Origin of the sequence: Candidatus Sphingomonas phytovorans (assembly GCA_029202385.1) — a bacterium.
Taxonomy (GTDB): Bacteria; Pseudomonadota; Alphaproteobacteria; order Sphingomonadales; family Sphingomonadaceae; genus Sphingomonas; species Sphingomonas phytovorans.
This window is the reverse complement of record CP119314.1, coordinates 4,289,829-4,347,499: the sequence shown is the minus strand read 5'-3', so window position 1 is coordinate 4,347,499 and position 57,671 is coordinate 4,289,829. Positions and strand designations below refer to the sequence as shown.

At 65.1% G+C, this 57,671-nt stretch carries 52 protein-coding genes (2 of these 52 cut by a window edge); 24 read left to right on the top strand and 28 right to left on the bottom strand.

Annotated elements, in window-relative coordinates; genetic code table 11:
* Positions 1 to 599, bottom strand: partial view of a UDP-N-acetylglucosamine 1-carboxyvinyltransferase gene (gene murA, locus P0Y59_20055; protein WEJ99207.1) — the start only. The gene continues 685 nt to the left of window position 1, outside the view; 599 of the gene's 1,284 nt are visible here — the first part of the coding sequence; the start codon lies at positions 597 to 599; its stop codon lies beyond the left edge, outside the window.
* Between the two features lie 185 nt (positions 600 to 784).
* Here murA and P0Y59_20050 point away from each other — a divergent pair, with 185 nt between their 5' ends.
* Positions 785 to 1,483, top strand: a complete 699-nt coding sequence (locus P0Y59_20050) for a Crp/Fnr family transcriptional regulator (GenBank protein ID WEJ99206.1) — start codon at positions 785 to 787, stop codon at positions 1,481 to 1,483.
* 144 nt (positions 1,484 to 1,627) lie between these two features.
* Here the strand turns inward: P0Y59_20050 and clpS are convergent, their stop codons facing one another.
* The 3 genes from clpS to phaC form a co-directional block, all read right to left on the bottom strand.
* Complete coding sequence (gene clpS, locus P0Y59_20045) at positions 1,628 to 1,963, bottom strand: ATP-dependent Clp protease adapter ClpS (protein WEK02631.1); 336 nt, start codon at positions 1,961 to 1,963, stop codon at positions 1,628 to 1,630.
* A gap of 176 nt (positions 1,964 to 2,139) precedes the next feature.
* Complete coding sequence (locus tag P0Y59_20040) at positions 2,140 to 2,970, bottom strand: phasin family protein (GenBank protein ID WEJ99205.1); 831 nt, start codon at positions 2,968 to 2,970, stop codon at positions 2,140 to 2,142.
* A 124-nt stretch (positions 2,971 to 3,094) separates the two neighbouring features.
* Entirely contained in the window at positions 3,095 to 4,828 is a 1,734-nt protein-coding gene (gene phaC / locus P0Y59_20035) for a class I poly(R)-hydroxyalkanoic acid synthase (GenBank protein ID WEJ99204.1), read from the bottom strand.
* 111 nt (positions 4,829 to 4,939) lie between these two features.
* Between phaC and P0Y59_20030 the strand changes: the two genes are divergently transcribed.
* The 3 genes from P0Y59_20030 (at position 4,940) to P0Y59_20020 (ending at position 8,477) form a co-directional block, all read left to right on the top strand.
* Positions 4,940 to 6,145, top strand: a complete 1,206-nt coding sequence (locus P0Y59_20030; GenBank protein WEJ99203.1) for an LL-diaminopimelate aminotransferase — start codon at positions 4,940 to 4,942, stop codon at positions 6,143 to 6,145.
* 73 nt (positions 6,146 to 6,218) lie between these two features.
* A complete protein-coding gene (locus P0Y59_20025; GenBank protein ID WEJ99202.1) occupies positions 6,219 to 7,997 on the top strand; it encodes a diguanylate cyclase in 1,779 nt (592 codons plus the stop codon).
* A gap of 54 nt (positions 7,998 to 8,051) precedes the next feature.
* Positions 8,052 to 8,477: a thioesterase family protein gene (locus P0Y59_20020; protein WEJ99201.1), complete on the top strand. Its 426-nt coding sequence runs from the start codon at positions 8,052 to 8,054 to the stop codon at positions 8,475 to 8,477.
* 1 nt (position 8,478) lies between these two features.
* Here P0Y59_20020 and P0Y59_20015 read toward each other — a convergent pair whose 3' ends face one another.
* A complete protein-coding gene (locus P0Y59_20015) occupies positions 8,479 to 8,958 on the bottom strand; it encodes a helix-turn-helix domain-containing protein (protein ID WEJ99200.1) in 480 nt (159 codons plus the stop codon).
* A gap of 130 nt (positions 8,959 to 9,088) precedes the next feature.
* On the opposite strand from P0Y59_20015, the gene P0Y59_20010 reads away from it, so the two are divergent.
* Together P0Y59_20010 and P0Y59_20005 are read left to right on the top strand one after the other, a co-directional pair.
* The gene (locus P0Y59_20010; protein WEJ99199.1) at positions 9,089 to 9,406 is read left to right on the top strand and encodes a hypothetical protein; all 318 of its coding nucleotides are present in this window, start codon (positions 9,089 to 9,091) and stop codon (positions 9,404 to 9,406) included.
* Positions 9,407 to 9,486: 80 nt separating this feature from the next.
* Entirely contained in the window at positions 9,487 to 11,577 is a 2,091-nt protein-coding gene (locus tag P0Y59_20005; GenBank protein WEJ99198.1) for a bifunctional (p)ppGpp synthetase/guanosine-3',5'-bis(diphosphate) 3'-pyrophosphohydrolase, read from the top strand.
* A gap of 180 nt (positions 11,578 to 11,757) precedes the next feature.
* Here the strand turns inward: P0Y59_20005 and P0Y59_20000 are convergent, their stop codons facing one another.
* A complete protein-coding gene (locus P0Y59_20000) occupies positions 11,758 to 12,348 on the bottom strand; it encodes a hypothetical protein (GenBank protein ID WEJ99197.1) in 591 nt (196 codons plus the stop codon).
* 267 nt (positions 12,349 to 12,615) lie between these two features.
* On the bottom strand, positions 12,616 to 13,662 hold the full coding sequence (locus tag P0Y59_19995) for an ankyrin repeat domain-containing protein (GenBank protein ID WEJ99196.1): 1,047 nt from the start codon (positions 13,660 to 13,662) through the stop codon (positions 12,616 to 12,618).
* 295 nt (positions 13,663 to 13,957) lie between these two features.
* On the opposite strand from P0Y59_19995, the gene P0Y59_19990 reads away from it, so the two are divergent.
* The gene (locus tag P0Y59_19990) at positions 13,958 to 14,974 is read left to right on the top strand and encodes a glycosyltransferase family 2 protein (GenBank protein WEJ99195.1); all 1,017 of its coding nucleotides are present in this window, start codon (positions 13,958 to 13,960) and stop codon (positions 14,972 to 14,974) included.
* Positions 14,975 to 15,152: 178 nt separating this feature from the next.
* On the opposite strand, the gene P0Y59_19985 is transcribed toward P0Y59_19990, so the two are convergent.
* Positions 15,153 to 15,884, bottom strand: a complete 732-nt coding sequence (locus P0Y59_19985) for a class I SAM-dependent methyltransferase (protein WEJ99194.1) — start codon at positions 15,882 to 15,884, stop codon at positions 15,153 to 15,155.
* 1 nt (position 15,885) lies between these two features.
* A complete protein-coding gene (locus tag P0Y59_19980) occupies positions 15,886 to 16,317 on the bottom strand; it encodes a GtrA family protein (GenBank protein WEJ99193.1) in 432 nt (143 codons plus the stop codon).
* 41 nt (positions 16,318 to 16,358) lie between these two features.
* Here P0Y59_19980 and P0Y59_19975 point away from each other — a divergent pair, with 41 nt between their 5' ends.
* A complete protein-coding gene (locus P0Y59_19975; GenBank protein WEJ99192.1) occupies positions 16,359 to 18,191 on the top strand; it encodes an AcrB/AcrD/AcrF family protein in 1,833 nt (610 codons plus the stop codon).
* Here the strand turns inward: P0Y59_19975 and P0Y59_19970 are convergent.
* The 7 genes from P0Y59_19970 to P0Y59_19940 form a co-directional block, all read right to left on the bottom strand.
* Positions 18,178 to 18,798 (bottom strand): MarC family protein, encoded by a 621-nt coding sequence (locus P0Y59_19970; protein ID WEK02630.1) that lies wholly within the window; start codon positions 18,796 to 18,798, stop codon positions 18,178 to 18,180. The two genes, P0Y59_19975 and P0Y59_19970, sit on opposite strands and share 14 nt — an antisense overlap.
* 11 nt (positions 18,799 to 18,809) lie before the next feature.
* Complete coding sequence (locus P0Y59_19965) at positions 18,810 to 19,415, bottom strand: hypothetical protein (GenBank protein WEJ99191.1); 606 nt, start codon at positions 19,413 to 19,415, stop codon at positions 18,810 to 18,812.
* A gap of 13 nt (positions 19,416 to 19,428) precedes the next feature.
* Positions 19,429 to 20,304, bottom strand: a complete 876-nt coding sequence (folD, locus tag P0Y59_19960; GenBank protein ID WEJ99190.1) for a bifunctional methylenetetrahydrofolate dehydrogenase/methenyltetrahydrofolate cyclohydrolase FolD — start codon at positions 20,302 to 20,304, stop codon at positions 19,429 to 19,431.
* On the bottom strand, positions 20,301 to 20,603 hold the full coding sequence (locus P0Y59_19955; protein WEJ99189.1) for a DUF167 family protein: 303 nt from the start codon (positions 20,601 to 20,603) through the stop codon (positions 20,301 to 20,303). Before P0Y59_19955 ends, folD begins: the two co-directional genes overlap by 4 nt.
* Before the next feature lie 3 nt (positions 20,604 to 20,606).
* Positions 20,607 to 20,912, bottom strand: coding sequence for a YggT family protein (locus P0Y59_19950; protein WEK02629.1), 306 nt, complete (start codon positions 20,910 to 20,912; stop codon positions 20,607 to 20,609).
* Positions 20,913 to 20,987: 75 nt separating this feature from the next.
* Positions 20,988 to 21,887, bottom strand: a complete 900-nt coding sequence (gene argB, locus P0Y59_19945) for an acetylglutamate kinase (GenBank protein WEJ99188.1) — start codon at positions 21,885 to 21,887, stop codon at positions 20,988 to 20,990.
* 64 nt (positions 21,888 to 21,951) lie between these two features.
* Positions 21,952 to 22,590: a queuosine precursor transporter gene (locus P0Y59_19940; protein WEJ99187.1), complete on the bottom strand. Its 639-nt coding sequence runs from the start codon at positions 22,588 to 22,590 to the stop codon at positions 21,952 to 21,954.
* Positions 22,591 to 22,719: 129 nt separating this feature from the next.
* On the opposite strand from P0Y59_19940, the gene P0Y59_19935 reads away from it, so the two are divergent.
* Complete coding sequence (locus P0Y59_19935) at positions 22,720 to 23,979, top strand: NupC/NupG family nucleoside CNT transporter (GenBank protein WEJ99186.1); 1,260 nt, start codon at positions 22,720 to 22,722, stop codon at positions 23,977 to 23,979.
* Here the strand turns inward: P0Y59_19935 and P0Y59_19930 are convergent.
* Positions 23,972 to 24,577, bottom strand: a complete 606-nt coding sequence (locus P0Y59_19930; GenBank protein ID WEJ99185.1) for a VTT domain-containing protein — start codon at positions 24,575 to 24,577, stop codon at positions 23,972 to 23,974. The two genes, P0Y59_19935 and P0Y59_19930, sit on opposite strands and share 8 nt — an antisense overlap.
* A 46-nt stretch (positions 24,578 to 24,623) precedes the next feature.
* The gene (locus tag P0Y59_19925; GenBank protein WEJ99184.1) at positions 24,624 to 25,064 is read right to left on the bottom strand and encodes a helix-turn-helix domain-containing protein; all 441 of its coding nucleotides are present in this window, start codon (positions 25,062 to 25,064) and stop codon (positions 24,624 to 24,626) included.
* Between the two features lie 73 nt (positions 25,065 to 25,137).
* Between P0Y59_19925 and P0Y59_19920 the strand changes: the two genes are divergently transcribed.
* Entirely contained in the window at positions 25,138 to 25,956 is an 819-nt protein-coding gene (locus P0Y59_19920) for an SDR family oxidoreductase (GenBank protein WEJ99183.1), read from the top strand.
* 716 nt (positions 25,957 to 26,672) lie between these two features.
* Here P0Y59_19920 and P0Y59_19915 read toward each other — a convergent pair.
* The 6 genes from P0Y59_19915 to P0Y59_19890 all read right to left on the bottom strand — a co-directional run bounded on the left by P0Y59_19915 (position 26,673) and on the right by P0Y59_19890 (position 37,103).
* Positions 26,673 to 28,271 (bottom strand): glycoside hydrolase family 28 protein, encoded by a 1,599-nt coding sequence (locus P0Y59_19915; protein WEJ99182.1) that lies wholly within the window; start codon positions 28,269 to 28,271, stop codon positions 26,673 to 26,675.
* 57 nt (positions 28,272 to 28,328) lie between these two features.
* Positions 28,329 to 31,439 (bottom strand): TonB-dependent receptor, encoded by a 3,111-nt coding sequence (locus P0Y59_19910; GenBank protein WEJ99181.1) that lies wholly within the window; start codon positions 31,437 to 31,439, stop codon positions 28,329 to 28,331.
* 314 nt (positions 31,440 to 31,753) lie between these two features.
* Positions 31,754 to 33,973, bottom strand: coding sequence for a hypothetical protein (locus tag P0Y59_19905; protein WEJ99180.1), 2,220 nt, complete (start codon positions 33,971 to 33,973; stop codon positions 31,754 to 31,756).
* 2 nt (positions 33,974 to 33,975) lie between these two features.
* Positions 33,976 to 35,460 (bottom strand): altronate dehydratase family protein, encoded by a 1,485-nt coding sequence (locus P0Y59_19900; GenBank protein WEJ99179.1) that lies wholly within the window; start codon positions 35,458 to 35,460, stop codon positions 33,976 to 33,978.
* Positions 35,461 to 35,488: 28 nt separating this feature from the next.
* Positions 35,489 to 36,250, bottom strand: coding sequence for an SDR family NAD(P)-dependent oxidoreductase (locus P0Y59_19895; GenBank protein WEJ99178.1), 762 nt, complete (start codon positions 36,248 to 36,250; stop codon positions 35,489 to 35,491).
* A gap of 7 nt (positions 36,251 to 36,257) precedes the next feature.
* Complete coding sequence (locus P0Y59_19890) at positions 36,258 to 37,103, bottom strand: IclR family transcriptional regulator (protein WEJ99177.1); 846 nt, start codon at positions 37,101 to 37,103, stop codon at positions 36,258 to 36,260.
* 187 nt (positions 37,104 to 37,290) lie between these two features.
* On the opposite strand from P0Y59_19890, the gene rhmD reads away from it, so the two are divergent.
* The 6 genes from rhmD (at position 37,291) to P0Y59_19860 (ending at position 43,916) form a co-directional block, all read left to right on the top strand.
* The gene (gene rhmD, locus P0Y59_19885; GenBank protein ID WEJ99176.1) at positions 37,291 to 38,475 is read left to right on the top strand and encodes an L-rhamnonate dehydratase; all 1,185 of its coding nucleotides are present in this window, start codon (positions 37,291 to 37,293) and stop codon (positions 38,473 to 38,475) included.
* Positions 38,476 to 38,488: 13 nt separating this feature from the next.
* Complete coding sequence (locus P0Y59_19880; protein ID WEJ99175.1) at positions 38,489 to 39,355, top strand: fumarylacetoacetate hydrolase family protein; 867 nt, start codon at positions 38,489 to 38,491, stop codon at positions 39,353 to 39,355.
* Positions 39,352 to 40,101 (top strand): SDR family NAD(P)-dependent oxidoreductase, encoded by a 750-nt coding sequence (locus P0Y59_19875; GenBank protein ID WEJ99174.1) that lies wholly within the window; start codon positions 39,352 to 39,354, stop codon positions 40,099 to 40,101. Before P0Y59_19880 ends, P0Y59_19875 begins: the two co-directional genes overlap by 4 nt.
* A 57-nt stretch (positions 40,102 to 40,158) precedes the next feature.
* Positions 40,159 to 41,049, top strand: a complete 891-nt coding sequence (locus tag P0Y59_19870; GenBank protein WEJ99173.1) for an amidohydrolase family protein — start codon at positions 40,159 to 40,161, stop codon at positions 41,047 to 41,049.
* A gap of 210 nt (positions 41,050 to 41,259) precedes the next feature.
* Positions 41,260 to 42,318 (top strand): L-rhamnose/proton symporter RhaT, encoded by a 1,059-nt coding sequence (gene rhaT, locus P0Y59_19865; protein ID WEJ99172.1) that lies wholly within the window; start codon positions 41,260 to 41,262, stop codon positions 42,316 to 42,318.
* A complete protein-coding gene (locus P0Y59_19860; GenBank protein ID WEJ99171.1) occupies positions 42,315 to 43,916 on the top strand; it encodes a glycoside hydrolase 43 family protein in 1,602 nt (533 codons plus the stop codon). Before rhaT ends, P0Y59_19860 begins: the two co-directional genes overlap by 4 nt.
* 230 nt (positions 43,917 to 44,146) lie before the next feature.
* On the opposite strand, the gene P0Y59_19855 is transcribed toward P0Y59_19860, so the two are convergent.
* Positions 44,147 to 44,503, bottom strand: a complete 357-nt coding sequence (locus P0Y59_19855; protein WEJ99170.1) for a YbaN family protein — start codon at positions 44,501 to 44,503, stop codon at positions 44,147 to 44,149.
* Positions 44,504 to 45,581: 1,078 nt separating this feature from the next.
* On the opposite strand from P0Y59_19855, the gene P0Y59_19850 reads away from it, so the two are divergent.
* From P0Y59_19850 to P0Y59_19840, 3 genes are read left to right on the top strand one after another with little or no spacing between them, the layout of a single operon-like run.
* Complete coding sequence (locus P0Y59_19850; GenBank protein WEJ99169.1) at positions 45,582 to 45,998, top strand: PDZ domain-containing protein; 417 nt, start codon at positions 45,582 to 45,584, stop codon at positions 45,996 to 45,998.
* Positions 45,988 to 46,674 carry a response regulator transcription factor gene (locus P0Y59_19845; protein WEJ99168.1) on the top strand — a complete coding sequence of 229 codons (687 nt, stop codon included), beginning with the start codon at positions 45,988 to 45,990 and terminating at the stop codon, positions 46,672 to 46,674. The genes P0Y59_19850 and P0Y59_19845 overlap by 11 nt, the downstream gene beginning before the upstream one ends.
* Complete coding sequence (locus tag P0Y59_19840; protein WEJ99167.1) at positions 46,675 to 48,060, top strand: ATP-binding protein; 1,386 nt, start codon at positions 46,675 to 46,677, stop codon at positions 48,058 to 48,060.
* Between the two features lie 2 nt (positions 48,061 to 48,062).
* Here P0Y59_19840 and P0Y59_19835 read toward each other — a convergent pair whose 3' ends face one another.
* A complete protein-coding gene (locus P0Y59_19835; GenBank protein WEJ99166.1) occupies positions 48,063 to 48,581 on the bottom strand; it encodes an RcnB family protein in 519 nt (172 codons plus the stop codon).
* 614 nt (positions 48,582 to 49,195) lie between these two features.
* On the opposite strand from P0Y59_19835, the gene P0Y59_19830 reads away from it, so the two are divergent.
* Positions 49,196 to 49,441: a hypothetical protein gene (locus P0Y59_19830; protein ID WEJ99165.1), complete on the top strand. Its 246-nt coding sequence runs from the start codon at positions 49,196 to 49,198 to the stop codon at positions 49,439 to 49,441.
* Positions 49,442 to 49,519: 78 nt separating this feature from the next.
* Here P0Y59_19830 and P0Y59_19825 read toward each other — a convergent pair whose 3' ends face one another.
* Positions 49,520 to 50,491 (bottom strand): hypothetical protein, encoded by a 972-nt coding sequence (locus P0Y59_19825; GenBank protein WEJ99164.1) that lies wholly within the window; start codon positions 50,489 to 50,491, stop codon positions 49,520 to 49,522.
* Positions 50,492 to 50,656: 165 nt separating this feature from the next.
* Positions 50,657 to 51,784: a hypothetical protein gene (locus P0Y59_19820; protein ID WEJ99163.1), complete on the bottom strand. Its 1,128-nt coding sequence runs from the start codon at positions 51,782 to 51,784 to the stop codon at positions 50,657 to 50,659.
* 357 nt (positions 51,785 to 52,141) lie between these two features.
* Between P0Y59_19820 and P0Y59_19815 the strand changes: the two genes are divergently transcribed.
* The 4 genes from P0Y59_19815 to P0Y59_19800 form a co-directional block, all read left to right on the top strand.
* Positions 52,142 to 52,819, top strand: coding sequence for a response regulator transcription factor (locus P0Y59_19815; GenBank protein ID WEJ99162.1), 678 nt, complete (start codon positions 52,142 to 52,144; stop codon positions 52,817 to 52,819).
* Positions 52,809 to 54,176: a HAMP domain-containing sensor histidine kinase gene (locus P0Y59_19810; protein ID WEJ99161.1), complete on the top strand. Its 1,368-nt coding sequence runs from the start codon at positions 52,809 to 52,811 to the stop codon at positions 54,174 to 54,176. Before P0Y59_19815 ends, P0Y59_19810 begins: the two co-directional genes overlap by 11 nt.
* Before the next feature lie 126 nt (positions 54,177 to 54,302).
* On the top strand, positions 54,303 to 57,527 hold the full coding sequence (locus tag P0Y59_19805) for an efflux RND transporter permease subunit (GenBank protein ID WEJ99160.1): 3,225 nt from the start codon (positions 54,303 to 54,305) through the stop codon (positions 57,525 to 57,527).
* On the top strand, positions 57,520 to 57,671 hold the 5' end (the start) of the coding sequence (locus tag P0Y59_19800) for an efflux RND transporter periplasmic adaptor subunit (protein ID WEJ99159.1). The gene runs 1,012 nt beyond the window's last position; the window shows 152 of its 1,164 coding nt (coding positions 1–152); its start codon is at positions 57,520 to 57,522; its stop codon lies off the right edge, out of view. Before P0Y59_19805 ends, P0Y59_19800 begins: the two co-directional genes overlap by 8 nt.

Below are 57,671 nucleotides of genomic sequence, written 5' to 3'. Positions count from 1 at the left end.
ATTTCCGGCTCGCGCGCGGCGTTCTCGATGATCGAGCCACCCTTCGCGGTCACCGCCGCCATCACCGCATTCTCGGTCGCGCCGACCGAGACGATCGGGAAGGTGACTCGTCCGCCCGGCAACCGTCCACCGGGCGCGGTCGCCTTCACATAGCCCGCGGCCAGTTCGATCTCGGCCCCCAGCGCTTCCATCGCCTTCAGGTGAAGGTCGATCGGCCGGTTGCCGATGGCGCAGCCGCCCGGCAGCGACACGGTCGCTTCGCCTGCCCGCCCGATCAGCGGGCCAAGCACCAGGATCGAGGCGCGCATCTTGCGCACGATATCATAGGGCGCCTCGGTCGCGGTCAGCTTGCCGGCGCGGATCGTCATCACCCGGCCGAAATCCTCGGGGCGCGCGCCTTCGATCTGGGTCGAGCAGCCGAGCTGGTTGAGGAGGTGCCCGAAACTGTCGACATCGGCCAGCCTTGGCAGGTTCCTGAGCGTCACCGGTTCTTCGGTGAGCAGGGCGCAGGGCATGAGGGTGAGCGCTGCGTTCTTGGCGCCGGAGATGGGCAGGCGGCCCGAAAGACGGTTGCCGCCGCGGATGAGGATACGGTCCATTGGCGGCTTCTATCGCCTGCGCGTGGCCACGCAAGTAGCCCCTTCGCGTAAGCCGAAGATGTTGCGTGTCAGTGACAGCGCTTGATCGACTTTAATGCACTGATTCTCCTGCAATGCTCTGGCTCGTCGGGGTTGGGGGGAATGTTTGCGTGCCGGGTAGCTGCTTCGCCGAAAGATTGAGCGACATGGTCGCACTGACGCCTGGCGAACACCACGCGCTGGGGCAGCTGGAGGAGCGCGAGCGCCAGCTCCGCCGTGGCGCCACCCTGCAACGGGAGAATGATCGCTGCAGCGAGTTGTTCGTCCTGCGCAAGGGCACGATGATGAGTTCGGTGCTGCTCGACGACGGCAGTCGCCAGATCCTCCGCTTCCTGTTTCCCGGTGACATGATGGGGGTCTCCTCGCTGGTCTATCGCGAGGCGCCCGAGACGATCACCGCGCTGACCGATGCCGTGGTCTGCCCGTTCGAGCGCACCGCGATGAGCAAGCTGATCACCGACCATCCGCGGCTCGCCGCGCTGATCATGGTCTATAACCAGATCGAGCGCGCGGCGCTGACCGACCGGCTGGCGGCGCTCGGCCGGACTTCGGCCAAGGCGCGGGTCGCGGGCATCCTGCTCGAGATGCGCAACCGCATGCGCATGCTCGACAAGGCGACCAACAGCAGCTTCACGCTTGGCCTGACCCAGGAGGAGATCGGCGACGCGACCGGCCTGACCGCCGTCCACGTCAACCGAATGCTTCGGCAGCTCGAGGAAGAAGGCATCATCGCGCGCGAGGCGGGGCGGGTGACCCTGACCGACGAGCGGGCGCTGCAGCGCGCGGCGAATTTCGTCGATCGCTATGCCGGGCTCGATCTGGGGTGGCTGCCCGAGGCGCGGTGACCGTCGCTCCTTCCCGATGCGGGGAGGGGGGAGCATTCACTTTTTCAGCGAATGGTAGAGAGGCTCCCCCAAAGCGGGATGCCTGCGGAAGCCCCCTCCACCACTTCGTGGTCCCCCTCCCCGTGCCGGGGAGGAATTAGGGGATCAGGCCTTTTCCAGCGTGCATTGCAGGGGGTGCTGGTTCTGCCGGGCGAACTCGATCACCTGGGCGACCTTGGTTTCCGCCACTTCGTAGCTAAACACGCCGCACACCCCGACACCCTTCTGGTGGACGTGGAGCATCACGCGCGTCGCCGCCTCCATGTCCATGCGGAAGAAGCGCTGGAGCACCAGCACGACGAATTCCATCGGCGTGTAATCGTCGTTGAGCAGCAGCACCCGGTACGGCGTCGGCTGCTTGGTCCGCGTGCGGGTGCGGGTCGCGATGCCGAGGCCGGTGCCTTCGTCATCGCCGCCTTCCCCGTCGCGGCGCTCGGCCATTGCCGTCGGTGTAATCTGATTGATCATGTGAAGCGAAAATATGGCAAGCCGCGCCCCAAGGGCAAGAGGTAGCGCACCATCAACCTTGAATGTGGCGCAGATAAACGAAAGCAGATAAACGAAAAGGGCGGCCCCGAAGGACCGCCCTTTCCTTTTCCCGACGATCGTGCGCGAGATTACGCGGCGATCTTCGCCTTCTCGGCGGCAAGCGCGACGCGGTTCGAGATCGGCTGGGCGACCTCGCCGGCGAGCTTCAGCACTGCTTCGGTGTTCTTCGAGGTCTGAGCGACGATCGAGTCGAACGACGAGCGGACATAATCGCTGTGCAGCTTGAAGAAATCGGTCGGCGACTTGACGGTCGACAGGCTCTTCAACGCCGCGGTCGCGCCTTCGAACTGCTTGCGGCTATACTCGGCAGCGTCCTGGCCGAGCGTCTCGAAGCCCTTGGCTGCGATCTTGCCCGATTCGACGAGGGCTTCGATGTTGCCCTTCGAGAATTCATTGGCTTCCTCGAACAGCTTGGTGCCCTTCTCGACGGCAGCCTTGGCGCGCTCGTTTGCTTCGGCGAACAGGGTCTGGGCCTTTTCGGCAGCGTTCTTCAGATTGGCTTCCATGGTCTTCACTTCCTTCTGGATGATGGCGACCGGCGCTTCGACGGCGGCGGGCGTGACGGTTTCGATGATCGCTTCGGGGGTCTTCACTGCGGCTTCGACTGCCTTTTCGATCACCGGCGCTGGCGCCGCTTCGGCCTTTGCGACCATCGGCTCGGCCGGTGCCTTGACGGCGACGGGAGCTGGTTCGGGCAGTTCGATCTTTGCGGCCACCGGCGGGACTGGCTTCGTCACGACAGGAGCCGGGGTGACCGGCGCCTTGGCGGCGACCGGCTTGGTGGCTGTCTTTGCCACAGGCTTTGCGGCAACCTCCGGCTTGGCCGGTACCTTAGGAGCCGGCGTCGCGGTTGCCGGGGCCTTGGCCGACGTTTCGGGCTTGCGTCCGTTGCTGGCCATGAAGGGCCTCCTCATGCTGCTTGCTGCACTGCAATATAGTCGCATGCTGCACGGAGCGCAAGCTTTTTTGTTGCACCGCAACATAAGCGTCATGCTGCGGACGTAACGCTGCAATTACTGCACCTTAGCGTGCCCGGACGTAGCTCCCCGGCGCGTCCTCGATCGCCTTCAGCGCGCCCTTGCCGGGCTGGCGCGCGCCTTTGGCCGGCGCGCTGGAATCATCCTGTCCGCGCAGCCAGCCGACCCAGTCGGGCCACCAGCTTCCCTTTGTCTCGGTCGCGCCGGCAACGAAATCGGCAAGCGTCTCGACCTGCCCGGGATTGAGCCAATATTGATATTTGCCCTGTGCCGGAGGATTCACCACGCCGGCGATATGGCCCGAACCCGCCAGCACGAACTTCACCGGCCCCGAGAAGATATGGGTGATGTTCCAGACGCTTTCGGCGGGCGCGATGTGATCCTCGCGCCCGGCCTGGATATAGGACGGGGTCTTCACCCTCGTCAGGTCGACCGGCGTGCCGCCGACCGAGAGCATGCCCGGCTTCACCAGCAGATTGTCGCGGTAGAGATCGGTCAGGTAGCTCAGGTGCCATTTGGCCGGCAGATTGGTCGTATCGCCGTTCCAGTGCAGCAGGTCGAACGGCGCATAATCCTGGCCGAGCAGATAATTGTTGGTGACGTAGTTCCAGATCAGGTCCCGGCCGCGCAGCAGGTTGAAGGTCAGCGCGAGATAGCGGCCATCGAGAAACCCTTCCGGGGAGAGGGTCGCGATCGTCTTCAGCTGCTCGTCATCGACGAAATTGAGCAATTCGCCAGCGCGGGAGAAATCGATCTGGGCGGTGAAGAAGGTCGCGCTCTTTACCTTGTCCGCCATGTCCCGCGCCGCCAGCACCGCCAGCGTCGCGGCAAGCGTGGTGCCGGCCACGCAATAGCCGATGGTATGGACGGCATCGACCTTCAGCCCCGCGCGCACCGTATCGATCGCGTCGATCTGCGCCTCGACATAATCGTCCCACACCACCTCTTTCATGCCGGCGTCGGCCGATTTCCACGAAACCATGAACACGGTGATGCCCTGGTCGACCGCCCAGCGGATGAAGCTCTTCTCCGGCGTCAGGTCGAGGATGTAGAAACGGTTGATCCAGGGCGGGAAGATGACCAGCGGCACGGCGAGGACATTCTCCGTCGTCGGCGAATATTGGATCAGCTCGTAGAGCGGAGTGCGCTTCACCACCTTGCCCGGGGTGGTCGCAAGGTTGCGGCCAAGCTCGAACGCGTCGGGATCGGTATGGGTGAGCTGGCCCTTGGCGATATCGGCCAGCATGTTCTGCAGCCCCTTGAGCAGGTTCTCGCCGCCGGTCTCGATCGTCTTTTCGAGCACCACCGGATTGGTCGCGGCGAAGTTGCTCGGGCTCATCGCCTCGAGGAAACCGCGGGCGGCGAAGCGGAGCTGCTCCTTCTGCCGGTCGTCCACGCCCTCGAGCGCGTCGATATTCGCGAGCAGATGGTCGGAGATCAGGAAATAGCTCTGGCGAATCCAGTCGAACAGCGGGTTGTCGCGCCATTGCGGCGCCGCGAAACGCTTGTCGCGGGCATGCCTGCCGTCGTCGGCCGGCACGGCCTTCGGATCGAGGAAGCGCTGCCATAGACCAATGCTATCGGTCCAGAACGCCTCGGCGCGCTGGATCGTCGCCGGATCGTTGAGGCCGGGAATGACCGGCAGGCCGAGATCGCTCCGTTCAGCCGCCGCGGTGGCGAGGCCGCTCTCCAGCATCATCTGCTGCGCGCGGCCCATCACCCAGGTCCAGTGCTGCAGTTCCTCGAGGCTGGGCAGTGCGGGAGCGTCGGACTCGGCCATGGGGATCCTCGGGTGGCGAATTTCGACCACCCTAACGCATCAACGCATGTCCGTCATTCACGTGCGTGCCGGAATCACGTAAGGACAGGCTTCCTCTAACCGGAAGTAGCCATGTCCGACGATTTCTACCGCATCAAGCGCCTGCCCCCCTATGTCATCGCCGAAGTGAACGCGATGCGAGCGGAAGCGCGCGCGGGCGGCGAGGACATCATCGATCTCGGCATGGGCAATCCGGACCTGCCGCCGCCGCCGCACGTCATCGAGAAGCTGTGCGAGGTCGCGCGCAAGCCCGACGCGCATGGATATTCGGCATCGAAGGGCATCCCGGGGCTGCGCAAGGCCCAGGCCAATTATTACCAGCGCCGTTTCGGGGTCGAGCTGAACCCCGATAGCGAGGTGGTCGTGACGCTCGGGTCGAAGGAAGGCCTCGCCAACCTCGCCCAGGCGATCACCGCGCCGGGCGACGTCGTGCTCGCGCCGAACCCGAGCTACCCGATTCACACCTTCGGCTTCATCATCGCCGGCGCGACGATCCGTAGCGTGCCGACCACCCCTGACGAACAGTATTTCGAAGCGCTCGAGCGGGCGATGGCCTTTACCGTGCCGCGCCCGAGCGTGCTGGTGATGGGCTATCCTTCCAACCCGACCGCCGAGGTGGTCGATCTCGCTTTCTACGAGCGGGTCGTGGCGTTCGCGAAGGAGCACAAGCTTTGGGTGCTGTCCGACCTGGCCTATTCAGAGCTTTATTATGACGGCTGCCCGACGCCCTCCATCCTGCAGGTGCCGGGCGCCAAGGACGTCGCGGTCGAGTTCACCTCGCTCAGCAAGACCTATTCGATGGCCGGCTGGCGGATCGGCTTCGCGGTCGGCAACCCGCAGCTCATCTCGGCGCTGACGCGGGTGAAATCCTATCTCGATTACGGCGCCTTCACCCCGATCCAGGCAGCCGCGGTCGCCGCAATCAACGGGCCGCAGGACATTGTCGAGCAGAACCGCCAGCTCTATCAGCGCCGCCGCGACGTGCTGATCGAAAGCTTCGGCCGCGCCGGCTGGGATATTCCGGCGCCGCGTGCGTCGATGTTCGCCTGGGCACCGCTGCCGCCGGCGCTGGCGCATCTCGGCAGCCTGGAATTCTCCAAGCAGTTGCTCACCCATGCCAAGGTCGCTGTCGCGCCCGGCGTCGGCTATGGCGAGAATGGCGAAGGCTATGTGCGCATCGCGATGGTCGAGAACGAGCAACGGCTCCGCCAGGCGGCGCGGAACGTGAAGCGCTATCTCCAGAGCATGGGCGTCAACACCCCGGCGCGCACCGGCTGACCGGCTACCGCCGCGCGGCCGGGGAAAGCTCTGCCCTAACCTGCGCTTAAGGCTTTGAGCCTATGGTGGAGAGATGGGTCGCGTTTCCCCCGCCGCGCCTTCTCCGGTCGCGATCATCGTCGTCGGACTGAGCTATTTCGCGCTCGCCTCGGGCGCGATCCTGCTCACGCGCCTGAGCGACGGCATCGCCCTGTTGTGGCTTGCGAATGCGCCGCTGATCGCCGCGCTGTGCATCACCCCGGTGCGGCGATGGGCCCCGATCCTGGCCGCGGCAGTCCTTGGGACCTGGACCGCTTCGCTGCTGTTCTCGCCGATTCCCGCCGCTGCGCCGCCCTTCGCGCTCGTCAATGCCGGCGAGGGGGCGCTGGCGGCGTTGCTGCTCAGGCGCTGGGGCGTCGACCGGACTCAGCTCGAGCATTCCCGCTCGATCGCGTTGTTCGTGCTGGCGGCGGGGATTCTCGCGCCGACCGCGAGCGGCCTGCCCGGCGCATGGATGGCGAGCCGGCTGCTGCCGATCGGCTTCCTGCCGGCGCTGTTCGACTGGATCGTCGGCCACGGCGTCGGCACGCTGATCGCGGCGCCGCTCGCGATGCAGGTCACCCGCCGCGATATCGACTGGCCGCTTTTCCACGCGCGGCGCGGCACGCCCAAGGCGGTCGGCGCGATCGCGCTGCTTTCCGCCGTCACGTTCCTCGTCTTCTACCAGAGCATGCTGCCGCTGCTGTTCCTGCCGATCGTGCCGCTGCTGATCGGCACGTTCGCGTTCCAGCGATTCGGTGCGGCGGTCGGCATCCTGATCGTCGCGCTCATCGGGGGCGTTCTGACCACCAACGGCCATGGGCCGATGGCACTGATGCATGTCGACCAGGCGGGCCGGCTGCAATTCTTCCAGTTCTACCTGGTCGTGCTGTTCGTGACGGCGCTGCCCGTCGCCGCCGCGCTGGTCCAGCGCGACCGGCTGATGGCGGCGCTGCGCGAGAACGAGACCCGTTACCGGCTGATGGCGGAGAACGCGACCGACATCATGATGACGCTGGAACCCGACGGCACGATCCGCTTCATCTCGCCGGCCGTCCGCGAGCTGGGCTATTTCGAGCCTGGAAATATCATCGGCCTGAATGCCGCGATCCTCGTCCACCCCGAGGACCGCGAGAGGGTCAGCGCCGTGCATGTCGAGGCCCTGGGCGCGCCGGAGCGGGTGTTCACGGTCGAATATCGCGCGACCAAGGCGACCGGGGAAATCGCCTGGTTCGAATCCAACATGCGGTCGGTCCGCGACGAATCCGGCCGGATCACCGCGGTGTTCAGCGTGATCCGCGATCTCGACGGCCGCAAGATGCGCGAGGACGAGCTTCTCCGCGCCGCCAATACCGATCCGCTGACCGGCCTGCTCAACCGCGGGGCCTTCCGCCGGCAGGTGAAGGAGGCGATGCCCCATCTGCGGCCGGACCGGCCATCCACCCTCGCCTTGCTCGACCTCGACCATTTCAAGCGGGTCAACGACGACCATGGCCATGCCGCCGGCGATGCGGCGTTGCTGATGCTGGCGGACCTGTTGCGCGAGAATCTGCGCCCGGTCGATTCGGTCGGGCGGATCGGCGGCGAGGAGTTCGGCATCCTGCTCGCCGGACTTGCGGTCGTCGACGCGGGCATCGTGTGCGAGCGCCTGCGCCGGACGCTTGCCGAACGACCGGTGCCTGGAATCGAACCCGCATTGCGCATCACCGCAAGCATGGGGCTTGAAGCCCTGACTCCGGGGAGCAGCATCGACGATGCCTTCCGTGCAGCCGACAACGCGCTCTATGCCGCCAAGGCGGCCGGCCGCAACCGGATCGAGCTCGCCGCGGCCTGACCGCTATCGGCACGCCGGATTGACGGCGCGCCCGGCGCAGGCCATCGCCGCCATATGATCCGTCCCGGCTTTGCCTTTTCCACCAGCCTCAAGGTCCGCTATGCCGAGATCGACGGGCAGAAGGTCGTCTTCAATTCGCGCTATCTCGAATATGCCGATGTCGCGGCGACCGAGTTCTGGGACTGGACCGGCATCGGCGCGGCGCTCGGCCCGGTCTGGACCGAAACCGAATTCCATGTCCGCCGCACCGAGATCGACTATCTGAAGCCGTTCGTGTTCGGCGATACGCTGGACGCCTTCGTGCGGATCGGGCGAATCGGCAATTCGAGCATGACCCAGCGATTCGAGCTATGCCATGCGCAGACCGGCGACCTGCACACCGTGATCGACATGGTGGTCGTCAACGTCCACCTGCCGACGGGAAAACCGGTCCCGATCGATCCGGCGATCCGCGCCTATCTGGAAACGCTGCCCGGCTGACCTACTCGGCCGCCCGCATCTCGGGCTCGTGGACGACATCCTCGGCCAGCGCCCAGAGCAGGTCGTGCTTGGTCAGCACCCGCCCATCCCAGGCGCGCACCTCGATCGGGCCGATCGGCCGCATGTCGCGCGCGTCGACCAGCACCGGGGTCGCCGGCATGCCGGTTTCCCAGCGCTCGCCCCACTGGCGTAGCGCGATCATCGTCGGCAGCAGGGCCGCGCCCTTCTCGGTCAGGCGATATTCGATCTTGCGGCGATCCTCGGGCATCGCCTCGCGGGTCAGGATGCCATGCTCGACCAGCCGGGCGAGCCGGTTGGCCAGGATGTTGCGCGCGATGCCGAGTTCCGACTGGAACTCCTCGAAATGATGGAGGCCGTTGAACGCGGCCCGCAGGATCATGAAGCTCCAGCGTTCGCCCATCGCCTCGAGCGCGGCAGGCAAACTGCATTCGCTCAGCTTCTCACGGATATGTCCGCCCATCTCAGTCCTCTCGACCCATGGAGCGTATCGCAATTCGCCCGTCATGGAAATGCCATATAAGTTTTCAGTTGCAACCTAAGACTTAATACACTAGGTATTGTTTCGCAACTGGTTTCAAGGAGGACAAACAATGACCCGCGTTCTTTCGATCGCCGCCGCGCTCGCCGCTTCCGTCATGATGCTCGCGCCCGTCGCAAGCAGCGCGCAGGGCCTCGATGGCTACTACACTGCAACTCCCGTCGCGCAACCGACGAAGACGAGCTTCATCACCAGCAATCTCATGTGGAAGTGGCGCGACACCGCGTTCACCGCCAACAAGGCGCCAGCGCGTGACAACATCGTATGCCAGATGATCGTTCAGCGCGCCGGCGCGCTGAGCGCGTTCACCGCCGGCGGCCAGGCATTCGATGCCGACGCCCTCGCCAAGTGCAACGCCCGCGCGAAGTGATCTCCCCCTGCCGGCCGCGGTTTCACGACCGCGGCCAGCTTTTTGTTGCAAAGCAATACATCGCGGCCCCATCTTAAGGCGTGCTGCGCCAATATGAACTTGTAGACCGGGTCCTCGACTATGACCCGCAAGCCGACGAGGCGCTGCTCAACCGCGCCTATGTCTTCTCCGTCAACGCCCACGGCACCCAGAAGCGCGCCTCGGGCGACCCCTATTTCAGCCACCCGATCGAGGTGGCCGGCATCCTGACCGAGCTGCATCTCGACGACGAGACGATCGCCACCGCGATCCTGCACGACACGGTGGAAGACACCGTCGCCACGATCGAGGAGATCGAGAAGCTGTTCGGCCCCGCCGTTGCCCGGCTGGTCGACGGCGTGACCAAGCTTTCCAAGATCGAAGCCCAGACCGAGAATGAGCGCGCGGCGGAGAATCTCCGCAAGTTCCTGCTCGCCATGTCGGATGATATCCGCGTGCTGCTGGTCAAGCTGGCCGACCGCCTGCACAATATGCGGACGCTTCACTACATCCCCAATCCCGACAAGCGCCGCCGCATCGCGCGCGAGACGATGGACATCTACGCCCCGCTCGCCGAGCGGATCGGCATGTACGAGTTCATGAAGGAGATGCAGACGCTCGCCTTCAAGGAGCTCGAGCCCGAGGCCTATGATTCGATCAACAAGCGCCTGCTCCAGCTTAAGGAGGGCGGCGGGGACCGGATCGCTAAGATCGGGTCGGGCCTGAAGCTGCTTCTCTCCCGCCACGGCATCGACGCCGATATTTCGGGCCGCGAGAAGCATCCCTATTCGATCTGGAAGAAGATGGCCGAACGGCACATCAGCTTCGAGCAGCTTTCGGACATCATGGCGTTCCGCGCGATCGTGCCGAGCGAGGAAGCCTGTTACCAGACGCTTGGCGTGATCCACCGCCGCTGGCCGATGGTGCCGGGGCGGTTCAAGGATTATATCTCCACCCCCAAGCGCAACGGCTATCGCTCGCTCCACACCAGCGTGATCCATGCCGACAATACCCGGGTCGAGGTGCAGATTCGCACCGCGGAGATGCACGAGGAGGCCGAACTGGGCCTCGCCGCGCACTGGGCGTACAAGCAGGACAAGGTCCGTCCCGAGACCCAGGTGACCTGGATCCGCGACCTGGTCGAGATTCTCGACAATGCCGAAAGCCCGGAAGAGCTGCTCGAGCATACCCGGATGGCGATGTACCAGGACCGCATCTTCGCCTTCACCCCCAAGGGCGAGCTGCACCAGTTGCCCAAGGGCGCGACGCCGATCGATTTCGCCTATGCCGTGCATACCGATCTGGGCGACCAGGCGGTGGGCGCCAAGATCAACGGCCGGGTCGTACCGCTGAAGACCAGCATCGAGAATGGCGACCAGGTGCAGATCCTTCGCTCCAAGGCGCAGGAGCCGCAGACCAACTGGCTGAGCTTCGCGATCACCGGCAAGGCGCGCGCCGCGATCCGGCGCCATCTGCGCCACAAGGAGCGCGAGGAGACCCAATCGCTCGGGCGCAAGATCTATGACGAGATCGTCCACCGCCTTCCCGCGCCGCTTGCCGCGGACGCGATCGACGCAGCGCTGAAACGGCTGAAGCTGGCCGACGAGGCAGCGCTGATGGAAGCCATCGCGCGGCGGCGCATCACCGATGCGGAAGTGATGGAGGCCCTGATGCCTGGCTCGGCCAGCGCCGCCAAGGCGCGCGAGATGCCGCTGCAGACAAGCGCGATCTCGATCAAGGGACTGACCCCGGGCGTCGCGTTCGATCTCGCCGAATGCTGCCATCCAGTGCCGGGCGACCGGATCGTCGGCCTGAGGCGGCCGAACGAGGGCATCGAGGTCCACACGATCAACTGCCCGAGGCTGGCCGAAAGCGACGATGCCGACTGGGTCGACCTCGCCTGGGGCGACAAGACCGAGGGAGCCACCGCCCGCGTCTCCGTCGAGGTCAAGAACGAACCCGGCGCGCTTGGCGTGATCGCGACGATCATCGGCGCGCAAAAGGCCAATATCGTCAACATGCGGCTCGACAACCGCGACACCGGATTCCACACCAACACAATCGATGTCGAAGTGCACGACCTCCACCATCTGACCCGCCTGATCGCGGCGCTGCGAGCGGCCGATGCGGTCAGCATGGTGGAGCGGGTCTGACGCGCGGCGGCACTGATCCGCATCGTTACCGGGCACGATGGAGACCCGATCGGCGACCTGCCAGCCGGCAGCCGGCTGGATATGAACGATGTCGCTTAGGCCGCCTGACCAAACAACGTTCGAAACTCGTTACCTCAAATATAGGCGGGCGTGGCGTGAATGCACTGCTTAGGTAGAATTTTAGGCGCCAAGGGTTCGCGACGGTCTTTGCCTTGAAGCGCGGCCCACGATTCGCCGGATATTGAGCAATGCCGCGCCAGCCACATACGAATCTCCCACATAGGACGGTATCGTTGTCAGAGTTCCAGCGCGCGCCATTCTCTGCAGACTGGCAAGAGCAAACGTCGCCTCAATGCTGCTCTCCTCAATAAAATTATCAAATAAAACCTGAATGTTCCCCGTGCACCCCTCTAGATAGCTCAGGCCCTTAATGAACAGAGGCCTCGTGTCGCCAGGCATCAAATTCACTGCCCCCTCAAGGGTAGCTAAATTAGCGGCCCCAATGAATACCATCACTTTCTCTCGCACCAGGTCTTCCGAATCGTTCGCCAGCTCCAGCACCTGACGCGTCTGATCGAAATTCATTTCGCAAGGACAACTAATAACACCGTCCATAATATAAGATCTGACACTCCTGCTAGGATCTCGTATTAATTTCAAAGCCGAGTCCATCAGAGAAATCGCGTCGCGTCCAAGGAAAGAAAACGATCGCGCACCCTCAAGCCTCGTCGCCGATTCCGAACTGGCCATCGCAGCGGCGATCACCTTCATGACCTCAGTATCTTTACCAGGAAAGCGACCCACGGCACATTTACTCCTTGCAAGTGAAAACTATTAGCCCATTCAACACGTACAGCACTACGTTATAGCCTTCCCGCCTTTTCAAGTTCATCGAGCCGCCTTGAGACATCCTGAAGTTCCTTTTCTCTTCCTCTATTCGACGCTTATGCGCCGCCCATTTTTAGCATCTTCTTTTTCGTCATCATTCCCAGACGGATCTCCAGGCTTATGATTACCTTGCTCAAAATTTCTTCTTTCTCAGCGATCATAGGACGGTGGCGATAGCGCGACGGGGCCGGGGTTCAGCGCCACCCATGCCACGGCAAGCTCGCACAGGCGCCGCGCATCCCCGCTCCGCCGCTTTACCTCCGCGATGACCTCCGCCGCGCTGTCGAGTTCGCGCCCGGGCAGCGCCTTGCCGGAACCGACATGCGCGAGCCATGCGTCAGCCATCGCCCGATACTGCGCATCCCAGTTCGCGCCGCCGTTGCCGTCGAGTTCGTCGGCGATCCGACCGGATATCCGGATCACTTCGCCCTGGACGGTCGCCGCGGCGCCGCTTGACGGCACCAGCAACACCCAGAGCTGCTGGTGCCGGTCCTGCCAGCGATCCGCCGTGGCAACGATCGGCGACCTGCCGTCATGCAATGCCCGGCGCGGCACCGGCGGCACGTCGAACAGCGCATAGAGCCGATCGAGCGCGGCGCTGGCCGCATCGCGGCTGTCCTGATTGAAATTGGCGCGATGAAACTCGAAGTCGGTGCCGATCCGGGTCACGAAAGCCCGCATGCGCTGCGTCGTGCGGGCTCCGGCATCGAGCAGCACCGCCGCAAGTGGCGCCATCCGCTCGATCCGCGCATTGCTGCATCGCCGGAGCGCATATTCGAGTGGTGTAAGACCGTCCTCGTCGAGCGCATCGACGCGCGCGCCATGCTCCAGAAGCTGCCTGACATTCTCGAGGTGGCCGGCGTCCGCCGCGCCATGCAGCGGTGTGCCGCGTCCGCCTTCGCCCCGATTCACATCGGCACCGAGATCAAGCAGGACACCGATACGACCCTGCCAGCTCCGCGCGCGGGAATGCAGCGGGGTTTCGCCATAGGTATCGCCGGCGGAAATATCCGCACCCTGCTCAACCAGCCAGTGCGCCAGATCGTCCGGGCACGAGGCAAAGGCGAGCGCGGTCTGCTTGAACACGCCACCGCGCGCATTGAGCTCGCAGACATCGAACACCGCTTTCAGCCGGTCGAGATCGCCCTGGCCGAGCAGCGCCTCGAAATCCTTCGGCAGGAGTTTTTTCTTCGCCACCGTCCAGCTCCCGTACTTCTCCGTGCCCGGCGTTAATCCCGCGCCCCGAGGTGCCGGTCAACCGGCCCCGGGCGTGCATGTGGAAGGGCGGTCGCATAAAAGCCATGGGCCGGTACATTCCGGGCGATCGCGGACAGGCCCTCCCCCAGCCCCTCCCTCAAGCGGGAGGGGAGAAGAACCGGCGCACCGGCGATCTCCCCCGGCCCGCGTCACGGCAATGCTCTCGCCGGCTACGGGTTGATCCAGCGCAATCTCCCGATGACGGGGGCACGACTTGCCGCTAAACAGCGCGCCCATGCATCGCCCCGCGCTCTCCATCGTCGTCCCCTGCTACAACGAGGCAGCCTGTCTCGACATCCTGCATGCCCGCGTCTCCGCGGCGGCGCGCGCGGCGGTGGGCGAGGACTTCGAGATCCTGTTCGTCAATGACGGGTCGCGCGACGACAGCTGGCCGACGATGCAGCGCATCGCCGCCGCCGATCCGCACCTCGTCGCGATCAACCTGTCGCGCAACCATGGCCATCAGCTCGCGCTGACCGCCGGGCTCGACCTGTGCGCTGGCGAGCAGATCCTGATCATCGATGCCGATCTGCAGGACCCGCCCGAACTGCTGACCGACATGCGCAAGGCGATGGCCGAGCAGCAGGCCGACGTGGTCTATGCCGTGCGCCGCAAGCGCGAGGGCGAGAGCATTTTCAAGAAGGCGACCGCAGCGATCTTCTATCGCATGCTCGACCGGATCACGGACACGCCGATCCCGCTCGACACCGGCGATTTCCGCCTGATGACCCGGCGGGCGCTCGACGCGTTCCTGTCGCTGCCGGAACAGGCGCGCTTCATCCGGGGCATGGTCGCCTGGATCGGCTTTCGCCAGGTGCCCTTCATCTACGACCGGGCCGAGCGGCATGCCGGCGAGACCAAATATCCGCTCGGCAAGATGGTCCGCTTCGCGCTCGACGCCGTCACCGGCTTCTCGACAGCCCCGTTGCGCTTCGCCAGCCATGTCGGGCTGGCACTGACCGGCGCGTCGCTGCTGCTGTTCGTTTATATCGCGATCGGCTTCCTGACCGGGAGCGCGGTGCAGGGCTGGACCTCGACCATGCTGGTGGTGGTGCTGCTCGGCGCGGTGCAGATGTTCGTGCTCGGCATGATCGGCGAATATCTCGGCCGGCTCTATGTCGAATCGAAACGGCGGCCGCTGTATCTCGTCGCCGATATCGCCGGGCCGGTTCAGGGGCGTGCGACGCTTGGCTATCGGGCAGAGGCGGCTGACGATACCGTCAGGAGCGACGCTCCCTCGACATCCACGTAAGGCACCTCGAAACCAGGATTGGTTCACGCAAAGGCGCGAAGGCGCAAAGATGTCGTGTTCTGGTCGACCGCCGGCCTTCGATATGCAGCTATTCCGGGCTATCGCCGGGCAGTGTGGATGGTCTTGATCAGCTTTGCGTCTTCGCGCCTTCGCGTGACAATCAAACGCGGACCGTTGGTTACCCGGCTGGCGAGGCGAGCGTGATGATCGATACGCCCGGCGAGAGCGGCACGCGCCCGACCAGATGACGTTCCAGGCGGAAAATCGCCTCGAACAATGAATTGACGATCTTCGGCGGCGGCGAATCGTCGCTGTCGTCCTTGCCGGTCAGGCGGCCGGCCAGCCGCGCCGCCGCGGCCAGCGGGAAGAGCAGCGAATTGAAATAGCCGAGCTTCCTCGGCTCGAGCCCGGCCGAGCGGATCGCCTTGTCGAGCGACGCCTTGGAATAGCGGCGATGATGGTGGTTCACCACGTCGTGTGCGCTCCACATCCATTGATGCGCCGGCACGGTGATCAGGATCTTGCCGCCCGGCTTCAGGCACTCGGCCATCGCCTTCAGCGCAGCGACATCGTCCTCGATATGCTCGACCACGTCGAGCACGGCGATCAGGTCGTAGCCGCCGCGATCGACACCGGTGAGTTCCGGCAGCGGCGCGGAGCCGACCGGCTTGCCCAGACGCGCGCTTGCTATCTCGCGGGCGGCCGGATCGATCTCGATCGCATCGACCGCGCCGAAAGCAGCCAGCATCGGCAGATTGTGCCCGGTGCCGCAGCCAATCTCCAGGATGCGCGCGTTCTTCGGCAGATTGCCCTCGCGCACCAGATAATCGGCCAGGATGTCGCGCCGCGCCGTGTACCACCAGTGGGTGGAATCATGCGCCGCCATGCGGTCGTAAACGATACGGTCCATCTTAGCCGAACACCCATTGGCGGTTGAGCGCGAACGTCGCCAGCGGCGTCACCGTGAGCACGGGAATCATCGGCAGCCAGACCGGCCCGTGGAACAGCGGCCCGGTGATGATCCAGGTGAACGCGGCGTTGAGCAGCAGGCCGAAGCTTTGCACGAGAAAGAATTTGACGTGCTGCCGGCCGCTCTGGTCACGGGTACCGTGCCCCTTGAAGCTCCACGCGCTGTGCAGGAAGAAACCGGCGACCACCGCGACCAGGAACGCGGGCGGCACGGCGAGCACGGCGAGGTGTCCCCCGAAGACATAGAGCGCGAGCGGCATATAGACCGCGAAATAGATCACGCTCGAGATTCCGCCGGCGATGCCGAATCGAATCAGCTGTTCGAGCAGCCCGCTCGCCCGCCAGGTCTCGATCTGTCTCAATATCGCCGTCACGCGTGCCTTGCCCTTTACGCGCGCCGCACTAGAGCGCGAACGTGACCGAGGGAAGCCCTTTGCAAAACGCCGCCACCCATCCGCTCGTCCGGGAACTGGACCGATACTGGCTCAGGCTGACCCTGCTTGCCTGGCTCGCGGTGGTGATATGGTTCCTGTTCGACCGGTGGAACGCGATCCAGTGGCTGTCGCTTGGCGACACGGACGACAATATGCGCCTCGCCCAGGTCCGTGCGCTGCTGCACGGGCAGGGCTGGTACGATCTGCGCCAGTACAAGCTCAATCCGCCGGGCGGCTTCGATATCCACTGGAGCCGAATCGTCGACCTGCCGATCGCCGCGCTGATCCTGATCCTGAAGCCGTTCGTCGGCATCGCCCAAGCCGAACGCCTTGCCTGCGGTATCGCGCCGATCCTGCCGCTCAGCATCGCGATGGTTGGCATCGCGGCAACGGTGCGGCGGCTGGTGGGCGGTACGGCCTGGACGCTCGCGCTGGTGTTCCTGCTGGCGGGCTGCACCTCGACCATCCTGATGTTCATGCCCGACCGGATCGATCATCATGGCTGGCAGCTCGCCATGCTGAGCCTGACCGTCGCCGGCCTGGCCGATCCGAAAGGCGCACGGGGCGGCGCGATCGTCGGCATCGCCAGCGCCGTCTCGCTGACGATCGGGCTCGAGCTGCTGCCCTATGCGGCGATGGCCGGCGCGATCATCGCGCTGCGCTGGGTATGGGACAGGGCCGACGCGCCGCGCATGACGGTCTATGCCCTGTCGCTCGCCGGCGGCAGCGCGCTCGGCTTCGCCCTGTTCGCCTCCAACGCCAACCAGGTGCTGCGCTGCGACGCGCTGACGCCGGTCTGGCTGAGCGTGATGATCGCGGCCGGCGTGCTGCTGTTCCTGCTCGGCCGGCTCAGCCCCGAACAGCGCTGGGTCCGCCTCGCCCTCGCCGTGGTAGCCGGCGCCGCGATCGTCATCGGCTTCGTCCTTCTGTTCCCGCAATGCCTCGGGCGGCCCGAACAGGTCTCGCCCGAACTCGCGCGCGAATGGCTCGACAATGTCCGCGAGGCGCGGCCGATCTACCGGCACGCGTTCCGCACCGCCTTCCCGATCGTGGTCCTGCCGGTGATCGGCCTGATCGGCGCGCTCCTCGCCACCTGGCGCGCGCGCGGCACGGCGAGGGCAAGCGACTGGGTGCCGGTGCTGCTGTTCTGCAGCTTCGCCGCCGCGATGCTCCTCTGGCAGGCGCGTGCCGCGCCCGCGGCGCAGCTTCTCGCCGTCCCCGGCGCGACCGCGCTCGGCTGGATCGTCCTGCCCTGGTGCCTCAACAGCCGGCTGCTGGTGGTGCGCGTGGTCGGCACCGTCGTCGCCTTCCTGACCGTGTCAGGGCTCTTTTCCGGCCTTGCGATCAAATATCTTCAGATCGACCAGCCAAGCAAGCGAGTCCAGATCGTCAACAATGCCAGCGGCCGCTGCCCGACGATTCCGGCGCTCGCCCCGCTCGACAAATTGCCGGCGCAGACCATCTTCACCTTTGTCGATCTCGGCCCGCGCCTGATCACCGTGACTCACCACAACGCGATCGCCGGTCCCTATCACCGCAATGGCGACGCGATCCTCGACGTTCAGCACGCCTTCAAGGGCACGCCGGAGAATTTCCGCGCGATCGCGAAGCGCCACGGCGCGACCCTGTTGCTGATCTGCCCGAACATGGCGGAATCGACCATCTACCGGTCGCGCGCGCCGGGCGGCTTCTACGACCAGCTCGCCCATAACAAGGTGCCCGGCTGGCTCGAACAGCTCCCGCTGCCGAAGAAGTCGCCGCTGCGCCTGTTCCGGATCCGCTACGACGAGAAGCCGGCGCCTACAGCAGGCTGATCCGCACCCCGTCGATCACGAACTGCACGGCGAGCGCCGCGAGGAGCACGCCGAGCAGGCGGGTGATCACCGCCTCGATCTTCACGCCGAGCACCCGCATGATCGGCCCCGCCGCCAGCAGGGCGAGCAGAGTCAGCGCCAGGATCGTCGCCAGCGCGGCGAGCACGACGAGCGACTTTTCCAGGCCGTCGTTGCGGCTCATTAGCAGCATGACGCTGGCGATCGATCCGGGTCCCGCGATCATCGGCATCGCCATGGGAAAGATCGAGACATCCTCAACCTCGGGGGTCTCGGCAACCTTGGCAGCGCGGTCCTCGCGCCGCTGGGTGCGTTTCTCGAACACCATCTCGAGCGCGATGAGGAACAGCATGATCCCGCCCGCGATGCGGAAGCTCGCCAGGCTGATGCCGAGCGCGCGGAGGAGGTCCTCGCCGAACAGCGCGAAGACGAACAGGATCGCGGCGGCGACCAGCACCGCGCGGATCGCCATCGCGCGGCGATGCGGCGGCGACGCCCCCTTGGACAGGCCGGCATAAATCGGCGCGCAGCCCGGCGGATCGATCACCACGAAGAAAGTGATCAGCGACGAGACGTAGAGCGCGATCAGGCTAGACGCGGTCATTGGGCAGCGATCCGGTCGGCCACGACCGGCTTCATGGTGCGGCCGTCCCACAGCCAGACGTCGAAGGTGCGGGCACCGTCAGGTGCGACATGCCACCGCCAGGCGAGCGTCCGGTCCTCCGACTGGCCCTCGGCGCTCTCGCCATCGCGATAGCGCACGGCAGCGACGGTCGCCGGGCTGCCCTTGCACGAGGCATGGCTGATCTTCGGCGTGTCGCCGGCCGGGCGCGGCACGGCAAGGTCGTCGCCGCCGTCCATCGTCCATTTCCAGCCGCCGTCCGGCTGGCGCTGCCATATGGTGGAGAAATAACCGAAGCCATCGCCCTTCGGCCTGGCCCATGGGCCGGTATTCACCGCCAGCGCGCCGTCGCACGAGACATAGCTGTCCGCCGCCCACCACATCAGCGCGGCGGGCGGATCCTTGCGATCCTTCAGGAACGCCTGTGCCTTGACCGGCCGGGGCGTGAACATCATCGCGTCCTCGGTCGCGAACCGGCGGAACGCGGCCCATTGCCCCTCCGACTGGGCGGCGCCGGCAAAAGCGCGCTCGGCACCGGCGGCGCTCTGCGGCACGGCGGCGGCGAGCGACAGGGCGAGAATCACGCGGCGTCCCTGGTCACAAGGCATCCCTGTCATAGGGAATTTGCGCCCGGCGATGCGCCGACAGCAACGTATTGCGCAGCAGCACGGCGATCGTCATCGGCCCGACCCCGCCCGGCACCGGCGTGATCGCCCCGGCGACGCTGGCCGCCCCGGCGAAATCGACATCGCCGACCAGCCCGTCCTCGGTGCGGTTGATGCCGACATCGATCACCGTCGCGCCCGGCTTGATCCATTCGCCCCGGATCATCTCGGGCCGCCCGACCGCCGCCACGACGATATCCGCCCGGCGAACGATGCTCGACAGGTCCTTCGTCCGCGAATGCGCGACGGTGACGGTGCAGCTTTCCCGGATCAGCAATTGCGCCATCGGCTTGCCGACGATGTTCGACCGCCCGATCACCACCGCATCGAGCCCGGTCAGGTCGCCCAGCCGGTCCCTGAGCAGCATGACGCAGCCAAGCGGCGTGCAGGGGACGAACCCTTCAAGTCCGGTCGCGAGACGCCCGGCATTGACCGGATGGAAGCCGTCGACATCCTTGTCCGGATCGATTCGCGTGGTGACCGCGCGCTCGTCGATATGCGAGGGCAACGGAAGCTGGACCAGGATGCCGTCGACATTCACATCGGCATTGAGCGCGTCGACCAGCGCGAGGAGATCATCCTGGGAGACAGTGGCGGGAAGGCGATGTTCGAACCCTTCCATGCCCGCCTCCTTCACCGCCTTGCCCTTGGAGCGGACATAGACGGCGGAGGCCGGATCGTCGCCGACCAGCACCACCGCGAGACCGGGCGGGCGGCCGGCGGCCGCGGCAAATGCCGTCACCTGGTCCGCGATGCGGCCGCGCAGGGCCAGGGCAAAGGCTTTTCCGTCGATGATGTCAGCGCTCATGGCGCTGCCTCATAGTGGCTGGCCGCGATTTCCGCCAGCGATGCGGCATCGCCCGATATGAAAAGGCGTTTCAGCCGCGCCGTCCCGCCCGCCGTCAACGCGACATCGCGCTTCGGTACGCCGAAGGTCCTGGCGACAAGCGCGATCAGCGCCTCGTTGGCGACCCCATCGACCGGCGGCGCCGCGAGCCGGGCGGTGAAATGCTCCTCAGTGCCGGCCGCGAGGCTGTCGCGGGAGGATCTGGGCGTGACGCGCACCGCGATCGCAATCCCGTCCGGCCGAAGCACCCATGCCGGCACGGTTCAGATCGTGGGGGGTGCCTGGAGCTGAACGGCAATCGCCGGGACGATGATGTTGGACAGGATGTAGAGGATCAGCAGCACAACCAGAGGCGACAGGTCGAGCGCGCCGAAATCGGGCAGGATCCGCCGGATCGGACGATAAAAGGGTTCAGTGATCTTTTTCAGTGCTTCCCAGATCTGGCGCACCGTCTCGTTATAGGTGTTGATCACGTTGAACGCGATCAGCCACGACAGGATCGCCTGGATCAGGATGATCCATGTGGCGACGCTGAGCAGTACCTGAACGATCGAGAGAAGGACCATCAAAAAGGCCAAGGTAGATCTCCGGGTCGAGTGGAAAGCCAAGCCTAGCGAAACGCATCCGTTTCGAACAGGCCCGTTTCAGCGGCGAACGAGCGTGCCCGCACCGCGCTTGGTGAAGATTTCCAGCAGCATCGCATGGGGCACCCGGCCATCGAGGATGACGGCCGCGTCAACCCCGCCCTCCACCGCGGCGACGCAGGTCTCGAGCTTCGGGATCATCCCGCCGGTGATCGTGCCGTCAGCGCGCAGATCGGCGATGGCGGCGGGATCGAGATCAGTCAGCAATTCACCCGACTTGTCGAGCACGCCGACCACGTCGGTCAGCATGAACAGGCGTTGCGCGCCGAGCGCCGCCGCGATCGCGCCGGCCATGGTGTCGGCATTGATGTTGTAGGTCTGGCCGTCAGTGCCCTGCGCGATCGGCGCGACGACGGGGATGATGCCGGCCGAGGACAGCGTATCGATGATCCGCCGGTCGACCCCCACCGGCTCGCCGACGAAGCCGAGATCGACATGCCGTTCGATGCCCTGCAGCCGGTCCGGCATGTTGCGGCCGACCTTCTCCGCCGTCACGAAGCCGCCGTCCTTGCCCGAAATGCCGACCGCCCGGCCGCCGGCCTGGCCGATCCAGCTCACGATTTCCTTGTTGATCGAACCGGCCAGGACCATCTCGGCGATCCGCGCGGTCTCCGCATCGGTGACGCGCAGGCCGTCGACGAAGCGCGATTCGACCCCAAGCCGCTTCAGCATCGCGCCGATCTGCGGCCCTCCGCCATGGACGACGACCGGGTTGATCCCGACCGCCTTCATCAGAACGACATCCTCGGCGAAATCGCGCGCCGCCTCGGGATCGCCCATGGCGTGGCCGCCATATTTCACGACGAAGGTCGCACCGGCATGAAGCTGCATATAGGGCAGCGCCTCGACAAGCGTTTCCGCCTTGGCGAGCAGCGCGGGATCGGGGGAATGATCGGTCATGCGGGCCCCATAGCCATGAAGGCGGCGCGGTGAAAGCTACTACCCCTCTCTTAAAGAAGCGAGATCAGGTGCGCGCGTCCAGCCGGCGCCCGAGCCAGACGAAGAAGGTGATCAGGAACGGCACCAGCACGATCGACAGGACGACCTTGGCCAGCATCTGCCCGCCCATCAGCCCGAGGATCGGGCGCTCGCCATAGAAGGAGATGGAGATGAACAGCACCGTATCGACCACCTGCGAGACAATGCTGGCGATCATCCCGCGCAGCCAGAGCAGCTTGCCCGTGCCCTGCCGGAGCCGCGAGAAGATGAAGATGTTGAGCGTCTGCGAGATGCCATAGGAGATCAGCCCGGCGACCATCATCCGCGCGCTCTGCCCCACCACGATCGGAAAGGCGTCGACCGCCGGGGGATACATACCGGGATCGGTCGGCAGCGCCAGCACGAGCTGGATCAGCGCCGCCGAGACGATCAGCGGCACGAAGCCGAAGCGGACCAGCATGTCGCCTGCCTTGCGACCGTGCAGCTCGGTCACCGCGCTGCCCATGACGACGAGCAGCAGGAAGCCGAAGATTCCAGCCTCGACCGCGAGGGGCCCTAGCTTGACCTGTTTTACCCCGAGCACGCCGGCAATGCAGACCATGCCGCCATAGAAGATCGAATAGACGAAGAGGGAACGCGGGATCGCGGGAGAGGTCTGGTTCATCGCGGCGACGCTACCGCCTTTTACGCACACGTCAAACCGCCACTAGCCCAAATTCTTGTGACCTGTATGGTGGGTCCCCGCATGCCTATGGGGCGGTACTAGTAGTTTTGGCAGGGCGGGGCGCCACGTATGAATCATTTCCTTATCGGTATCGCGGGCATTGCGGTGATCCTCGGCATTGCCTTCGCGCTGTCGAGCAACCGCCGCGCGATCCGCCCGCGCGTCGTCGGGGCCGCGTTCCTGCTCCAGGCCGGTATCGCCATCCTCGTGCTCAAGGTGCCCGCGGGCGTGCACGCGCTCGAATTCATGTCGACCGGCGTCGCCAACCTGCTCGGCTACGCCAATGCCGGCACCAGCTTCCTGTTCGGCAGCCTTGCCGCCGATCCGCTGGGCAAGAATTTCGCGATCCAGGCGCTGCCCGTCATCATCTTCTTCGCCGCCCTCGTCTCGATCCTCTATTATCTCGGCATCATGCAGCTCGTGGTGCGCTGGATCGGCGGCGCAATCGAGTGGGTGATCGGCGTGTCGAAGGTGGAATCGCTGTGCGCCGCGGCGAACATCTTCGTCGGGCAGAGTGAATCCCCCCTGGTCATTCGCCCCTATCTCGCCGGCCTGACCCCGGCCCAGCTCTTCACGGTGATGACCAGCGGCATGGCCGGCGTCGCCGGCACCATCCTCGCCGCCTATGCCTCGATGGGAATCCGCATCGAATATCTGCTCGCGGCAAGCTTCATGGCGGCGCCCGGCGGCATCCTGATGGCCAAGATCATGATGCCAGACGTGAAGGAAGCGCCGTTCGACCAGCTTCCGCTCGGCGACGACCCCGAGGCGGAGATCATCCATATCGCCGAGGCGAGCCATGACGAGGAAAAGCCGGCCAACATCATCATGGCGGCGGCGCAGGGCGCGCAGACCGGCGTGAAGCTGGCGGTCGCGGTCGGGGCGATGGTGCTCGCCTTCGTCGCGCTCGTCGCGCTGGCCAACGGCATCCTGGGCGGTATCGGTGCCTGGTTCGGCTATCCGACACTCAGCTTCCAGGGGCTGCTCGGCTATGTCTTCGCTCCGGTGATGTACCTGCTCAACGTGCCGTGGAACGAAGCGCAGATCGCGGGTGGCCTGTTCGGGCAGAAGATCGTGCTCAACGAATTCGTCGCCTATATCTCGCTCGGCGCGCAGCAGGGGGCGCTCAGCCCGCGGACCATCGCGGTGATCACCTTCGCGCTGTGCGGCTTCGCCAATTTCTCGTCGATCGCGATCCAGATGGCGGTGACGGGCAGTCTCGCCTCGAACCAGCGCCCGATGATCGCCAGGCTCGGCATCCGGGCGCTGATCGCGGGCAGCCTGGCGAACCTGATGAGCGCGGCACTGGCGGGCATGCTGATCAGTTGAGCGAGACGCGCGCCGACGCGCGCGCGCACCGGTCGGCGTAGCGATGGTGCGACCAGCGCACGATCTGCGCGACGCCGAGGAGCAGCACGATGCCGACCACCGCGATCGGGACGAGCCGGCCGGCTGACAGCGTGCCGCCGAACAGCCGCTCGATCCCGCCGCCAAAGCCATAGCCGATGCCGGTGAACAACGCCGCCCAGATCGCGGCCGCCAGCGCGTTGAGCGACAGGAAGGTCCGGGTATGGATGTGCGAGGTGCCGATCGCAATCGGACTGACCGTGCGCAGGCCGTAGAGGAAGCGGAAGCCCATCACGAACAGGACTGGATGCCGTTCGAGCGTCACCAACGCCTTGGCGAAGCCCGGCTTCGCCGCCATGGCGCGGACGCGGGGATGGTCGCGGAAATAGCGGCCGCCGGCGAAGAAGAGCTGGTCCGCGACGAACGAGCCCGCCGCCGCGGCGAGCCAGACGCCCCACAGAGGCAACAGGTGTCGGTGCGCCAGCACACCCCCGGCCAGGACGCAGGTCTCGCCCTCGATCCCAGCGCCGAGGAAGATCGCGGCCAGGCCGTAACGGGCAATGAGCGCTTCGATCGCCATCGGACGAAACCTGCCCGATAGCGTCGGGCCTGACCAGCCTTCCCGGTCAGGCGCCCGGCTGCTCGACCCGCAGGTCAAGATCGGCCAAGGCTGTGCCGCTCGCCTTGTCGACCACGATCGCCTCGACCGGCACGCCGCTGCCGGCTTCCACCAGGCGGGAAACGGGCGCATCGCCGAAATGCCGGGCGCCCCAGGCACCGAAGGCAAACAGCACCGGCAGGAAATCGCGCCCGGCCGCCGTCAGCAGATATTCGTCACGTGGCGGATGATCGCTGTAGCGCCGGCGTTCAAGCAGCCCGCTTTCGGTTAGCGCCGCCAGCCGACGAGTCAGGATGTTCGGCGCGATGCCAAGATTCTTCTGAAACTGGTCGAAGCGGGTCGCGCCGCCGCCAGCATCGCGCAGGATCAGCATGCTCCACGCATCGCCGACATGACAGAGCCCGCGCGCAACGGGGCAAGGTCCGTTGGAATATTTTTCAGCGTCCATTGCATAATGATAGTGACATTCATATCATTATGCAAGTCACTCGGCCGTGGCCGGGAAAGACTGGAGACACAGCATGACGAATTCGACCTTGGGCACTGCCCTCATCACCGGCGCATCGACTGGCCTCGGGGCTGTCTATGCCCACCGCCTGGCGCATCGTGGCTATGACCTGATCCTGGTCGCGCGCGACGCCGGACGGATGGAAGCGCTCTCCGCGAGGCTCAGCACCGAGACGGGCCGTACGATCGACGTGCTGCGCGCCGACCTCACCAACCGCGCCGATCTGGCGAAGGTGGAGGACCGGTTGGTCTCCGATCCGACGATCACGCTGCTGGTCAACAATGCCGGCATGTCGCTGAACGGCGGCCTGCTCGACAGCGACGTTGCCCAGGTGGAGCGGCTGATCGCGCTCAACATCACAGCGCCGACCCTGCTTGCAGGAGCCGCGGGCAAGGCCTTCGCTGTGCGCAGGAGCGGCGGGATCATCAACATCGCCTCGGTCCTGGCGCTCACGCCTGAACTGTTCGACGGCGTCTATAGCGGGTCCAAGGCCTTTGTGCTGAACCTCAGCAAATCGCTGGCCAAGCAGCTCGAGCCGCAGGGCGTGCGCGTCCAGGCCGTGCTGCCCGGCGCGACCCGCACAGAAATCTGGGAACGCTCGGGCAAGGACGTCGACAGCTTCCCGGCCGAATGGGTGATGGAAGCCGGCGACCTGGTCGACGCATCGCTGCTCGGCTTCGATCGCGGCGAAACGGTCACCATTCCACCGCTCGCTGACGAGGGGCAGTGGGAGGCCTATGAAGTAGCGCGCCTGGCGATGGACGGCAAGCTTTCAAACCGCGAGGTCGCGCCGCGCTATCGCGAGGGGATCAGGGAAGCGGTGACGGCTTGATCACAATCGAGCCAGCGGCCGCGCTGACTCGCTTTCGATAAGACTCGCGCTTGAGACCAGCGATAGGACGTGCACCGACGAAGGGCCGGGAGGGAGCTTCCGGCCCTTTCCGGTCTGGCGATCACGCATTCCCGGGAGGGCCGGGATGATCAACGGCAATCTGATTTCACCAACGAGCGCTTTCGTGCGCTTGGCTTCAGCCTATCTTCTTCTGTGAGATGATCTCGTCGATGAGAATCTCGTTCTCATAACTGTTCAAATGCCCATATCCGGACGGACAGAGCGAAGACCTTCCAATGATTTCAGCAAGAAATGCACCCTGCCTGTTATCGTACTCTCGTGATTCTACGTTCGTCTTGGCGAGGAGGCGTCGGGACGGTGTGATCCAGGTCGTGCCGTCATTCGCCATGGACCTTTTGAATTCGGAAGAATTCTCAAAGAAAACGGATCGTTCGGAATACCTGATCCATACACCCTTCATTTTTCTGGGCTCGGAAAAGGGCAGGCACTCTTCGTTGCCCGTACTGTAGGAGCAGCGTGGTTTCATAGGGTCTGTCAGCGCCTTGCACTCGGCAGCCGTCGGAAGCCGTGAACTGCACCCATAGAGCAGCGGTAGAAACAATGCGCATCTGAGACTGGCACCAAGCATGCGCTTCTATCGCACCCCGACGACGCATCAACAAACCGCCGATGGCCGATCGGATATGACGCCGCGCTCAGAAGCGGTCGGACACCAGCCCGTCGACCGTCCTGTCCTTCAACCACCGGCTGCCGAAGCTGCGGAAGTTGGTCACCCGGTCGAGCACGAAGCTTTCCCCTTTGGGTACGCGCAGGCGGAAGAAATCGGCTTCCTCGACGTCGTTGAGGTAGAAGGCCGCGCGCGGGTCCGCCTTCTCCACCGCGATCTCGATATTGCTCATCTCGATATTGCGCACGTCGCGGATGAAGAATCCGGTCGCGGGTACGTCACCGAACATGTTGGGCTCGGGATAAGCCAGCTCGTTGAGCGGCGGGCGCAGCGCCGCCATCGCCGCCGGCGCGCCGCCGATCTGGTGGAGGAAGACGTCGCTGATCTTCACATCCTCGATCGGATGGCCGGGAATGCCGGCCAGGATCGACGGCAGCCAGCCGGCACCGGAACTGACCATGTTGCTGATGAGCACGCGCTTGAGCGTGCCGATCGGCGTGCCCTTCGGCCCACGCATGCGCCGGCCCAGCCGCATGAAGATCGGCGAACTGAAACTGCCGCGCATCGTGACGTTGGTGACCGTCACATCCTCGAAATTCGCGCCGTCGACCGTCTCAAGCGCGAGGCCCTGGCTATCGTCGAACACGCAATTGGTGATCGTGATCTTCTTGAAGCTGCCGTTCGATTCAGTGCCGAACTTGATCCGGCCATGCACCGTGGTGGCGAAGGATGCCGGCATCTTCTTCCAGGTGCCGTCGATGACCGATCCGATCACATAATTGCCGGTGACCAGGCAATTGGCGATCATCAGATCCTCGGTATCGCGCGGATAACCGAGCGCGAAGCTGCTCTTCGGGCAGATCGCATCGTCCCAGGGCGAGTTGATCGTGCAGTTGGTGATGCGCACGCCGCGGCAGCAATCGATATCGAAGCCGTCGCGATTGGTATCGACCAGCAGATTGTCGATGGTGAGATTGTCGACCCCGGTCGCGAGCAGCGCGAACCAGCCGCCCTCGAGCACCTGGAAATCGCGCAGCAGCACGTTGCGGCACAATTTCAGTGCGATCGCCTTGTTGCCGGTGCCGGGACCGTTGGGATCGCTGAGATAATTGTCCTTGCCGTCACCCCGGCCAAGGCCCTTGCCCCAGATCAGGCCTGAACCGGTGATCGCGATGTCGTGCAGGCCCTCGCCCCAGATCAGGCTGTTGCGCCAGTGGCTGTGGCCGAAATCCTGATAGGCGCCATGATCGCCGATCGGCTCGGCATGGTCATAGCCGCCGCTGCCGCTGGCTGGCGCGGGCGCCGCGAGGATCGTCGCACCCGGGTCGAGGTGGAGGGTGATCCGGCTCTTCAGGCGGATGGTGTAGCAGGCATAGGTGCCTGCCGGGAAAAACACGGTGCCGCCACCGCGCGCGGCGGCATGGTCGATCGCCTTGTTGACCGCGATCGAATCGATCGTGGTGCCGTCACCCCTCGCGCCGAACTGGCGGACATCGACCCAGCCGCCCTTCCCGGCGATAGGCAGGGACGCGCCCTGGCGGTCGGCGGCGAGCGACGGACTGGCCCCCGCCGCGGCGGTCAGGGCGGCCGATCCGCCCAGGATCATCGAACGGCGATCGAGCGTCATCGGGCCTCCCTGTCGTCGAAATGAAAGGGGCAGCCGCCGGAACGGCTGCCCCTTTCCTCAGAACTTCACCGTCGCGCCGAAGAAGACCTCGGTGCCGATCACATCATAGGTCGCGGCGAAGGTATTGGCGCCGGGACCCTGGGTCGAGACCGGGGGCTGCTTGCCGAACACATTGTTCGCGCCACCGTAGAATTGCAGATTCTTCATCACGCCCAGATTGAACGAGAGGTCGAAATAATTCTGCGCGCCAAGCTTCGGATAGGCGAAGCTGTTGAGCGCCGGCGCATTGGCCGCGCCTGAGCGCAACGGCAGCAGATAGCGGTCGGTCGTAACCGAACCGATATAGCGATGCCGCACGCTGAGGCTGAGATCCCCGAGATTCCAGGTGACGCGCGACGTGCCGCGCCATGTCGGCAGAGGTTGTCCACAGACCGTGCCGAACGCCCCGTCGCAATGGTTCTTGATGTTGGGGAAAGCAGCGACCGGGGTCGAGGTGAAATCGTTGAGCCAGGTCACGTTGGTGCCGAAATCGAACGAGCTCGTCTCGCTGAGGCCCGGGAAGCCGAAGCCGACATTGAGGTGATAGCGCGCGGCAAAGTCGATGCCCGATGTCTTGAGCGAGCCGGTATTGGCGTTGCGGATCTGCGCGACATAGGGATCCTGGATCGCGCCCGAATTCGGATTGCGCTTGATCGCCTGGCAATAGGCGCTGTTCGCGTCCTGGAGGATGTTGAAGCAGAGGTTCATCGTGTTGGCGAGGCCGCCGCCAAGCTGCGAAATCGCCCCGTCCAGCGTGATGTTGAAATAGTCGACGCTGATATAGAGCCCCTTGGCAAAGCTCGGGGTCAGCACGACCCCCGCCGTGAAGGTATCGGACTTTTCAGCACCCAGATTGGCGTTGCCACCCGAATCGACCGGGATGATCGGCTCGGGCTGGACGGCGGCGGTGAAGACCGCAGCCGCCGGCACGCCGTTCGCGATGCAGACCGCACGGACCGCCGCCGTCTGCTGCGCCACCGGCACCCGGTTGGAGCAGGGATCGGTCGCCGTCTGGACCGATCGGCTGCTGCCGCCGAACAACTCCGCCACGTTCGGCGCGCGGATGGCGCGCTGATACTGGCCGCGGAAGGCGATATCCTTGTTCACCCGCCAGTCGAGCCCGCCGAGATAGGTCCACACGCCACCGACGCCCTTCAGGCTGTAGTCGGAATAGCGGAAGGCGGCATTCGCGGTCAGGTTCTGGATGAAGGGCGTGTTGTGGATGAGCGGCACGCGGATTTCGCTGAACACCTCCTTGGCCGAGACCCGGCCGCTGGTCGGCAGGCCAGCGTTGAATCCGGCCACGTCGCCGGAGGCAAGGAAGGTGTCGGGGCTGAACGTCGCGCTCGATTCGCGCCACTCGACACCGGTCGAGAAGCCGATCGGGCCAGCAGGAAGCGAGAAGAGGTTGCCGGTGATGTTGGCCGAGGCGACCTGAAGCTCCGCCGTGGTCGAGTTGGTCGCGCTGATCGAGATCGCCGCGGCGCAGGCTGCCGAGATGTTCTGGCCGAAGATGTTGCACACCGGCGCCGCCCCGCCGACCGAGAGCAGGGATGCCTGCAGGCGGCTACGCGAGATCGCGTTGCTGAGCCGCGTCGTCTCCTCGGTGCGGGCGTAGCTGTAATAGACGTCGTACGACAGGTCGGTCAGGAAGCTGTCCGACGCGTTGCCCAGGTCGCCCCGGAAACCCCAGGCGCCGCGGAAGGTGTTGCGGCGGGAATCGGAGCGACGCGGGCCAAGCTCGAGATAGCGCCGGCCAGCGGTGATCACCGCGAGGCCGTCACCGGCCGTCGTGGTCCGCGTCGTCGACCCGCTCGTCACCGTCGTCGTGCCGGTCTCGGCGAGATCGAGCTGGCGGAACACCTCCTGCAGTTGCGGCGTGAGATAGGGGTTGTTGACGTTGAACAGCGTCGGCACGCCGACATTGCTCGGCGCGAGCCGCGCGCTCACCAGGTTGTTGGAATAATGCAACTCCATGTAACCGGTGATGTTATCGGTGAAATCATAATGGCCGAAGCTGTTGATCATCCAGCGTTCCTGCGGGACGATCAGATAATTGTCGGGGCCGAGGTTGAAATCGTCCTGCGGGGTAAGCGCCGGGCGCGCGGCCGTGCCGCCGTTGTTGAAGGTGAAACCGCGCGAGCCGAGCGCACCCAGGCCGGCTGCCGTGTAGGCAGCGTTGAGCGCAGCATTCGTGCCGCCGAACGCCGGGATGCCGGAGAAGCGGCCATTGGGAATGTCGCCGCTGCCGCCGGCGATGAAGCCAAGCTGGCCGCCCGCGGAAGTGCAGGTCTGGCCTGACGGCACCGCGAAGGGCGTGCCGGCATGGTTGGCGCTGCCGGTGCCGGGAGCGACGCAGCCGTCCGAGAGCGAATCATAGGCGAAGTCGCCACGCTCGCCGCGAGTGATCGCCTTGCGCCGCAGATAATTGCCCGAGACCACGAGATTGCCGCGGCCATCAGCGAAATTGCCGCCGAGCGTGACATCGAAATTATAAGTCGGCGTGCCGGTCGGCGTGGCGAGGTTGAGCTGAGCCTTGGCCTCGACCCCCTCGAAATCGTCGCGCATGATGAAGTTGACGACGCCGGTGATCGCGTCCGACCCGTAGACCGCCGAGGAGCCGCCCGTGACGACCTCAGTCCGCGCGATCAGCGAGGTCGGGATGGTGTTGAGATCAGTGATCTGGTCGGGGCCGTAGATCGCGAAGCGGCGGCCGTTGACCAGCACGAGATTGCGCGTCGGACCGAAGCCGCGAAGGTTGACGTTGGCTACGCCACCAGGCGCCGTGTTATCGGTCGCACCGCCATTTTGCGACGCGACGAACTGCGGCGAATCGCTCAGCAGTTTCTCGATATTGACCGTGCCCGCGAGCTTGACGTCCTCAGCGCTGATCACGCTGACCGGGGTCGAGGCATCGAACTCGGCGCGCTTGATGCGCGAGCCGGTGACGACGATCTCCTTCTCGTCCGCATTCGCTTCGTCCGGCGCGGCAGCCAGAGACGCGCCCTGGTCGGTGGCGGGCGCTATGGTCTGCGCCGAGGCGACCGAGGCTAGGCCAAGGCCGGCGGCGACGAGCGCCGATCCGCATAGGAAGCGCGCGCGGCGACTGATGATCCGGGTGTCTTTCATAGGTTCCATCCCCTCTTGCGACCTCCCTCCGGGAGGCGCTTCGTTTGTATCCGTCCGCTTGCGCGGCCCTGCCGTTCGCCGATTACCGGTCTGGTTAGTCCGTTCGATCCGCGATGCCGTCCTGTTGTATCGAACCTCGAAAGCAGCTTCCGAGGTAGCGCTACCATTTTTAGGCGACATTATTTCTCATATTGTGGGACTGCATTTTATAGAGTGAGAAGGGGCACGTCAATCACCGATTCGCAATCCGTGGGACACATGCTCAGGATCTGGAATTACGTGTCCTGCGCGACCCATGCACCCATGTCTCGCGATCAGGGCAAATGCCTGATTCCCTCGGCACGTACCGTCCATCCCTGTTTCGGGAAACCCGGCGCGTGACCGCTCGACCCATCCCATCCGGCCGCCATCATCCCGGCTGCCAGCAAGAGGCTGCCATTGGAGGGAAAATAGGTTTCCGCCACCCGGCTATAGCCCGGCCCGTCCGGCCCGCCTTTGGACGCAGGATCGAGGTTCACGCGTGGCGTCATACCATTCACGCCCCATTGGTTGTTCGCGACATCGCGGAACAGCCAGTCGACCGCCTTTTCCGGCTCGCCAAGCCGTGCCGCGGTCATTGCGATCATCGGATAGTCCCAGCCCCAGGTCTGGCGCAGGTCCCAGTCGGCCTCCACCGCGGCAAGCGTCCGGCGCATCTTGGCACGATCGATTCGGTCGCCGCCGATCGTGCCAAAGGCCATCAGGAAGGACGGATGATCGCGGTTGAGGCAGGGCGCCGCCACCGCGTTGCGCCGACAGGCGGGTGACGAGGTGTTCAGCCAGAAATCGGGCTCGGTCTCGACCGGCAGGTACAGGCCGTCGCGTTCGGGCACCGGGCCGAGTCCTTCGATCACCCTGTCCCAGCCCACTTCGCGCTTAAGTCCGCGCCGTTCGCGCCAAGCCTGGGCGGTTTTCAGCCCCCAGCGGAAATATTCGATCTCGAACGCCGGGTTCACCGTCGTCATCGGGTCGTGATTCTCCTGGACCGGGACGATCGGCGGCCCGAGCACGAAGCGCTTGTCCGCCGCGTCCCAGCGCGGCCAGGTTGCGAGCAGCCGCGCGGTCTGGTCGACCAGGTCGCCATAGCGCGCGAGCGTCGCTGCGTCGGGATTCGCGCGGTACAGCAATTCCGCCAGATAGATCGGGTGCGGCTGCTGCCACATGATGAAGGGGTTGATCGGGCTCGGGCTGTTATAGCCCTCCGGCCCCGACATCTTGGTCCACCACGCGCCCTGCACGCCGTGGCGCGCTGCCTCGGCCCGGGCCTGGGGCAAATGATCGAGATACCAGCCCATCGACCGTTCGAGCAGCGCGGGCCGGCCCCAGAGCGCGAAATGCCCAGCATGCCAGGGATGCATTTCGAGATGGAACTTGCCGTTCCAGCTGTTCGAGAACAGCCCTTCCTCCTGCGGGGGCACATCGCCCGCCTGGTTGATCGCCGCCAGATATTGCGACAGCACGATGCGCCGTTCGAGTTCCGGCGCGCGCGGATCGGTGCTGCCGGTGAAGTCGATCATGCCACCGTTCGACCAGTAATCGCGCCAGTGCTTCGAAACGGCGGCACTGACCGCGGGATAGTCGGCGCGCGGCGCGGCTTTGCGCGTCCGGTCGAAGCTGACGAACACCACCATCCGGTCGCCGCTCCTTGCGGCCACATGGATGGCGTGAGGCCCTGCCCGGGTGATGGACGCCCCGGTGGCCGCTATGGCCGAATAATAGACCGTTTCGTCGATTCGATTGCTCAGCAGCAGCGTGCCGGGGCCGCGCGCCAGCACGGTCGTCTGCCGGCGCGCCGCGGCGCCATAGTCGGACGGGTCGGGATTAAGGACCCGCGACACGCCGGGATAGGCGACATCCACGCCGATCCGGCCGTTCGCGACCAGGGGCGAACGAATCTCGACTATCAGCATGTCGCGATCGGGATGAACGCGCGTCGTCACCGTCACTGGCTGGCCGTCGAAGCGGAAGCTGCTGTTCAGCGCACCAGTCCAAAGATCGAGATGCTGGCGCGTGGCGGACAAGGCCTCGAACCGGGCGGGCCTGCCGTCCCTGCCCTTCAGCGCCAGCGCAACCCGGCCGAGCGAGAAGCGGTGGGGATTCTCGCGCAGCCAAACGAGCGCCGGATTGGTCTTCAGCGCGTCGAAATCGCGCATGTACGAATAGGGCTGCGTGCCGCCGCCGGGTACTGGCACCTGCACCAGCCCGTTCGCCTCGGTATAGCCATGCGGATTGGGGAAGCTGTGCCACGCCCATTGCGCCATGGTCAGCAACGGCGCGACCGTCGAATATTGCTCCGGGAAGGTCTGCAGGCCGGTGATGTCGGCGGTGAAGCCGAGACTGCCATTGCCCAGCATCAGCGGGGCGTGGGGATCGACCTTCGTCAGCGTCACGTCGTGGCGCTTGACCAATGCCATCCGGTCGATCGGCCGGTCAGTCGGTTGCGCCGCGACGGACGCCCCGGCGGTCAGCAGCAGGGCGACCGCGAGCAGCCTCACCCTCACAAGGTCACGCCCCGCTTCCAGATCGCGATCTCGCGCTCGCCATTACGCTCGGACGCGGTCTGTTTGCCCGACGCGATCGCGCGGATCGTGTCGAGCAGCGCCTCGGCGGCCTGATCCATCCCCTTGTCGAGCACCTGCCCGGCATCGAAGTCGATCCAGTTCGGCTTGCGCTCGGCCAGCGGCGTGTTCGACGCGATCTTGATCGTCGGCGCGGGGAAGCCGAGCGGCGTGCCGCGCCCGGTGGTGAACAGGATGATGGTCGCCCCAGCCGCGGTCAGCGCTGTCGAGGAAACGGCATCGTTGCCCGGCGCTTCGAGCAGGGTCAGCCCGGTACGGCGCACCCGCTCTCCATAATGACGTACGTCGGTGACGGTCGCGTGCCCCGCCTTCTGCACCGCGCCGAGCGATTTTTCCTCAAGCGTGGTGATCCCGCCGGCGATGTTGCCGGGCGACGGGTTCTCCGACACCGGCTCGCCATGTTCGGTGAAATAGCGTTTGAAGTCGTTGACCAGCGCGCCGATGCCGTCGAACACCTGCTCGTCCGCGGCACGGTCCATCAGCAATTGTTCCGCGCCGAAGATCTCGGGGATTTCGGTCAGAATCGCCGTGCCACCCGCCCGCGTGACGGCGTCGCTCATCCGCCCGACCAGAGGATTCGCGGTCAGCCCGGAAAAGCCGTCCGAGCCACCGCATTTGACGCCGAGCACCAGATCCGAGAGCGGCACCTGCGCGCGCTCGACCTTCGCCGCTTCCTCGATGAGGTCGTCGACCAGGGCGAGCCCTTCCTCGATCTCGTCGCCCGCGACCTGCGCCGCGACGCTGCGGATCCGGCCATGCAGCGCCGGATCGATCTCGGCGAGAAGGCGATCGAGCTGGTTGGATTCACACCCGAGCCCGACCAGCAGCACGCCGCCGGCATTGGGATGCGCGGCAAGGGCGGCGAGAATCGACCGGGTGCCGTCCAGATCGCCGCCAAGCTGCGAACAGCCAAAGGGATGGGCCAGTGCCAGCACACCATCGACCCGGCCGGCATAGCGCCGCCCGGCGATCTCCGCGATCTTCTGCGCGGTGCGCCCGACACAGCCGACGGTCGGGATGATCCAGATCTCGTTGCGGGTGCCGACCCGGCCATCGGCGCGGCGATAGCCGGCGAAACCGGTGGCGGGCACCATCGCCTCCGCCTCATGGATGCGGGGGCGCCAGACATAGTCGCCGCTTGTCGCCAGAGCCGTCGCGACATTGTGGACATGCACATGGTCGCCCGGCGCGATGTCGGCGGTGGCGACACCGATCGGGAAGCCGAACTTCACCACCGGATCGCCGGCATGGAGCGCATGGACCGCAATCTTGTGTCCACGGCCGATCGGCTGAGCCAGCGTCACCTCGACATCGCCGACGGCCGCGACGGTACCGGCATCCAGATCGTGGAGCGCGGTCGCGACGCTGTCATGGGCATCGACGCGGAACAGCGACAGGGTCATGGATTCTCCATCGGGGCCCTGGCGGGCCTTATTGCAGGTTCACGAACGCGCCGCCGTCCACCAGGAGCGCCGCCCCGGTCACGTATCTGGCGAGATCGGAAGCGAGGAACACGATAGGCCCGGCAAGGTCGTCGGGCTGGCCGAGACGACCGAGCGGGATACGCCCCTCCATATAGGCACGCTTCGCCGGATCGGAGAGATCGTCCTTGTTGATGTCAGTCAGGATCGTGCCAGGCAGCACCGAATTGCAGCGGATGCCGTGCCGGCCGAGCGCGATCGCGGCCGACTGCATCAGCGAATGCACCCCTGCCTTGGTCGGCGTGTAATGAGTCTGATATTCGCCGCCGACCAGCGCCGAGATCGAGGAAACCGCGACGATCGACCCACCGGTGCCCTGCGCGACCATATGGTTCGCCGCTGCCTGGACCATGAAATAGGCGCCGTGGAGATTGACCCGCATCGTGCGCTCGAACGTCTCGACCGGCATGTCGAGAAAGGCGTGGAACGGGCAGATGCCCGCATTGTTAACGAACACATCGACCTTGCCGAGCGCCGCCACGGCCGACTCGACGAACGCGGTCGCCGTTGCCGGATCGGCGACATCGCCGTGCATCGCGAACGCGCGGCGGCCGAGCGCCTCGATCTCGGCGACGCAGCTCGCGGCACCTTCATCGTCATGCAGATAATTGATCGCTACGTCGGCGCCCTGCCGCGCGGCGCCGATCGCCGCCGCGCGGCCGATCCCCGCGGATGCCCCGGTGACGAGCATCGTCTTGCCTTCGAGCAGCATATTCCTCCTATCGACGCGATCGCGGTGCGGGGCGCCGGGCGGCCCCTTCGGACCAGCCGAGATCCCGGCTGATGGCGACGGCCGTCGCACGGACATCGTCCGACAGCGCCTGCATCCGGTCGTCAGCCATATATTGCGCGGCGCTCGACACGCTGATCGCAGCGACGATCTGCCCGGCGACGCCGCGGATCGGCGCGGCGACGCAGCGAATCAGATCCTCATTCTCCTCAAGGTCGAACGCGCGGCCGACCTCGACATAGCGGCGCATCCGCTCCTCCCAGACCGCATAGTCGGCAGGGGGCGAACCGGCCGAGCGATCCTCCTCGAACAATCTGCTCCAATGGCGGGGATCGTCGTCGAGCAGCAGCGCCTTGCCAAGGCCGGTCGAGGTCAGCGGCTGGCGGTCGCCGACCCGGCTGCTGATCTCGACCCGGCGGCGGCCCGGTATCTTGTCGAGATAGAGCGCGCGCTCACTGTCGAGCACGCCGAGATGGACGGTATCCTCGGTCGCGGCGGCGAGATCCTCCAGATGCGGCCGCGCGACCTGGACCAGGTCGGTCTGCTGCTGCGCGTGAAAGCCGAGCTCGAGCAGCTTGGGCCCGAAATGATAGCCGAGGCGCGGCACGAAGGTCAGGTAGCGCCGGTCGATCAGCGCGGTCGCCAGCCGGTGCGTGGTCGACCGGGTGAGACCGAGCTTCGCGGCGAGATCAGCAAGCGTGATCGGGCCGTCGATGACCGCGTCGATCACGTCGAGACCGCGCAACAGCGTCTGGCTGCCGGGCTGCGATTTGGCATCGCCAGCCGATTCTACCGCCTTTTCGGCTAAATCAGCATTTGACGGAGCGTTTCTCATCTAATAATATTCTTTCCCATATTATGGAATTTATCAAGCGATAATTCGCAGAGAGGAATGCGGGGAGCGTGCAATCTGATCCGCTACGGGCGGCACGGTTGCGTACCAAATGCTGGTATGCCGTGCCTATAGCTATATATATGTCCGCCGTTGCGGACGCCGCCCCTTCCCTCCCGGTGGAAGTCGCATGACCCTGCCCCGTATCAAGCATGTCCGCGCCTTCGTGCTGCGCGGCGGCGGTGCCGACTATCACGACCAGGCCGACGGCCACTGGATCGACGATCACATCGCCACGCCGATGAGCCGCTATCCCGAATATCGCCAGTCGCGGCGCAGCTTCGGCATCAACGTGCTCGGCACGCTGGTGGTCGAGATCGAGGCCGATGACGGCACGATCGGCTTCGCGGTGACGACCGGCGGCGAGCCCGCGGCCTTCATCGTCGAGAAGCATCTGGCCCGCTTCCTCGAAGGGCGCAGCCCGACCGAATATGAGAAGATCTGGGACCAGATGTACTTCTCGACTCAATATTATGGTCGCAAGGGACTGGTGGTGAACGCCATCTCGGGCGTCGATCTCGCCCTTTGGGACCTGCTCGGGCGACTGCGGCAGGAGCCGGTCTATCACCTGCTCGGCGGCGCGGTGCGTGACGAGCTGCAATTCTATGCCACCGGCGCGCGGCCCGACCTCGCCAGGGAAATGGGGTTCATCGGCGGCAAGCTGCCACTCCACCACGGCCCGGCCGAGGGCGAGGAGGGGCTTGAGAAGAACATTGCCGCGCTCGCCGACATGCGCGCGAAATGCGGCCCCGATTTCTGGCTGATGCTCGATTGCTGGATGGCGCTCGACGTCAATTACGCCACGCGCCTTGCGATCAAGGCGCACGAACACGGCCTGAAATGGATCGAGGAGGCGATCAGCCCCGATGATTATTGGGGCTATGCCGAGCTGAAGCGCAACGTGCCCAAGGGCATGCTGGTCACCACCGGCGAGCATGAGGCGACGCGCTGGGGTTTCCGCATGCTGCTCGAGATGGATTGCTGCGACATCATTCAGCCCGATGTCGGATGGTGCGGCGGCGTAACCGAGCTTCTCAAGATCTCGGCGCTGGCCGACGCGGCGGGCAAGCTCGTCGTGCCGCACGGATCGTCAGTCTATTCCTATCACTTCGTCATCACCCGGCATAACAGCCCGTTCGCCGAATTCCTGATGATGCACCCCGGCCCGACCGAGGTGGTGCCGATGTTCGCGCCACAACTGCTTGGCGAGCCGATCCCCGAAAAGGGCCGAATCCGCGCCTCGGCGCTCGACAAGCCCGGCTTCGGCGTCGAGCTCAACCGCGATATCCCGCTCCACCGCCCTTATACCCACTAAGGAAACGCCTTCGATGAAATTGCTGCGTTACGGCCCCGCCGGCCAGGAAAAGCCCGGCCTGCTCGACGGCGAGGGGAATATCCGCGACCTTTCCGGTCATGTCGCCGACATCGCCGCCGCCGAGCTCTCGCCCGAGGGCCTGGCGAGGCTTGCGGCGATCGATCCGGCGTCGCTGCCGCTGGTCGAGGGATCGCCGCGCTATGGCACCCCTGTCGCCGGGACGCGCAAATTCATCGCGATCGGCCTGAACTTCTCGGAGCATGCCGCCGAATCCAACCTGCCCGAGCCGCCCGAGCCTGTCTTCTTCACCAAGGCGATCTCGTGCCTGCAGGGACCGAACGATCCGGTGATGATCCCGCGCGGTTCGGAAAAGACCGACTGGGAGGTCGAACTCGGCGTCGTGATCGGCACCCGCGCCTCCTATGTCACCGAGGACGCCGCGCTCGACCATGTCGCCGGCTATTGCACGATCAACGACGTGTCGGAGCGCGCGTTCCAGCTCGAGCGCGGCGGCACCTGGGACAAGGGCAAGGGTTGCGACACCTTCGGGCCGGTCGGCCCCTGGCTCGTCACGAAGGATGAGGTCGGCGACGTGCAGGATCTCGGCATGTGGCTCGAGGTCAACGGCAAGCGCGTCCAGGACGGCAGCAGCAGCACGATGATCTTCGGCGTGGCGAAGATCGTCTCCTATCTCAGCGAGTTCGTGACGCTTGAGCCCGGCGACATCATCACCACCGGCACCCCTAAGGGCGTCGGCATGGGGCAGAAGCCCGATCCCTGGTATCTCAAGGCGGGCGACGTGATCGAGCTCGGCATCGAGAAGCTTGGGCGGCAGCGCCAGCAGGTCGTCGCCTGGAACCGGAACGGAGCCGCCGCGTGACCTTGTACCAGGGACGATTCGAAGGACGGACGGCGATCGTCACCGGCGGCGCATCGGGGCTCGGCCGCGAGGTCGCGCGTCGTATCATCGCCGAGGGCGGGCGCGTGGTTCTGTGGGACCTCAAGCCCGAGGGACTTGAAGAAGCCAAGGCGGATGTCGGCACCAGCGACGCGATCGCGTTCGACGTGGCCGACAATGCGGCGGTCGAGCGCGCCACGGCGGAGAGCCTGAAGCTGCTCGGCCAAATCGACATATTGGTCAATTCGGCCGGCATCACCGGTGCCACCGCGCCGGTCGACAGCTATCCGGTCGAGAGCTGGCTGAACGTGATCAACGTCAACCTCAACGGCCTGTTCTATTGCTGTCGCGCGGTCGTGCCGCACATGGTGGCGAGCGGCTATGGCCGGATCGTCAACGTCGCCTCGGTCGCTGGCAAGGAAGGCAATCCCAACGCCTCCGCCTATTCGGCGTCCAAGGCAGGGGTAATCGGCCTGACCAAGTCGCTCGGCAAGGAACTGGCGACGCGCGGCGTGATCGCCAATGCCATTACCCCCGCGACCTTCGAGAGCCCGATCCTCGACCAGCTCCCGCAGAGCCAGGTCGATTATATGCGCTCGAAGATTCCGATGGGCCGGCTCGGCGAGGTTCATGAGACCGCGGCGATGGTCTGCTTCATGGCGTCCGAGGAGTGCAGCTTCACCACTGCCTCAACCTTCGACACCTCGGGGGGCCGGACCACCTTCTGATCGACGGCCTCAGCAGCCGCCACCGGCAACGGCCGGGACGGAACCGGGAGAGAATGATTGCGCGACCTGCCGTTCATCGATGCTCATGTGCATCTCTGGGACCTGTCCCGGGATCGTTATGCCTGGCTGTCGCCGCCGTTCGGCGACAGTGGGCCGAACGGCAATACGCAGCCCATCGCGCGGAACCATCTGCTCGACGACTATCTGGCCGAGGCAACGGGCTGGAATGTCGTCGGGATGGTCCATCTCGACGCGGGCGCGGCCAACCCGCTCGCCGAGACCGACTGGTTGCAGGACATGGCCGACACGCGCGGCATGCCCAACGGCATCATCGCCAATGCCGCGCTCGACGACCCGAGCGTCGGGGCGCTGCTGGCCGACCATAGCCGACGCCGCAACGTGCGCGGCATCCGCCATATCGTGAACTGGCACAAAGACCCGAACCGCACCTATACGCCGCGCGACGTGACGGGCGACGAGGCCTGGGCGCGCGGGTTCGGCCTGCTCGCGAAATATGGCCTGTCGTTCGACCTACAGGCCTATCCCGATCAGGTCGCCAGCCTCGCCCGGCTGATCGAGCGGCATCCCGAAACGCCGGTGATCATCAACCACACCGGCATGGGCGTCGACGGCGATGCGAACTGGCGCGCGGCGATGAAGACGATCGCGGCATTGCCCCATGTCTCGATCAAGATTTCCGGCCTGGGTTTCGTCTATCGTCCGTGCACCGCCATAGCGGTGCGCGACCGGGTCCGCGAAACGATCGACCTCTTCGGCACCGACCGCGCGATGATCGCGAGCAATTTCCCGACCGACCGGCTGTTCGCCGATTTCGACACGACCTTGGATGCGCTGGCGGATGCGGTCGCTGATTTCAGCGAGGACGAGCGACGCGCGCTGTTCGCGCGGAATGCCAACCGTATCTACCGGCTCGGGCTGGATGTTTAGCGGCGTGCTCCTCCGGCCTCACTTAGCCCCTCCCCTTCAGGGGAGGGGTTGGGGGTGGGGCAGCGGCGAGCGGGGCTCGATGCCCCGATCGACGCTTCGACGCCTGGTGAGACGCTTCCCTTTCGGCGCGCAGACGCGCGCACCCACCCCCAACCCCTCCCTTGAAAGGGAGGGGCTAATAGTCGCCGAACCAGCCCCCGGGAGAAACACATGAACGCGAATCCGCTGCTCGGCGTGCTCTTCCACTGGCTGGGCGGTCTCTCCTCCGCCAGCTTCTATGTCCCCTATCGCTCGGTGAAGCGCTGGTCGTGGGAGATCTACTGGCTGACAGGCGGCATCTTCTCCTGGCTGCTAGCGCCGTGGTTCTTCGCCAGCATCCAGACCAGCGACCTGCTCGGCGTGCTGGGCGCCGCGCCCCTGCCGGTAATCGTCTGGCCGATCGTCTTCGGCATGCTCTGGGGCTTTGGCGGCCTGACCTACGGCCTCACCATGCGCTATCTCGGCCTGTCGCTTGGCATGGCGGTGGTGCTGGGGCTGTGCACCGTGTTCGGCACCCTTATTCCGCCGCTGTTCCAGGGCGATTTCGCCGCCAAGCTGCTCGACACGCCAAGCGGCAACATCATTCTGCTCGGCCTGGTTATCACCATGGCCGGGATCATCGTCGTTGCCATGGCCGGCGCGCGCAAGGATGCGGCACTCTCCCCCGAGCAGAAGGCAGCGGCGGTCGCCGAGTTCGATTTCCGCAAGGGCATCGCCGTCGCTGTCTTCTCCGGCATCATGTCGTCCTGCTTCGCCTTCGGCCTTGCCGCGGGCGAGCCGATCAAGGCGCTGTCGGCGGCGGCCGGCACTGGCCCGCTCTGGACCGGCCTGCCCATCCTCTGCCTCGTCATGTTCGGCGGCCTCATCACCAATGCCATCTGGTGCGCCTGGCTGATCGTGAAGAACCGCAGCGCCGGCCAGTGGGTCGGCGGCGGCGCGGCGGCCGGCGCCCCCCTGCTCGCCAATTTCCTGCTCTGCGCGGTCGCCGGCACCGCCTGGTATTTCCAGTTCTTCTTCTACACGATGGGCGAAAGCCAGATGGGGCGCTTCGGCTTCTCCTCCTGGACGCTGCACATGGCGTCGATTATCATCTTCGGCACGCTCTGGGGCTTCGCCTTCCGCGAATGGAAGGATGCCGCGCCGCGGGTCCGCGCCACGGTGTGGAGCGGCGTCGGGCTGCTGGTGCTCGCCACTATCGTCATCGGCTATGGCAACAGCATCGCGCTATGAAAGGCGCGCTGCTTTCCCTCGCTGCGATCGGCCTGCTGGCGCCACTGACCAGCGCCGCCGCACCGGAACGGGCGACCTATAGCAACCCGATCCTGTTCGCCGATTATTCGGACCCGGACATGATCCGGGTCGGCCGCGACTATTATATGGTCGCCTCGAGCTTCCATTTCTCACCGGGCATTCCGATCCTGAAGTCGCGCGACCTCGTCCACTGGACGATCATCGGCCATGTCCTGCCAAAGCTCGATTTCGCGCCAGAATACGACATGCCCGGTCCGCACACGTTGACCGACAAGATCTCCAAGCCGGTCGGCGGCACGCGCTATGCCGCCGGCGTCTGGGCGCCCTCGATCAGGCATCATGAGGGCAGATTCTACGTCTATTGGGCGACGCCGGACGAAGGCATCTTCATGTCCACCGCGACCCGCGCTGAAGGGCCATGGGCCAAACCCATCAAGGTGATCGACCAACCCTTGCTGGAAGACCCCTGCCCGATCTGGGATGACGACGGCCAGGCCTGGCTAGTCCATTCGCGCCATGGCGCCGGGCCGCTGATCCTCCACAAGATGAGCGTTGACGGCACCCGTGTGCTCGATGCCGGCACGGTGATCGTCGAGGACAAGGCCAATCTGCCGATCCTTGAAGGCCCCAAATTCTACAAGCGGAACGGCTATTACTATATCTTCGCGCCGATCGGCGGGGTGGAAAAGGGATCGCAGGTCGCGCTGCGATCTCGCGACATTCGCGGCCCCTATGAATGGCGCGTCGTGCTCGAACAGGGCAGCACCAAACTGGAAGGCCCGCACCAGGGCGGCTGGGTCGAGACGCCATCGGGCCAGGGCTGGTTCGCCCATTTCAACTCAACCGGCGCGTTCGGCCGCATCGTCCATCTCCAGCCGGTCAGCTGGGTCGACGACTGGCCGGTGATGGGCGACCCGATCCCTGGCAAGACCAGCGGCCAGCCGGTCGCGACCCATGCCATACCCGACACCGGCACCGCGCCGACCAGCGACCGGCTGCAGGATTCGGACGAATTCACCGCGCGTACGCTCGGCCCGCAATGGGAGTGGAACCACAATCCCGACAATACGGCGTGGAGCCTCGCCCGACGTCCCGGCTATCTCCGCCTGACCGCCGGCCACGCCGAGCATCTCGTCACCGCGCGCAATACCCTGACCCAGATATTGCAGGGCCCGAGCCGGATCACGACGCGGATCGACATCAGCGGCATGAAGGACGGCCAGCGCGGCGGCCTGTCCCTGTTCGGCGTCCGCCCGAGCTGGATCGGCGTGGTGCGCGACAAGGGTATCGCCCGGATCACCCTCGCCTCCGAAGGCGACGAGACGCCCGGCCCGACGATCGCGGCAAAGGCCCTCCAGCTCCGCGCCGAGATCGGCATCGGGCAGACCGTCCGCTACAGCTACAGCCTCGACGGCAAGGCCTTCACACCGGTGGGCGATGCGATCCAGCTCGCGCGCTTCTCCTGGTGGAAGGGATCGCGTCCGGCACTGTTCACCTTCACTCGCGCCGCGCCGGACGCGCAGCGCGGCTGGATCGATGCCGACTGGTTCCGCGTCGAGCCGCTGCCCGCCGACTAATTCGGATCGACATTCACGTCATTGGCGCGATTGCAGCAAAGAAAATGGTTCGCGCAGAGGGCGCAGAGAACGCGGAGCTCATTTCCGAATTCGACCATCGCATGCTGGTAAGCTGCCTGTTGCGGGCAGGCTGATTGTCGCAAGCTGGCCGGACTGGCTCAGCGTCCTCCGCGCCCTCTGCGCGAACCATAGTGCGCTGCCGACAGGCCGATGATGAACGTCGATCCGTCCTAGCCGGCCGGGCGAGTCACGATCCACGCGGCGCACAGCAGCAGCGCGATCGAGACCAGGCCGAGCACGACCATCCCGGGGTGTACGCCGATGGTGAACAGCACCAGCCCGACGGCCATGCCGATACACGCCCCGATCTTGCCCCGTCGGGGAATCGACCGATCCGCGCGCCAGGCACGCAGGGTTGGGCCGAAGCGGGGATGGTCGAGCAGCCTCGCCTCAAGGCGCGGCGAGGAGCGCGCGAAACAGCCCGCCGCCAGGATCAGGAAGATGGTGGTAGGCATCAGCGGCAATAGCGCGCCGATGATGCCGAGGACGACGAACAGGAATCCAAGCAACAGCCAGCCGATGCGCAATGCACCGGAAGATTGTCGCGAAGGTTCCCGTTCACTCACAATGCCTGTCCATCCATTCGGCCCCAGAGCTCGGGCATCCGCACCGCAGACGATTCATGCCCCGGTGAGCTGGGCCGACGCCTCCGCCTAGGTTATTTGCGACTCGCTCGCAACGATATCGGCGATGGCTCGACCCGCAGCCGACGGCTCCGGCCCCCTCCATGGAGAGATACAGGGCCATCAACGGCCATATGGAACGAGCGTCCTCCCGTGTGCTGGAAATAGAGATTCCTCAGCTTCCCTACGCACACTCCATTTTAGTGCAAACCATCACTGCCCATTCAATATTATTGAGCACAGCTATTTACGCTATAGCAAAAATGCAGATAAAATCGCACAACTCTTTCTCCAATACTGCAGGATCAACACAATACATCGAAGAAATCCATAGATTTTTGCCAACACCGCAGGCCGCAATTCCATTAATCAATCATGACCAAAGGTTAATGTGACTGAAGTACTGAAAACGATCATACATCCCGTGCGATCGGGGAGGCCCCGCCTCCCCCGCAACTGAGATGGAGAGTGAGATGAAATTGCTATTGATTCTCTCGGCATTGTCCCTCGGCATGGCGACTGCGGCCAGCGCAGCCCCGATGGCGCCACAAGCCAGCCAGGCGGAAGCCCCCGCTGCCGGCAATGTTCCGATCTGCTCGAAAACCGTGACTGACGGCTGCATGCAACGCAGCGCGACCGGGATGCGCCACGATCGCTCGGCACGACACCATCGCTGGGGAAGGCACCACCACCGGGCGGGGAGACACCATCGCCGAATGAGGCATCATCGCCACCATCGTCATCACCACCACCATCATCGGGCGGCAATGGCAACGACTCCCCCGGTGGCAACACCCGCGAAGTAATAAAGGCCGGGTCGGAAGTACGGCTCGGAGGTACGACCCGACGGGGGCTCATCCACATGGGCCCCTGGACGGGTCGCGGGACCAAGGCGACGTGACAAATATCGACATGCAGCATCCAGCGACCGCCCCCTCCTTCGCTATGACGCAGCGGATTCTCCGGCCGACCTGTCCGTGACATGACTCACCAGCACACGCGCCTTTCCGTTCGGTGGCTGATCGGCCTGCTCGGCCTCGTGCCGATCGCAGGCGCGCTCATGCTGCTCACGACCCATGTCGGGCGCCGGGCCCTCAAGAACTTGGCTCCCGCGTCGACGACGGTCAGCGTGCTGCCTGGCATGACCGTCGAGGAGGCAGTACCGCCCGCGCACGGCCTGGTCGTCACCAGCCGCCGATCCAACGGCGCAGCGGTCGAGGCCGGCATTTCGGTCGGCGACAATATCACCGCGATCGATTACCATCCGATCAAAGGCTTGAATGACGCAGTGGCGTATATGCGGCACGACCGGAGGCCGATCGTCACCCTGACGATCCTGCACGACCGCCATATGCGCCGGATGGCATTGAAGCGATCGGGAGAGAGCCATGGGGCATAAATTGTTGCTGGTGGAGGACGACGAAGCGACCGCGGCCTATATCGTCAAGGGAATGACCGAGGAGGGCTTCACGGTCGACCGTGCCGGCAACGGCCGCGACGGTTTCTTCCTCGCCAGCGACGGAAGCTACGACGCCGTCATCCTGGATCGCATGATTCCGGGCATGGACGGCATGGCCGTCTTGCAAGCCTTGCGCGCGGCTAGGATCGAAACGCCGGTCATCATCCTGTCGGCGCTCGGATCGCCCGAGGACCGGGTGAGCGGATTGACCGGCGGCTCGGACGATTATCTCGTGAAGCCTTTCGCCTTTGCCGAGCTGCTCGCGCGGGTGCGGCTGCTCGTGCGCAGCCGCGGCACCGGCGTCGCGATCGTCACCAAGCTCAGCTGCGACGATCTCGAGATGGAGCTGCTGTCGCGCAAGGTTCACCGCGGCGACAGGCTGGTCGAATTGCAGCCGCGCGAGTTCCGGCTGCTAGAATATTTCCTCCGCCACATCGATCAGGTCGTGACCCGCACCATGCTGCTCGAAGGTGTCTGGGATTATCATTTCGATCCGGGCACCAACGTCATCGACGTCCATATCAGCCGCCTGCGTCGCAAGATCGACGACGGCAGCGAGCGCCCGCTGCTCCATACCGTGCGCGGATCAGGCTACCGGCTCGGGCTGGACGCCTGAATGGCGGCGTCCTGGCACCTGATCCCCCGATCGACGGTTGCCCGGTTCGTCCTCCTCGCCTTCGTCTTCCAGATCGCCATCATCGGGGGCAGCCTCCTGTTCGTCCGGCAGGCGAGCGAAGGGGCGCTTGCCGAGGAGCAGCGCCAGTCGGTCTACGACCTTCGCGACGAGCTTCTCGACGCCTATCGCGACGGCGGGCAACTCGGCCTGACCCGGCTCATCAGCAATCGCCTTCAGTCGCCCAGGCACAGCATCGCGGTGATCCTGCTGGCCACGGCGGACGGGACGCCGCTGATCGGGAATCTCGGCGACTGGCCGACCACCGTCCCCCCGCGCACCGACTGGCGCGAGATCGAACTATACCGCACCGGCAGCGACCGGCCGGAGCGCATGGGGATAAGCACGGCCCCGCTACCCGACGGCACCAGGCTGCTGATGGGCCATGTCAGCGAGGCCAATATCCGTCTCGCGCGGATCAACGAAGAGGTCATCGGGGCCGCGCTGATAGGCGGCCTGTGCCTCATTCTGATGAGCGCGCTGCTCCTCGGACGAGTCCTGTCGCGCCAGATCAAGCGCATCACGTCGACCACCACCGCCTTTGTCGATGGCGCGCTCGCCGAGCGCGTGCCGATCCGCGGCAGCGGCGACGCCTTTGACGACCTTGGCCGCGCGATCAACGTCATGCTCGATCGCATCGAGAAGCTGATCTCCGAATTGCGAGTTCTTACCGATGGCCTGGCGCACGACCTGAAGTCTCCGGTCACCCGCCTCAAATCAGTCCTGGAGCGGGCCGTGCTCGAAACCCGCGATCCCGACGCGCTCGCCGCGCTCGACCGGGTGGCGTGCGAAGCGGATACGCTGCTGTCGATGCTGACGACCGCCCTGTTGATCAGCCGGGCCGAGGGCGGGATCGGCAGGGACCATTTCGTCGCGACCGACATCGGTGCCCTGCTTGACGACCTCGCCGAGATCTACGGCCCAGTGGCCGAGGATCGCGGGTTTGCGATCGAGACCCGCGTGGAAACGACGGCCAAGGTCTTCATCCACAGGGAATTGATCAGCCGGGCCATCGGCAATCTCATCGACAATGCCCTGAACTATGCCGTTGGCGGCACCAGGATCCTGATCCACGCCTCTGCGTTTCCAGGCGCCCTGACCATCGCCGTCTCGGACGACGGCCCCGGAATCCCCCCTGAGCGGCGCGCCGATGCGCTGCGCCGGTTCGGCCGGCTCGACCCGGCCCGCAACATCGGGGGCTCGGGCCTCGGGCTCGCGCTGGTCGAGGCGACCGCCGGGTTGCACCATGGCGACCTTGTCCTAGAGGACAACGCGCCCGGGCTGCGCGTCGTCCTCCGGCTCAACGTGTCGCTCGCGGAAGGCGACTGACCCTACAGGAAATTGCCATAGACCACCTGCACGATCTGGCCGGTGTCCAGATCGATGAGCAGCGCATCCGGGCCGTAGCGAATCCATTCATAGCCGACCGGTGGAATGTCGAGCCCGAACAACCAATAGTCGAGCAGCCGGTATTCGGGCGCCCAGAAGATCGCGGGGAGCACTTGCCCGGAACGGAATCGGCGATATTGCCAGCCCTGCGGCCCATGATAGGGCCCGACATGAACCGGGCGATCGGCCGTGAAATTATGGCTTAAATAGGCCCGGTCAGGACTTTGCGGCCGGATTTCGGCGCCGGCCGGTTGAGCCGGTCGCGCATAGCCGCGCGGTTCACGATAGCGTTCCGCGGCGAAGCTGCCGCCGTCGCGACTCTCACCCCCGCGCTGGATCGACATGCTCCCCGCGCCGCCCTCGCGCCGCTGCTGGGCATCAGCCGCCACGGTCTGCGCGCCCAACCCGAGCACGAGGATCATCGCGGCGATATGTGCCTTGCGGCCAAACGATATCACCATGACCATTTCCTTTGCCAACCGGCAGCCCCGGCGGTGCGGATCGCATCGCCGGACTGTCAATCGCCACTATCGGACACGGCATTCGTCCGGAGGGTGGCCCCCGCGTGAATTGTCGTTAACCCGCAGGCTGGCGGGATGAACCTCCCTGCACCAGCGGGCGCATGAGGGGCCTATCCCATCGTCCCGGACTGATACCATCGCCGAAGCGTCGGGACCCGAGTCAACGAACATCCACAATGCCGGCACCGGGCATGGTCGATCCCGCGCTCATCCTGGGTCACGACTCCATCCGCCAGGTGAGCACCATGGGCGCATGCGGCAATCCCGCGCGGCGCGACGGCGCGCCTCGGCCGACCTTCCTTGAGAGTGAGCATCGAGCGCCTCCATCAGCCGGACCATGAACCGCGCACAGCCGCGGCGAGGTGACGGGTATCTTAATTTCTCTCCATATTGCCGGACATTGGCGAAAAGCGGACCGTTGTAAGGCGCGTGTCAGGTCCCGGGTCGATTCTATGCCTGCTGCATTGATGCAGCGAGTCGTGAAGGACGGGTCACGAGCCGCAGACATGTCTGCCTGAGACTCGCGTAACACCTCCTGAAGAAGGAGTAGTTCCATGTTGAACCATCGCAACACCACAGGTCGGGCCGCCGCCCTGGGCGGCGCGATCCTGCTGACCGGTGCCATCGTCGACGCGGCGTGCGTCGCCCCCGCCGCCGCCCGGCCGAGAGACACCCGCGAATATCCGGTATGCACCAGGATGCGGGTCGACGACTGCCGCCAGATGCGGCACTCACCGCGCCCGACCGGATCGCATGAAAAGGCGCTGGTCGAGCGGGCAAACCAGCAACAGCAGCAATAAGGCACCCGAAGAACCACCCCCGCCGATCATCTCCCCCGGGAAGGGGCGGGGGATAGGGGGCCATCGACCCCCCGGTTCTCAATAGCCTATGAGATTGGGCGCGACCCAGCGTGCGCTGCCATGCGGGGTGGCGAAGATCGTGATGCCAGGGAAGGCATGGGCCAGCGCCGCCTCGAACGCAGCACGTCGCGGCGCGAGTTCGGCATCGCCCCATGATCTGCCGAACACGGCGTGATAGGCGGTCGCCCCCGGCGCCCCGCCGTCGACGATCGCCTTGGCGGCGGCGATGCCGCGCTCACTGGGCACCAGCCCATACTGCATCTCGCCATCCTCGTCTTCCTGGCCGTCGTCCATCTCGAACGCACCACCCCCGGTGTTCCAATGGTAGAGGCATGCCAGCGGCGTTTGCGGATCATAGGCAAGCAGCGCAATGCAGTTGAACAGGCTGGTGGTGTACATCGGCCCGTTGGCGGCGGTATGCGCGCCAATGCCGACCTCGAGCCCATGGCCGGCATGGGGATTCGGCGCCGGGGGGGCTGCGACCGCAGCTACGCCGCCACCCTGAAACGGACCCCACTCGTCTTCGGCAACCTGTTGATCGCCCGCACCCTGAAACGGACCCCACTCGTCTTCGGCAGCCTGTTGATCGCCCGCGCCCTGAAACGGACCCCACTCGTCTTCGGCAACCTGTTGATCGCCCGCACCCTGAAACGGACCCCATTCGTCTTCGGCAGCCTGTTGATCGTCCGCGCTCTGAAACGGACCCCATCCCTCCTCGTCGGGTGGCTGAGCGTTCATCAACTGGACTGGCGCAACGGCGGTCCTGGGGACGGGCGTGCTATCGACCTCGCGCGGTTGCCGCGTGAGGGTGCCGGCCATGGCCCGCAGCGCCACGACCGCGGGACGCGCGTTGAGCAGCCGACTCGTCGCGACGAGGGACTCGACCGATCGCGCGCCATCGAGTTCGCCGGAAATGGCGTTGCCGGTGGCGGACGATGCAGCGCCTGAGCCAGCCATGCCCTTGCGTTGCGGATCAGCATAGCCGCTCATCCCGCTGCCGGCGTGCGGTGGGGATCGTGCGCTTCGGCGCGGGCGATCATCTCAGCTGACCAAGCGGATGCAACATGCTGTCGGATAGAAAGAGATCGGCCATGGTGCGTCCTGCAATGGGCGATCCACAATATGCGCCGAGTCCAGCACGCTGCCAAGCGCGTGCTATTTGGCGAAGATGGCGGGGATCGCCTTTTCGCCGAGAAGCTCGCGCACGATCGCCTCGACCTCCCCCCGTTGCTCCGCGGAAAAGGCGAAGCGATTTTTGGTGGCGAGGACGATCAATGCCTCGATGTCCTTTGGCCGCGTCCCTTTCATCCGGATACGATGGTTGATCCCCTTGATTGCCTCGAACGGCGACAGAACCGTCATGCCGTCCATGTCCTCGCGACCGAGAGATTTGATGGTCGGCCCCATTTCGCCTTCCATCACCAGATCTACCGTCTTGCCCGTCGGGCCGTGTCTGAACTTGCGCACGACAAGGCTGCCGCCTTCGGTCTTTCCCGTGGCGACGGACACTGCGGCGCGCGCGCCGGCGCTGTTGCCGGCGGCGCCTCCCGCTGCCCCGGCTGCGGCTGCTGCGGCGGGGTTTTCCTTCACGTCGTCCATCAGTTCTACGAACCCCGCGGCACGCAATGCCTGGCTGCCCGCCGCCATATTGCTGACGATGATGTCGACATCGTCGGGCGCGGTAAAGGGCGCGGCGCCGAGCAGCATCTGCGCGCCGCTGCCCTGGACGACGAACGTCACCTTGGCGGCGTGCAGGGTGCTCGACGCCGCGTCGATGACGCTGCCCACGGCTTTGCGCCCGGCACTCACCTTGTTCAGCGCCGCCGGCGGGCCGATCTTACCGAAAATGGCCTGTTCGGCCATGACGCCGATGTCGACCTGGACATTTTCCGGCACGACATACTCAGCATGGAGATGGGGGAAACTCTTCTCGAACTCTTCGATCTTCGCGTCGCCATAGCCGAGACGACCGGCGAGATCAGTGTAGATCTGATCCTTGTCGTCGAACCTGTCGAGCTTCCAGCCAGGGCGTTTGGCATCGATCACCACGCGTTGCGCCGTGTGGCCCGGCATCGTGACAGGTTTCGACGGGGGTTGCGTTGCCCCAGGCGACGCGCGCTGGAGAAGTCGCGCGGCGGCCGCTGTCCGTGCGACCGCCGGCGCTGCGTTCAGTACCGTCGACAATTGTACGAGCGATGCGTGCCGCGGGCCCGCCGCCAGCGTCGGGCGGGCAAGCGTATCGCGATCAGTCGGCGATGCGTGCCGCTGTTCCTGGTCCTGCATGGCAAGCACCCCCGGGAAGGGGGCGATCCTATCATCGTGGCGGTCAATGTCACGCCGCCGCCGGCATCGAGTCCCGGCAGGGGGCGTTCAAATCGTCGATTCCAGAGGAAAAATGACATTCCACTTGAGACGTTCGCGAGCGACACAGTATAAATCAATGGCTTGCGCCAGAAGTTGCCACGCAGGCGACTTCGGCTCGCGCAATCTGCTATTTAGAAGGTTCGCAGGGCGCCTCGACTGCGGAGCAAATCGCCGTCGACATCGGACCGCGACCCCATCTCCACGCCCCAGGCTTAACCGAGGCGTCGGATCGCGCAGCCGGTTGTTGCGGGTGTCGGCACGAACTATGATGTCCGAATGGCTCGAATTCTCGTTATCGAAGACGATGGAGCGACCGCTCGAGAGATTTCGACCGAGCTTGGCACCGCTGGGCACGAGACGGTGTTGGTCCATGACGGGCATGATGCGCTCGAGCTGGCGACGCGCGAACCATTCGATGCGATCACGCTGGACCGCATGCTCCCGGGGCTCGACGGCCTCGCCGTGGTGTCCCAATTGCGCGAGCGCCGAATAGCAACGCCGGTGCTGATGATCAGTGCGCTCAGCGACGTCGATGAGCGCATTGCGGGCCTGCGCGCTGGTGGAGACGACTATCTCGTCAAGCCGTTCGCGCCGGGTGAGATGGCCATGCGGGTTGAGGTCATGCTGCGCCGGTCAGCATCTACGGCCAAAGAAAATATCCTCACGATCGGTGCGTTGCAGATCGACTTCCTCCATCGCCGTGTCTCGGTCGACGGGGAGCCAGTCAAGCTGCTGCACCTGGAATTTCGTCTGCTCGAATTTCTCGCACGCAATGCCGGTCAGGTCATGAGTCGCCGGATTATCTTCGAAAAGGTCTGGGAATATTATTTCGATCCCGGCGCCAATCTCATCAACGTCCATATCGCGAGACTGAGGCGCAAGCTCGATCGCCCGGGGCGACCATCGGCCATCGCCACGGTCAAGGGCGAGGGCTATCGTCTCGATGCTGTCTGAACGGCTGAGGCTGCGCGACGTTCGACGTACGAGTGCGTTCCGCCTCACCGTGATCCTCGGATCGCTTTTCTCGATCGGCGTGGTCGCGTTACTCGCGCTCATTTACTTTCTTACCGAGCAGGAATTGACCGCACGCAACGATCGGATCCTGCGCGCTCAGGCTTCGCTCTGGCTCGCCGTACCGGCCGCGGACCTGCCCGCGCGGATCGACACCGACATCGATCGCGGCGACCGCGGCCTTTCCTATGGGGGGCTTTTCAGCCATCGCGGCGAACGCCTTGCGGGGAACATGGCGCGCCTTGCCGACCTGCCACCGAATCAACCGACCGATATCGAAGGCAATGGTCGACGCGGTCCCGTGCGGCTTCTCAGGGTGTCCACATCGGCCGGCGAGACGATCATGATCGGTCGCGACATCAGCCAGATCCGGGATCTGCGGCAGCGCATCCTGGTCATCCTGGTCCTTAGCGGCCTCGCCGCTGCATCGGGCATGATGCTGGCCGCGATCGCGCTCAGCCTGCATCCGCTGCGCCGGGTCCGCGATCTGCAGCGGTTCGCGCGCCGGATAGCCGCGGGCTATCTCGAGGTGCGCATGCCGATCGCCGGTCGCGGTGACGAACTGGACCAGTTCGCGCGAACGGTGAATGTCATGGTCGACGATGTCGAGCGCCTGATGGAACAGGTGAAAGGCGTCACCGACGCGATCGCCCATGATCTGCGCACGCCATTGACCCGGGTTCGCGCCCAGTTGCACCGCGCCAGGCAGTTTCCCGACATATCGGAAGGTCTGGCGGAACTCCTCGCCACCGCCGAAGCTGATCTTGAGATCGCGCTCGATCGCTTCACGGCACTGCTGCGGATATCCGAAATCGAGGCTGGCGCCAGACGCGCAGCCTTCGCGCCCACCGAGATCGCCCGGCTTTTGTCGGATGTCTTCGACCTGTACGAACCACTCGCGGAAGAGCGCGGGCTTTCCTTCCGGCTCGACACTAGCGCGGCGCCCCAGGTCCAGGCCGACGAGAAGCTCTTGTTCGAAGCGATCGGCAATCTCGTCGATAACGCGATCAAGTTCGCCGTGCACCAGGTCACCCTAAAGATCGCCTGCTCCGGGAATGAAATTCTTGCCGAAGTTCGCGACGATGGTCCGGGCATTGCGGTCGAAGAGCGCGAGGCGGTGCTGCGACGCTTCCATCGCGGCTCGAAGGCGGCGACCTATCCCGGCTCGGGACTTGGATTGAGCGTGGTCGCGGCGATCCTCCATCTGCACGACTTCGAGCTGGAACTTGCCGATGGTTCGCCGGGGCTCGTCGCCCGCGTGAGAATGCCGCGACGCCACGGGCCGACCTTGCCCAAGTGAAATTCATTTAACTTGGCGTTTCGGGGAAAGGGTTCGATTTGCCGCGTTGCCAATGGCGCGCCGCAGCGCCTCCCCCGTCGCCCAGACGGCGCGCCGTTGGCACCTTAGAACAATATCGGGGCAGCCATGCTTCAGCTCGTCAAGCTCGCGCTCAGCAAACCCTATACATTCGTGGTCCTGGCCATATTGATCCTGCTCGGCGGAACCATCGCGTGGTTCCGGACCCCGACCGACATCTTCCCCGACATCAAGATACCGGTGATCGCCGCCGTATGGACCTATCGCGGCCTGCCGCCGCAGGACATGGCCGGCCGGGTCGTCTATTATTACGAACGCCAGCTATCGACGTCGGTGAACGACATCGATCATGTCGAGAGCCAGTCGCTGTCGGGTGTCGGCATCGTCAAGATCTTCTTCCGTCCCGGCGTCGATATCCGGACCGCCACCGCCCAGGTGACCTCGGTATCGCAAACGGTGCTGAAGCAGATGCCGCCCGGCATCACACCCCCGCTCATCCTGAACTACAACGCATCGACGGTGCCGATCCTGCAGCTCGCACTCTCGTCCGGCGACCTCACCGAGCAGAAGATCTACGATCTGGGCCAGAACTTCATCCGGCCGGCGCTCGCTTCGGTCCAGGGCGCCGCGATCCCGTCACCTTATGGCGGCAAGGAACGCCAGATCCAGATCGACCTCGATCCGGCCGCACTACAGGCGCGCCACCTCTCGGCGACCGATGTCGGAACGGCCCTTGCCGCGCAAAACCAGATTGTACCCGCGGGTACGACCAAGATCGGTCAGTATGAGTATAATTTCCGGCTGAACAACAGCCCGGAGGTGATCGAGCAGCTCAACGACCTGCCGATCAAGACGGTCGATGGCAGCACTGTCTATATGCGCGATGTCGCACATGTCCGCGACGGCTCTCCGCCACAGCGCAACGTGGTACGGGTCGATGGCGGCAGGGCCGTCCTGATGACCATCCTCAAAAGCGGATCGGCCTCGACGATCGCGATCGTCGACCAGGTCACGGCGCTGCTCCCCAAGCTCAAGGAAACGCTGCCGCCGAACCTGCTCGTGGCGCCGCTGTCGGACCAGTCGCTGTTCGTCAAGGCGGCTGTTTCCGGCGTGATCCGCGAGGGCGTGCTCGCGGCCGCGCTCACCTCGCTGATGATCCTTCTGTTCCTCGGCTCCTGGCGGTCGACGGTCATCATCGCCGCGTCGATCCCGCTTGCGGTCCTGGCAGCCATCGCTGGGCTGGCGATTATGGGCGAGACGCTCAACATCATGACGCTGGGCGGACTCGCGCTCGCGGTCGGTATCCTCGTCGACGACGCCACGGTGACGATCGAGAACATCAACTGGCATCTGGAGCAGGGAAAGCCAGTTCGTCAGTCGATCCTCGACGGTGCCGAACAGATCGTCCAGCCAGCCTTCGTATCGCTGCTCTGCATCTGCATTGCCTTTGTTCCGATGTTTTTCCTGCCGGGAATCGCGGGATATCTGTTCGCGCCGATGGCCAAGGCGGTGGTGTTCGCCATGATCGCCTCCTTCGTCCTGTCGCGCACGCTGGTGCCGACGATGGGCAACTACCTGCTACGCGACCATGCGTCCGAATTTACCGCTGCGCAGATGGTCAGCCACGACGCCGGCGCTGGCAGGCCCCGCACGCGTAATCCCTTTCGTCGTTTCCAGCACGGCTTTGAGACGAGGTTCGAACGCCTGCGCCACTATTACGTCGCAACCCTCGCCTTCGCGCTGGCGCGGCGACGCCATTTTGTGCCCGGCTTTCTCGCGGTCGTCCTCCTGTCGTTCGCGCTGATCCCGCTGCTTGGCCGAAACTTCTTTCCGACCGTCGATGCCGGCCAGATCAATCTTCATGTTCGCGCGCCGGTAGGAACGAGGATCGAGGAGACGGCGGCGCTCTTCGACCATATCGAGGATGGTATCCGCCAGGTGGTGCCGCGCGATCAACTGGCGTCGATCGTCGACAATATCGGCCTGCCGGTCAGCGGCATCAATCGCGCTTATTCCAATACCGGCGGCGTCGGCCCTCAGGACGGCGATATTCTGATCACCCTGAACAAGGATCATGCGCCGACCGCGGACTATCTGCACGCGCTGCGCAAGCGGCTGCCCGATGAATTTCCCGGGTCGACCTTCTCCTTCCTGCCGGCCGACATCATCAGCCAGATCCTGAACTTCGGCGCGCCGGCGCCGATCGACGTGATGGTCACCGGGCCTGACACCAAGGCGAACGAAGCCTATGCCGATGAACTGGTGGTCGCCATGCGCCACATCGCCGGGATCGCCGATGTGCGCCTCCAGCAGGCGAACGATTATCCCGAACTCAGCTTCTCGGTCGATCGCAGCAGGGCCGACCGTATGGGCATCACCGAGAATGACGTCACCAAGAGCGTGGCGGTCAACCTCGCCGGAAGCTTCCAGGTTGCGCCCGCCTTCTGGCTTAATCCGAAGAATGGCGTCTCCTATCCGATCGTCGTCCAGGCACCGCAATATCGCATCGATTCGATGTCCAAGATGCAGAATATTCCCGTCACCGGATCAGGTGCTGACCAGTTCCAGCTGCTCGGCGCGCTTGGTACGATGAAGCGCCAGCCGTCACCCGCCGTCGTCTCGCATTATGCGGTTCAGCCGTCCTACGACGTCTACGCAACGACACAGGGTCGCGATCTCGGCGCGGTGGCGGGCGAAATCCAGCGGGTGATCGACGCGCATGCGAAGGATCTTCCCAAGGGCGCCTCGGTAAACCTGCGCGGCCAGGTGGAGACCATGAACACCGCCTTCACCGGCCTGTTGCTGGGCCTGCTCGGCGCGATCGCGCTGATCTACCTGCTGATTGTCGTCAACTTCCAGTCCTGGATCGATCCGTTCGTCATCATCTCCGCGCTACCGGCTGCGCTGGCCGGCATCATATGGATGCTGTTCGCAACCCACACGCCGCTCTCGGTCCCCGCGCTTACCGGCGCGATCATGTGCATGGGCGTGGCGACGGCCAATAGCGTTCTGGTAGTCACCTTCGCGCGTGAGCGGCTCGCAGTAACCGGCGATGCCGCGCTTGCCGCCGCCGAAGCCGGCGCGACCCGGTTCCGGCCCGTCCTGATGACCGCCCTTGCGATGATCATCGGCATGGCGCCGATGGCGCTCGGCTTTGGCGAAGGCGGAGAACAGAACGCGCCGCTTGGCCGCGCGGTGATCGGCGGCCTGATCTGCGCGACCATCGCCACGCTCGTCTTCGTGCCCGTGCTGTTCGCGATGGCGCACCGCAAGGTTCGCCCAGCAAGCGCACCCCATCCCCCAATTCCAGATGGAGTTATCGTCCATGCCTGATGCCACGCCGATCGAGGCGACCCACGCGCCCAAAGGGTTGAAGGCAGCCGGGATCGCCGCCGCCTTCGTCGCAGCCGGGGTGGTCGCCTTTGGCGTGATGACACGCGCCGCGGATGCCGGCCTCGCGCAGAAATGGTCGGACGA

Bases quoted from the DNA above. Each gene is read 5' to 3' on its own strand.
- P0Y59_19850 (WEJ99169.1), top strand. From the start codon at position 45,582: ATGACTCACCAGCACACGCGCCTTTCCGTTCGGTGGCTGATCGGCCTG.
- P0Y59_19925 (WEJ99184.1), bottom strand. From the start codon at position 25,064: ATGGACGCTGAAAAATATTCCAACGGACCTTGCCCCGTTGCGCGCGGG.
- P0Y59_19830 (WEJ99165.1), top strand. From the start codon at position 49,196: ATGTTGAACCATCGCAACACCACAGGTCGGGCCGCCGCCCTGGGCGGC.
- P0Y59_19860 (WEJ99171.1), top strand. From the start codon at position 42,315: ATGAAAGGCGCGCTGCTTTCCCTCGCTGCGATCGGCCTGCTGGCGCCA.
- P0Y59_19825 (WEJ99164.1), bottom strand. From the start codon at position 50,491: ATGAGCGGCTATGCTGATCCGCAACGCAAGGGCATGGCTGGCTCAGGC.
- P0Y59_19845 (WEJ99168.1), top strand. From the start codon at position 45,988: ATGGGGCATAAATTGTTGCTGGTGGAGGACGACGAAGCGACCGCGGCC.
- P0Y59_19805 (WEJ99160.1), top strand. From the start codon at position 54,303: ATGCTTCAGCTCGTCAAGCTCGCGCTCAGCAAACCCTATACATTCGTG.
- P0Y59_20010 (WEJ99199.1), top strand. From the start codon at position 9,089: ATGACCCGCGTTCTTTCGATCGCCGCCGCGCTCGCCGCTTCCGTCATG.
- P0Y59_19910 (WEJ99181.1), bottom strand. From the start codon at position 31,439: ATGAAAGACACCCGGATCATCAGTCGCCGCGCGCGCTTCCTATGCGGA.
- P0Y59_19935 (WEJ99186.1), top strand. From the start codon at position 22,720: ATGAATCATTTCCTTATCGGTATCGCGGGCATTGCGGTGATCCTCGGC.
- rhaT (WEJ99172.1), top strand. From the start codon at position 41,260: ATGAACGCGAATCCGCTGCTCGGCGTGCTCTTCCACTGGCTGGGCGGT.
- P0Y59_19810 (WEJ99161.1), top strand. From the start codon at position 52,809: ATGCTGTCTGAACGGCTGAGGCTGCGCGACGTTCGACGTACGAGTGCG.
- P0Y59_19890 (WEJ99177.1), bottom strand. From the start codon at position 37,103: ATGAGAAACGCTCCGTCAAATGCTGATTTAGCCGAAAAGGCGGTAGAA.
- P0Y59_20050 (WEJ99206.1), top strand. From the start codon at position 785: ATGGTCGCACTGACGCCTGGCGAACACCACGCGCTGGGGCAGCTGGAG.
- P0Y59_19815 (WEJ99162.1), top strand. From the start codon at position 52,142: ATGGCTCGAATTCTCGTTATCGAAGACGATGGAGCGACCGCTCGAGAG.
- P0Y59_19835 (WEJ99166.1), bottom strand. From the start codon at position 48,581: ATGGTGATATCGTTTGGCCGCAAGGCACATATCGCCGCGATGATCCTC.
- P0Y59_19940 (WEJ99187.1), bottom strand. From the start codon at position 22,590: ATGAACCAGACCTCTCCCGCGATCCCGCGTTCCCTCTTCGTCTATTCG.
- P0Y59_20000 (WEJ99197.1), bottom strand. From the start codon at position 12,348: ATGAAGGTGATCGCCGCTGCGATGGCCAGTTCGGAATCGGCGACGAGG.
- P0Y59_19990 (WEJ99195.1), top strand. From the start codon at position 13,958: ATGCATCGCCCCGCGCTCTCCATCGTCGTCCCCTGCTACAACGAGGCA.
- P0Y59_19900 (WEJ99179.1), bottom strand. From the start codon at position 35,460: ATGACCCTGTCGCTGTTCCGCGTCGATGCCCATGACAGCGTCGCGACC.
- P0Y59_19915 (WEJ99182.1), bottom strand. From the start codon at position 28,271: ATGACGCTCGATCGCCGTTCGATGATCCTGGGCGGATCGGCCGCCCTG.
- P0Y59_20040 (WEJ99205.1), bottom strand. From the start codon at position 2,970: ATGGCCAGCAACGGACGCAAGCCCGAAACGTCGGCCAAGGCCCCGGCA.
- rhmD (WEJ99176.1), top strand. From the start codon at position 37,291: ATGACCCTGCCCCGTATCAAGCATGTCCGCGCCTTCGTGCTGCGCGGC.
- folD (WEJ99190.1), bottom strand. From the start codon at position 20,304: ATGAGCGCTGACATCATCGACGGAAAAGCCTTTGCCCTGGCCCTGCGC.
- P0Y59_19920 (WEJ99183.1), top strand. From the start codon at position 25,138: ATGACGAATTCGACCTTGGGCACTGCCCTCATCACCGGCGCATCGACT.
- clpS (WEK02631.1), bottom strand. From the start codon at position 1,963: ATGGCCGAGCGCCGCGACGGGGAAGGCGGCGATGACGAAGGCACCGGC.
- phaC (WEJ99204.1), bottom strand. From the start codon at position 4,828: ATGGCCGAGTCCGACGCTCCCGCACTGCCCAGCCTCGAGGAACTGCAG.
- P0Y59_19880 (WEJ99175.1), top strand. From the start codon at position 38,489: ATGAAATTGCTGCGTTACGGCCCCGCCGGCCAGGAAAAGCCCGGCCTG.
- P0Y59_19930 (WEJ99185.1), bottom strand. From the start codon at position 24,577: ATGGCGATCGAAGCGCTCATTGCCCGTTACGGCCTGGCCGCGATCTTC.
- P0Y59_20030 (WEJ99203.1), top strand. From the start codon at position 4,940: ATGTCCGACGATTTCTACCGCATCAAGCGCCTGCCCCCCTATGTCATC.
- P0Y59_19895 (WEJ99178.1), bottom strand. From the start codon at position 36,250: ATGCTGCTCGAAGGCAAGACGATGCTCGTCACCGGGGCATCCGCGGGG.
- P0Y59_19840 (WEJ99167.1), top strand. From the start codon at position 46,675: ATGGCGGCGTCCTGGCACCTGATCCCCCGATCGACGGTTGCCCGGTTC.
- P0Y59_19985 (WEJ99194.1), bottom strand. From the start codon at position 15,884: ATGGACCGTATCGTTTACGACCGCATGGCGGCGCATGATTCCACCCAC.
- P0Y59_20025 (WEJ99202.1), top strand. From the start codon at position 6,219: ATGGGTCGCGTTTCCCCCGCCGCGCCTTCTCCGGTCGCGATCATCGTC.
- P0Y59_20015 (WEJ99200.1), bottom strand. From the start codon at position 8,958: ATGGGCGGACATATCCGTGAGAAGCTGAGCGAATGCAGTTTGCCTGCC.
- P0Y59_20020 (WEJ99201.1), top strand. From the start codon at position 8,052: ATGATCCGTCCCGGCTTTGCCTTTTCCACCAGCCTCAAGGTCCGCTAT.
- argB (WEJ99188.1), bottom strand. From the start codon at position 21,887: ATGACCGATCATTCCCCCGATCCCGCGCTGCTCGCCAAGGCGGAAACG.
- P0Y59_19820 (WEJ99163.1), bottom strand. From the start codon at position 51,784: ATGCAGGACCAGGAACAGCGGCACGCATCGCCGACTGATCGCGATACG.